General features: G+C 66.0%; 51 protein-coding genes, 1 tRNA gene and 1 pseudogene (1 of these 53 running past the window's edge). 13 read left to right on the forward strand and 40 right to left on the reverse strand.

Annotated elements, in window-relative coordinates; genetic code table 11:
- The 22 genes from NNX38_RS11375 to dinB all read right to left on the reverse strand — a co-directional run.
- Window positions 1–604, reverse strand: the 5' portion of a protein-coding gene (locus NNX38_RS11375; RefSeq protein ID WP_255798087.1) for an RluA family pseudouridine synthase. The gene continues 332 nt to the left of window position 1, outside the view; 604 of the gene's 936 nt are visible here — the first part of the coding sequence; it begins with the start codon at window positions 602–604; its stop codon lies off the left edge, out of view.
- Window positions 601–1,194 (reverse strand): signal peptidase II, encoded by a 594-nt coding sequence (gene lspA, locus NNX38_RS11380; RefSeq protein ID WP_255798088.1) that lies wholly within the window; start codon window positions 1,192–1,194, stop codon window positions 601–603. The genes NNX38_RS11375 and lspA overlap by 4 nt, the downstream gene beginning before the upstream one ends.
- 252 nt (window positions 1,195–1,446) lie before the next feature.
- Window positions 1,447–2,109, reverse strand: coding sequence for a DivIVA domain-containing protein (locus NNX38_RS11385; RefSeq protein WP_255798089.1), 663 nt, complete (start codon window positions 2,107–2,109; stop codon window positions 1,447–1,449).
- 159 nt (window positions 2,110–2,268) lie between these two features.
- Window positions 2,269–2,559 carry a YggT family protein gene (locus NNX38_RS11390; protein WP_255798090.1) on the reverse strand — a complete coding sequence of 97 codons (291 nt, stop codon included), beginning with the start codon at window positions 2,557–2,559 and terminating at the stop codon, window positions 2,269–2,271.
- A 63-nt stretch (window positions 2,560–2,622) separates the two neighbouring features.
- Entirely contained in the window at window positions 2,623–3,153 is a 531-nt protein-coding gene (locus NNX38_RS11395) for a cell division protein SepF (RefSeq protein WP_227922587.1), read from the reverse strand.
- Window positions 3,154–3,259: 106 nt separating this feature from the next.
- Window positions 3,260–4,018 carry a YggS family pyridoxal phosphate-dependent enzyme gene (locus NNX38_RS11400; protein ID WP_255798091.1) on the reverse strand — a complete coding sequence of 253 codons (759 nt, stop codon included), beginning with the start codon at window positions 4,016–4,018 and terminating at the stop codon, window positions 3,260–3,262.
- 49 nt (window positions 4,019–4,067) lie between these two features.
- Complete coding sequence (locus tag NNX38_RS11405) at window positions 4,068–4,790, reverse strand: polyphenol oxidase family protein (RefSeq protein ID WP_255798092.1); 723 nt, start codon at window positions 4,788–4,790, stop codon at window positions 4,068–4,070.
- Window positions 4,791–4,831: 41 nt separating this feature from the next.
- Window positions 4,832–6,031, reverse strand: a complete 1,200-nt coding sequence (ftsZ, locus tag NNX38_RS11410; protein ID WP_229952299.1) for a cell division protein FtsZ — start codon at window positions 6,029–6,031, stop codon at window positions 4,832–4,834.
- Between the two features lie 398 nt (window positions 6,032–6,429).
- Complete coding sequence (locus NNX38_RS11415) at window positions 6,430–7,431, reverse strand: cell division protein FtsQ/DivIB (protein WP_255798093.1); 1,002 nt, start codon at window positions 7,429–7,431, stop codon at window positions 6,430–6,432.
- Complete coding sequence (gene murC, locus NNX38_RS11420) at window positions 7,421–8,854, reverse strand: UDP-N-acetylmuramate--L-alanine ligase (protein ID WP_255798094.1); 1,434 nt, start codon at window positions 8,852–8,854, stop codon at window positions 7,421–7,423. Before murC ends, NNX38_RS11415 begins: the two co-directional genes overlap by 11 nt.
- Window positions 8,851–9,960, reverse strand: a complete 1,110-nt coding sequence (gene murG, locus NNX38_RS11425) for an undecaprenyldiphospho-muramoylpentapeptide beta-N-acetylglucosaminyltransferase (RefSeq protein WP_255798095.1) — start codon at window positions 9,958–9,960, stop codon at window positions 8,851–8,853. The genes murC and murG overlap by 4 nt, the downstream gene beginning before the upstream one ends.
- Window positions 9,957–11,285, reverse strand: coding sequence for a putative lipid II flippase FtsW (gene ftsW, locus NNX38_RS11430; protein WP_255798096.1), 1,329 nt, complete (start codon window positions 11,283–11,285; stop codon window positions 9,957–9,959). Before ftsW ends, murG begins: the two co-directional genes overlap by 4 nt.
- Before the next feature lies 1 nt (window position 11,286).
- Window positions 11,287–12,855 (reverse strand): UDP-N-acetylmuramoyl-L-alanine--D-glutamate ligase, encoded by a 1,569-nt coding sequence (murD, locus tag NNX38_RS11435; protein ID WP_255798097.1) that lies wholly within the window; start codon window positions 12,853–12,855, stop codon window positions 11,287–11,289.
- Window positions 12,837–13,940 carry a phospho-N-acetylmuramoyl-pentapeptide-transferase gene (gene mraY / locus NNX38_RS11440; RefSeq protein WP_255798098.1) on the reverse strand — a complete coding sequence of 368 codons (1,104 nt, stop codon included), beginning with the start codon at window positions 13,938–13,940 and terminating at the stop codon, window positions 12,837–12,839. Before mraY ends, murD begins: the two co-directional genes overlap by 19 nt.
- Window positions 13,937–15,442, reverse strand: coding sequence for a UDP-N-acetylmuramoyl-tripeptide--D-alanyl-D-alanine ligase (murF, locus tag NNX38_RS11445; protein ID WP_255798099.1), 1,506 nt, complete (start codon window positions 15,440–15,442; stop codon window positions 13,937–13,939). Before murF ends, mraY begins: the two co-directional genes overlap by 4 nt.
- A 6-nt stretch (window positions 15,443–15,448) precedes the next feature.
- Window positions 15,449–17,107 (reverse strand): UDP-N-acetylmuramoyl-L-alanyl-D-glutamate--2,6-diaminopimelate ligase, encoded by a 1,659-nt coding sequence (locus tag NNX38_RS11450; RefSeq protein WP_370646428.1) that lies wholly within the window; start codon window positions 17,105–17,107, stop codon window positions 15,449–15,451.
- A complete protein-coding gene (locus NNX38_RS11455; protein WP_255798100.1) occupies window positions 17,097–18,878 on the reverse strand; it encodes a penicillin-binding protein 2 in 1,782 nt (593 codons plus the stop codon). The genes NNX38_RS11450 and NNX38_RS11455 overlap by 11 nt, the downstream gene beginning before the upstream one ends.
- Window positions 18,879–18,925: 47 nt before the next feature.
- Entirely contained in the window at window positions 18,926–19,654 is a 729-nt protein-coding gene (locus NNX38_RS11460) for a hypothetical protein (RefSeq protein WP_255798101.1), read from the reverse strand.
- Window positions 19,654–20,652, reverse strand: a complete 999-nt coding sequence (rsmH, locus tag NNX38_RS11465) for a 16S rRNA (cytosine(1402)-N(4))-methyltransferase RsmH (protein WP_255798102.1) — start codon at window positions 20,650–20,652, stop codon at window positions 19,654–19,656. The genes NNX38_RS11460 and rsmH overlap by 1 nt, the downstream gene beginning before the upstream one ends.
- A gap of 181 nt (window positions 20,653–20,833) precedes the next feature.
- Window positions 20,834–21,265 carry a division/cell wall cluster transcriptional repressor MraZ gene (mraZ, locus tag NNX38_RS11470; RefSeq protein WP_227922615.1) on the reverse strand — a complete coding sequence of 144 codons (432 nt, stop codon included), beginning with the start codon at window positions 21,263–21,265 and terminating at the stop codon, window positions 20,834–20,836.
- 342 nt (window positions 21,266–21,607) lie between these two features.
- Window positions 21,608–21,982, reverse strand: a complete 375-nt coding sequence (locus tag NNX38_RS11475; protein WP_255798103.1) for a DUF3040 domain-containing protein — start codon at window positions 21,980–21,982, stop codon at window positions 21,608–21,610.
- A 215-nt stretch (window positions 21,983–22,197) separates the two neighbouring features.
- The gene (gene dinB, locus NNX38_RS11480) at window positions 22,198–23,385 is read right to left on the reverse strand and encodes a DNA polymerase IV (RefSeq protein WP_370646433.1); all 1,188 of its coding nucleotides are present in this window, start codon (window positions 23,383–23,385) and stop codon (window positions 22,198–22,200) included.
- Window positions 23,386–23,579: 194 nt separating this feature from the next.
- Between dinB and NNX38_RS11485 the strand changes: the two genes are divergently transcribed.
- Both NNX38_RS11485 and NNX38_RS11490 read left to right on the forward strand, forming a co-directional pair.
- The gene (locus NNX38_RS11485) at window positions 23,580–24,068 is read left to right on the forward strand and encodes a hypothetical protein (protein WP_255798105.1); all 489 of its coding nucleotides are present in this window, start codon (window positions 23,580–23,582) and stop codon (window positions 24,066–24,068) included.
- A gap of 2 nt (window positions 24,069–24,070) precedes the next feature.
- Window positions 24,071–25,171, forward strand: a complete 1,101-nt coding sequence (locus NNX38_RS11490) for a polyprenyl synthetase family protein (RefSeq protein ID WP_370646430.1) — start codon at window positions 24,071–24,073, stop codon at window positions 25,169–25,171.
- An 81-nt stretch (window positions 25,172–25,252) separates the two neighbouring features.
- On the opposite strand, the gene NNX38_RS11495 is transcribed toward NNX38_RS11490, so the two are convergent.
- Window positions 25,253–25,606 carry an Rv2175c family DNA-binding protein gene (locus NNX38_RS11495; RefSeq protein WP_229952314.1) on the reverse strand — a complete coding sequence of 118 codons (354 nt, stop codon included), beginning with the start codon at window positions 25,604–25,606 and terminating at the stop codon, window positions 25,253–25,255.
- A 258-nt stretch (window positions 25,607–25,864) separates the two neighbouring features.
- On the opposite strand from NNX38_RS11495, the gene NNX38_RS11500 reads away from it, so the two are divergent.
- On the forward strand, window positions 25,865–27,211 hold the full coding sequence (locus tag NNX38_RS11500; RefSeq protein WP_255798106.1) for a lytic transglycosylase domain-containing protein: 1,347 nt from the start codon (window positions 25,865–25,867) through the stop codon (window positions 27,209–27,211).
- Between the two features lie 80 nt (window positions 27,212–27,291).
- Window positions 27,292–29,454, forward strand: a complete 2,163-nt coding sequence (locus NNX38_RS11505; RefSeq protein ID WP_255798107.1) for a Stk1 family PASTA domain-containing Ser/Thr kinase — start codon at window positions 27,292–27,294, stop codon at window positions 29,452–29,454.
- Between the two features lie 24 nt (window positions 29,455–29,478).
- Here the strand turns inward: NNX38_RS11505 and NNX38_RS11510 are convergent, their stop codons facing one another.
- A complete protein-coding gene (locus tag NNX38_RS11510) occupies window positions 29,479–30,840 on the reverse strand; it encodes a class II 3-deoxy-7-phosphoheptulonate synthase (protein WP_255798176.1) in 1,362 nt (453 codons plus the stop codon).
- 535 nt (window positions 30,841–31,375) lie between these two features.
- Window positions 31,376–32,056 (reverse strand): annotated as a pseudogene (locus tag NNX38_RS11515) (lysophospholipid acyltransferase family protein); the annotation flags it as partial.
- A 170-nt stretch (window positions 32,057–32,226) separates the two neighbouring features.
- Between NNX38_RS11515 and NNX38_RS11520 the strand changes: the two are divergent.
- Window positions 32,227–32,991, forward strand: a complete 765-nt coding sequence (locus NNX38_RS11520) for a carboxylesterase (protein ID WP_255798108.1) — start codon at window positions 32,227–32,229, stop codon at window positions 32,989–32,991.
- Complete coding sequence (locus NNX38_RS11525; protein ID WP_255798109.1) at window positions 32,988–33,521, forward strand: hypothetical protein; 534 nt, start codon at window positions 32,988–32,990, stop codon at window positions 33,519–33,521. Before NNX38_RS11520 ends, NNX38_RS11525 begins: the two co-directional genes overlap by 4 nt.
- A gap of 31 nt (window positions 33,522–33,552) precedes the next feature.
- Here NNX38_RS11525 and NNX38_RS11530 read toward each other — a convergent pair whose 3' ends face one another.
- A complete protein-coding gene (locus NNX38_RS11530; RefSeq protein ID WP_255798177.1) occupies window positions 33,553–34,533 on the reverse strand; it encodes an ROK family glucokinase in 981 nt (326 codons plus the stop codon).
- Between the two features lie 236 nt (window positions 34,534–34,769).
- Here NNX38_RS11530 and NNX38_RS11535 point away from each other — a divergent pair, with 236 nt between their 5' ends.
- The gene (locus NNX38_RS11535; protein ID WP_255798110.1) at window positions 34,770–36,578 is read left to right on the forward strand and encodes an AMP-dependent synthetase/ligase; all 1,809 of its coding nucleotides are present in this window, start codon (window positions 34,770–34,772) and stop codon (window positions 36,576–36,578) included.
- Between the two features lie 30 nt (window positions 36,579–36,608).
- Here the strand turns inward: NNX38_RS11535 and NNX38_RS11540 are convergent, their stop codons facing one another.
- Both NNX38_RS11540 and NNX38_RS11545 read right to left on the reverse strand, forming a co-directional pair.
- Window positions 36,609–38,036, reverse strand: a complete 1,428-nt coding sequence (locus tag NNX38_RS11540) for a mycothione reductase (protein ID WP_255798111.1) — start codon at window positions 38,034–38,036, stop codon at window positions 36,609–36,611.
- Window positions 38,037–38,094: 58 nt separating this feature from the next.
- Window positions 38,095–41,493 (reverse strand): pyruvate carboxylase, encoded by a 3,399-nt coding sequence (locus NNX38_RS11545; RefSeq protein WP_255798112.1) that lies wholly within the window; start codon window positions 41,491–41,493, stop codon window positions 38,095–38,097.
- A gap of 258 nt (window positions 41,494–41,751) precedes the next feature.
- Between NNX38_RS11545 and NNX38_RS11550 the strand changes: the two genes are divergently transcribed.
- Complete coding sequence (locus NNX38_RS11550; RefSeq protein ID WP_255798113.1) at window positions 41,752–42,594, forward strand: ParA family protein; 843 nt, start codon at window positions 41,752–41,754, stop codon at window positions 42,592–42,594.
- A 144-nt stretch (window positions 42,595–42,738) separates the two neighbouring features.
- On the opposite strand, the gene NNX38_RS11555 is transcribed toward NNX38_RS11550, so the two are convergent.
- The 6 genes from NNX38_RS11555 to NNX38_RS11580 form a co-directional block, all read right to left on the reverse strand.
- Complete coding sequence (locus NNX38_RS11555) at window positions 42,739–43,326, reverse strand: MerR family transcriptional regulator (protein ID WP_308219820.1); 588 nt, start codon at window positions 43,324–43,326, stop codon at window positions 42,739–42,741.
- Between the two features lie 190 nt (window positions 43,327–43,516).
- Window positions 43,517–44,011 (reverse strand): bifunctional nuclease family protein, encoded by a 495-nt coding sequence (locus NNX38_RS11560; RefSeq protein WP_255798114.1) that lies wholly within the window; start codon window positions 44,009–44,011, stop codon window positions 43,517–43,519.
- 1 nt (window position 44,012) lies between these two features.
- Window positions 44,013–44,762, reverse strand: a complete 750-nt coding sequence (locus tag NNX38_RS11565) for a MerR family transcriptional regulator (RefSeq protein ID WP_255798115.1) — start codon at window positions 44,760–44,762, stop codon at window positions 44,013–44,015.
- 37 nt (window positions 44,763–44,799) lie between these two features.
- Window positions 44,800–45,270 (reverse strand): FHA domain-containing protein, encoded by a 471-nt coding sequence (locus NNX38_RS11570; RefSeq protein ID WP_255798116.1) that lies wholly within the window; start codon window positions 45,268–45,270, stop codon window positions 44,800–44,802.
- A 241-nt stretch (window positions 45,271–45,511) separates the two neighbouring features.
- The gene (gene erm / locus NNX38_RS11575) at window positions 45,512–46,336 is read right to left on the reverse strand and encodes a 23S ribosomal RNA methyltransferase Erm (protein WP_255798117.1); all 825 of its coding nucleotides are present in this window, start codon (window positions 46,334–46,336) and stop codon (window positions 45,512–45,514) included.
- Between the two features lie 313 nt (window positions 46,337–46,649).
- Complete coding sequence (locus NNX38_RS11580; protein WP_255798118.1) at window positions 46,650–46,778, reverse strand: LPXTG cell wall anchor domain-containing protein; 129 nt, start codon at window positions 46,776–46,778, stop codon at window positions 46,650–46,652.
- A gap of 40 nt (window positions 46,779–46,818) precedes the next feature.
- Here NNX38_RS11580 and NNX38_RS11585 point away from each other — a divergent pair, with 40 nt between their 5' ends.
- A complete protein-coding gene (locus NNX38_RS11585; protein WP_255798119.1) occupies window positions 46,819–47,484 on the forward strand; it encodes a hypothetical protein in 666 nt (221 codons plus the stop codon).
- On the opposite strand, the gene NNX38_RS11590 is transcribed toward NNX38_RS11585, so the two are convergent.
- Complete coding sequence (locus tag NNX38_RS11590) at window positions 47,471–47,863, reverse strand: VOC family protein (protein WP_255798120.1); 393 nt, start codon at window positions 47,861–47,863, stop codon at window positions 47,471–47,473. The genes NNX38_RS11585 and NNX38_RS11590 overlap by 14 nt on opposite strands.
- A gap of 22 nt (window positions 47,864–47,885) precedes the next feature.
- The gene (gene rox / locus NNX38_RS11595; RefSeq protein WP_255798121.1) at window positions 47,886–49,325 is read right to left on the reverse strand and encodes a rifampin monooxygenase; all 1,440 of its coding nucleotides are present in this window, start codon (window positions 49,323–49,325) and stop codon (window positions 47,886–47,888) included.
- A 156-nt stretch (window positions 49,326–49,481) separates the two neighbouring features.
- On the opposite strand from rox, the gene NNX38_RS11600 reads away from it, so the two are divergent.
- Entirely contained in the window at window positions 49,482–50,054 is a 573-nt protein-coding gene (locus NNX38_RS11600; RefSeq protein WP_255798122.1) for a GNAT family N-acetyltransferase, read from the forward strand.
- Here NNX38_RS11600 and NNX38_RS11605 read toward each other — a convergent pair.
- Both NNX38_RS11605 and NNX38_RS11610 read right to left on the reverse strand, forming a co-directional pair.
- Window positions 50,051–51,181, reverse strand: a complete 1,131-nt coding sequence (locus NNX38_RS11605) for a PQQ-dependent sugar dehydrogenase (RefSeq protein WP_255798123.1) — start codon at window positions 51,179–51,181, stop codon at window positions 50,051–50,053. The two genes, NNX38_RS11600 and NNX38_RS11605, sit on opposite strands and share 4 nt — an antisense overlap.
- A 29-nt stretch (window positions 51,182–51,210) precedes the next feature.
- On the reverse strand, window positions 51,211–51,984 hold the full coding sequence (locus NNX38_RS11610; RefSeq protein ID WP_255798124.1) for an SDR family NAD(P)-dependent oxidoreductase: 774 nt from the start codon (window positions 51,982–51,984) through the stop codon (window positions 51,211–51,213).
- Between the two features lie 198 nt (window positions 51,985–52,182).
- On the opposite strand from NNX38_RS11610, the gene NNX38_RS11615 reads away from it, so the two are divergent.
- Window positions 52,183–52,698, forward strand: a complete 516-nt coding sequence (locus NNX38_RS11615) for an alpha/beta hydrolase (protein WP_255798125.1) — start codon at window positions 52,183–52,185, stop codon at window positions 52,696–52,698.
- Window positions 52,699–52,728: 30 nt separating this feature from the next.
- On the opposite strand, the gene NNX38_RS11620 is transcribed toward NNX38_RS11615, so the two are convergent.
- Entirely contained in the window at window positions 52,729–55,476 is a 2,748-nt protein-coding gene (locus NNX38_RS11620; RefSeq protein WP_255798126.1) for a LuxR family transcriptional regulator, read from the reverse strand.
- A gap of 257 nt (window positions 55,477–55,733) precedes the next feature.
- Here NNX38_RS11620 and NNX38_RS11625 point away from each other — a divergent pair, with 257 nt between their 5' ends.
- On the forward strand, window positions 55,734–56,318 hold the full coding sequence (locus NNX38_RS11625) for a small multidrug efflux protein (RefSeq protein WP_255798127.1): 585 nt from the start codon (window positions 55,734–55,736) through the stop codon (window positions 56,316–56,318).
- Between the two features lie 89 nt (window positions 56,319–56,407).
- Window positions 56,408–57,049: a hypothetical protein gene (locus NNX38_RS11630; RefSeq protein WP_255798128.1), complete on the forward strand. Its 642-nt coding sequence runs from the start codon at window positions 56,408–56,410 to the stop codon at window positions 57,047–57,049.
- A 96-nt stretch (window positions 57,050–57,145) separates the two neighbouring features.
- Here NNX38_RS11630 and NNX38_RS11635 read toward each other — a convergent pair.
- A tRNA-Pro gene (locus tag NNX38_RS11635) sits at window positions 57,146–57,219 on the reverse strand.
- Between the last annotated feature and the right edge of the window lie 175 nt (window positions 57,220–57,394).

Below are 57,394 nucleotides of genomic sequence, written 5' to 3' on the forward strand. Positions count from 1 at the left end.
AACGCCAGTCGTAGCCGGGGTGACGGCCGATCGGTGCGTCGATGGTGCCCTTCAGCGGGTCGGGCAGCCCCTGGACCACTGCGTGGTACATCTTGTCCACGGTGCGCTCCTTGAACGCCTGCTTCAGGAGCGTGTAGGCGTGCTCGGTCTTGGCGACGACCATGACCCCGGAGGTGCCGACGTCGAGCCGGTGGACAATACCCTGCCGTTCGGGGGCGCCGGACGTGGAGATGCGGTAGCCGGCAGCGGCCAGCGCCCCGACCACCGTTGGTCCCACCCAGCCCGGCGAGGGATGCGCTGCCACGCCTACCGGCTTGTCGATGACGACAAAGTGTTCGTCGTCGGCCAGGATCAGCAGGTCGTCAACCGGTTCGACGACGACGGCCAGCGGGTCCCGCTGTTCCGGGACGTCTGCGGTGATTTCCTGTCCGGCGTGCAGCTTGTCCGATTTCGCCAGCACCCGGCCGGCAGAGCTGAAATAGCCGTCGGTGCACCAGGTGGCCGCAACGGAGCGGGATACATCAAGCAGGCCGGCCAGCACGGCGTCGGCACGCTTGCCGTCGGCTTCCTCGGGGACTGCGAATACTGTGTGGAGCTCGTTCATCGTGTTGCCTCGTCGTCATTGCGCTGGTCGGTCGTAACTGTCTTGCCGGACGGCGTGCGCACCCCGTCCAAGCCGATTCCCCGCAGCGTGAGCAGGCAGACCAGGATCACGCCGGAGACCACGCAGGAATCGGCGATATTGAAGATCGCGAAGTTCGGGAAGGCGATGAAGTCCACAACATGACCCTGGCCGAAGGACGGTTCCCGGAAGAGCCGGTCGGTGAGGTTGCCCAGCGCACCGCCGAGCACCAGACCCAGGGCCGTGGCCCAGGCCAGGGAACGGACCCGGAACATCAGGTAGACCAGGAAACCGGATACGAGAACCATGATGATCGTGAAGACCCATGTGTACTCGGTGCCGATCGAAAACGCTGCACCGGGATTGCGGATGAAGTGCCAGCGCAGGACCGGGGGGAGGACATCGGTTATCTGGCCCTCGGTCATGGTGCGGACCACCCACAGTTTCGTGAGTTGGTCGGAAATAACGGCGATGACCGCCATGCCAAGCATGATCAAAGCAGGCGTGCCCCTGCGGGCACGGCTGCGTCCGGCACCCGTGCTGTCCGGGGTCTGCGCTGAGGAAGGAGTCATGGTGCTTTCGTGATCGGAATGCCGGCGGGAATCAGGTGCCGGCTGAACTGCGCGGTGAAACGGATGTTCGGGCATAAAACCTAAGGGCCGTCAGCCGGGGTGACCCGGCCTCCGGCCCTTAGGTTTTATTCAGCTAATACACTGCTTATCTTCTGCATTGTTCAGCTTCTTCTATTACTGGACTTCCAGAATGCCGGTTGCTGCCTGTACATCAGTTTAACCGATGTTCCAGGAGCGCCGTGCCCGAGGCAATTACGCGTCGGCGGTTTCCGAAGCTACGGAACCGCGTGCATCCAGATCGCGCAGCTGGCCTTCGATGTAAGCCTTCAGGCGTGAACGGTAGTCCCGCTCGAAGCCGCGCAGCTGCTCGACCTTGCGCTCCAGGACAGCCTTCTGCTGTTCCAGGGTGCTGAGGATCTTCCGGCTCTTCTCCTGGGCGTCGGTGACGAGGCCGCTGGCCTCGATCTGCGCTTCGGCGATGATCTTGTCGCGCTGCTCGATACCGGCACCGACGTAGTCGTCGTGCATCTTCTGGGCCATGGCCAGGATGCCTGCAGCGGTCTCCGTGTTGTTGGCCGCGGGAACCGGGGCGGGCTCCGGCTTGGCCTCGACGGGTTCCGGACGCTCTTCTACGACCGGAGCTTCAACCTTCGGCTCGGGCTTGGGCTCTTCCGGAACCTTTTCGACCTTCGGCGCAGCGGCTACCGGAGCAGGGACCGAGTTCGCCGAAGCGGCGGATCCTCCGGCCACGGCCGCGGCCAGCTGGCTGCGGAGATCTTCGTTTTCGGAGTTCAGCCGGCGCAGTTCCACCACGATCTCGTCGAGGAAGTCATCGACTTCATCCTGGTCATAGCCTTCCCGGAACTTGGTCGGCTGGAACCGCTTGTTGACAACATCTTCTGGCGTCAGAGCCATCTGGTCACCTCATACTGGATTATAAGATTCGCCTGCGAGTCAAGCAGGCGGTTCTACGTAGAGAATTACGGACATACAAAAAAATGCAGATTTGTATTCGGTTTCACACTATATCGTTTGGTTTCCGAAAACTAACCGGACCCCTGCTGCATCGAAACGCTAGTGCGCGACGCTGACGACAATCTGCGTGAGGATCGATACAAGGATGAACAGGACCAGGAAAGCCAGGTCCAGGGCCACTCCCCCAAGCCGCACCGGCGGGATGATGCGCCTGAACAGCCGGACGGGCGGGTCGGTAACACCGTAGACGCCGGTAGCGAGCACGAGTGCCGGCCCCTTTGGCCGCCACTGCCGGGCAAACATCTGCACGGCGTCGTACACGATCCGCAGGATGAGGGCGAGCTGGAAGAGCACCAGCACCAGGTACACCAGGGGAAGAATGATATTCACGCGCAGGGTTTCATTTCCGGAAGTCGGTGGCAGCACCCGCGGCCCGTCGGTGCGGGCCTTGGGTCAGCTCTGGTTGAAGAAAGTGGACTGTGATTCGCTGATCTTCTTGTCATCGCCCAAAACCTCAACGTAGGACGGCGAAAGCAGGAAGACCTTGTTGGTGACACGCTCAATGCTACCGCGCAGGCCGAAAACGAGGCCCGCTGAGAAGTCGACGAGGCGCTTGGCGTCCGCTTCTCCCATATCGGTGACGTTCATGATGACGGGGATGCCGTCACGGAAGCTCTCACCGATGATCTTGGCGTCGTTGTAGGAGCGGGGGTGGACGGTGGTGATCTGACGAAGGCCAGATACGTCCTCGCGGGACGACGGGGCACGCTTGATGGGTGTCACGGGTGCGCGGTACTCCTCCACTGCATTGCGGACGACGGGGGCAGGAACCGCCTCCGGCGCTTCCTCATCGGGCTCATGGACGGGAGCAAAGTCTTCCTCCCGGGCAGGGGCTTCCCGCAGGTGCCGCTGTTCGGACTCGTAGTGCTCGTCACCGTCGGCGAGCCCAAGGTAGATCATTGTCCTGCGCATTGCGCCAGCCATGGTTGCTCCTCTTAATCCTTCAACGCCTAGCTGCCCATTACTGTACTGTTACTGCACGGTACTGCAGGGTGCTGCGCGGCGGCTGTATGGTGTTCGTACTTTGACGCTACCGTACCGGCGGGCGCGGGCCCAGAACATCGGATCCGATTCTCAGGTGTGTCGCCCCGTGGGCGACGGCGGCCTCGAGGTCGGAACTCATGCCGGCGGAGATGCTCCGCGCCCCCGGGTGCTGCGCCTGCAACTGCGCGGAAAGTTCCCGGAGGCGCGCGAAGGCGTCCCCGGCATCCGCGCCGAGCGGCGCAACGGCCATCACCCCGGACAGGAGCAGTCCGGGAGTACCGGCCACTGCTTCGGCCAGAAGCGGCAGATCCTCCGGCTGCGCTCCCCCTCGGCCTGGATCTGCAGCCCGTGCGGCATCGCCGCGCAGGTCCACCTGCAGGAAGCAGGACAGGTCCCTCCGGGCCGCCAGTCCTTCGGATTCACGGCGCCGCTGCTCTGCTGCCATCGCCTTGCCCAAGGCTGTCACCAGGGAGCTGCGGTCCACCGAGTGGACGGAGGCTGCGTAGCGCACCACGGACTTTGCCTTATTGGACTGCAATTGGCCGATGAAGTGCCAGTCCAGATCCAGGTGCGCCAGGTCTGCGGCCTTCGCGGCGGCTTCCTGGTCCTTGTTTTCGCCCACGTCCCGGACTCCCAGCCCGGCGAGGATGTCGACATCGGAGGCCGGGAAATACTTGGTGACCACAATCAGGTGCGGTTCGTCGGCACCGGCGGGGCGCCCGGCTGCCTCGATGCGGTTCCGGACGCGCTGCAGCCGGTCCCGAAGCTCATCAGTGCGGGAGGGGTATTCGGATATTGAAGTCATGGTCTTTCCATTATCCCGGCCTGGCCGGCGTCGATGCGCTGCGGCGGAATCAGGAACGCTGCCAGATCACGCCGGCGAACCGCCCGGTGGCGGGGTCCCGGCGGTGCGAAAACAGCTGGTCGTTCTCCAGGGTGCAGCCTCCGACCCGTTCCACGGAGACGCCCAGGCCTGCGAGCTGCGCCTGGGCGCCCGCGGGAAGATCCAGGGCGGGGGTGCCGCTGCGGGTCACAGCGGCCGTCGCCGGGAGCAGGGCAACCGATTCGGCCTGCATGGCAGCCGGAACCTCGTAGCACTGCCCGCAGACGCAGGGACCTATCCAGGCCCGGAGCCCGGTTCCCCCGGCGGAGCGCATCCGGTCGACGGCAACGGGCAGGATGTTGTCCAGCAGGCCGCGGCGGCCGGCATGCACGGCGGCAGTAACGGGTCTGCCGTCGGGGCCGGCCCCGGCCAGCAGGACCGGCACGCAGTCGGCGACCATGACCGCCAGCGGGGCTGCGCCGTCGCCACTGATCAGGCCGTCCGCCGTGGGAGCACCGGCGCCGGGGTCTGCTGCTTCCGCCACCTCCGCTGAATGGACCTGGTTCATAAAGCGCAGGGTGCCGGGGCGGACACCCATGACGGCCTCGAGTTCCGCACGCCGCTTCAGGACCGCATCCGGGTCATCCCCCACATGCAAAGCGAGGTTGCCCGCGGACGTGTTGGTGAATCCCGCCCACAGGTTGTCGCCAACCTGGCGGTGCCACCAAAACATCCGGGACAACCCCGCTGTCATGCTCAGCTGTTCTTGCTCTGCTGTTCTGCCTGCCGGTCTTCCTACTTCAGGAAGTCCGGCACGTCCAGGTCGTCCGGACGGCCGGTGGACAGATCCGATTCCACTACTGCCGGAAGATCGATGTCGAATCCGGCGTCGGCCGGGACATCGCTGTGCTGGTGCTGTGACCGCTGGGACCACGCCGACAGGCCTGCGGATGCCGGAGCAGCAGCCCCGAAGCCGCCGGCGGCCGCTGCCGAGGCAGGAGGCGTGGCGGGCTCGGCAGGCTTGTGCTGCGCCGGCTGCGAGGTGACATCCACCTGGTCGAAGCCTGCAGCAATAACGGTAACCCGCGCTTCGTCGCCCAGGGCGTCGTCAATGACGGCGCCGAAGATGATGTTGGCTTCGGGGTGGGCAACTTCCTGGACCAGGCGTGCAGCCTCGTTGATCTCGAACAGGCCGAGGTCGGAACCGCCCTGGATGGAGAGCAGCACGCCGTGTGCGCCGTCGATCGAGGCTTCGAGCAGAGGAGAAGCTATTGCCAGCTCGGCAGCCTTGACTGCACGGTCCTCGCCGCGGGCCGAACCGATACCCATGAGTGCCGAACCTGCACCCTGCATAACCGATTTCACGTCCGCGAAGTCGAGGTTGATCAGGCCCGGGGTGGTGATCAGGTCGGTAATGCCCTGAACGCCGGAGAGCAGGACCTGGTCCGCGGAACGGAAGGCATCCAGCATGGAGACGTTGCGGTCGCTGATCGACAGCAGCCGGTCATTCGGGATGACGATCAGCGTGTCGACTTCGTCGCGCAGCGTATCGATACCGGATTCGGCCTGGTTGGAGCGGCGCCGGCCTTCGAAGGTGAAGGGACGGGTAACCACGCCGATGGTCAGGGCGCCGAGCGAACGGGCGATCCGGGCGACGACGGGGGCGCCGCCGGTACCGGTTCCGCCGCCTTCGCCTGCGGTCACGAAGACCATGTCCGCTCCGCGAAGGACTTCCTCGATCTCCTCTGCGTGGTCCTCGGCAGCCTTGCGGCCGACCTCGGGATCAGCGCCGGCGCCCAGGCCACGCGTGAGTTCGCGGCCGACGTCGAGCTTGACGTCGGCGTCACTCATCAGCAGTGCCTGTGCATCGGTGTTGATGGCGATGAACTCCACGCCGCGGAGGCCTACATCGATCATCCGGTTTACGGCGTTCACGCCACCGCCGCCGATGCCGACGACCTTGATGACGGCCAAGTAATTCTGCGGTGCTGCCACGTCCTGTGTCCCTTGTTCGAATCTCTGCAACTTTTATGTTTTCGCAACTGCCTGCGTTCTGCAGCTGCATGTGTCTTGCTGAACCGGTCTGCGTACAAACCGGTTCCCGGCCGCCGACGCCCCCGTGGTTTCCAGCGGAATCCCGGAGATTCCCACTGGACGCCCGGCCGAAAACCTTGAACCGACACAACCCTAACCCTCAACTTGAGGGTTATAGTTATGTCAAGTAATCCATTACTTGAGACGCTATGGGGCCAGCGCCGCTTCCGCAAATACCGGCCCCGCGTGTCGGAGGAATCTTTCCTCACTCCCGCGCAGCATCACCTGCTTCGGACCCCCGAAAATCCCCTCGGCCGGGTCCGGTGCGGCACACGGTTTCCGGCCGTCCTCCGCGCCGGTCAACGCGTCACCGGGCGGTCGGGCGTACTCACGTCGTAAACCTGCACCGGCGGATCAGACGGCTCCATCTTCAGGAGCGCCTCAAGCACCCGTGCCTTTGCCTCGTTGGCATCGGCACTCCCCCAGAATACTGTCTGCCCGCTCTTAAGCTTCAGTTCGACCGAATCCAGCGTCTGGGCGGAGGCGTTCTCCAGCCGGCCGAGCACCTCCGGCGGCAGTGCCGCCAGTACGGCCGTGATACTGGGGAAAACGCTCGCGTTAATGGCTTCGCTTCCGCCGGCGATAAGCGGAAGGGCGACCGCTGCCCGGTCGGCTGCTACTGCCAGCCGGCGGCCCTCTTCATCGATGAGGACATGCGTGTCACCGTCCTGCAGCACGGCCACGGGAATGCGTTCGGTAACCGTAACCACCAGGGTGGACGGTGGCTGCGCTGCGACCTCGATCTTTTCGATTTCCGGGCGGTCTTTCAGCAGCCCTTCCACGTCGGCGTCGGAAATGGTGGGCAGGGTCTGCCCCTTCAACGGTTCCAGCGCTGCTTCAGCCTGCTCACGGGGCAGCAGCGTGGTGCCCTCGACCACTACGGTCTTCAGCTCGAGCATCGGTGAGAAGAACAACAGGGCAAAGAACAGTGCGGTGACGGACAGCGCGGAGCCGGCCGTGATCCAGGCTGCCCTGCGCCGCCGCCTGCCGGGCGGTTCCGGAAATGCCAGGACCGTTCCGTCCGTGCTCGCGCTGTTGGCGCCCGGCGCCGGGGACTTGCCTGCGGAGCGCCGGGTTCCGGCCAGGCGGCCCGGGACTTTGTCGGCTGAAGGGCCCGCAGCCTTCACCGCGGATTTCCGCTTCCCGGCAGACTGCCCCGCGGACTTCGCCTTGGGGGCGCCGGAAGCGGGCCGGACGGCGGTGGAACCGGCGGCAGGCCGGACCGTCTGGTCTTCCGGCTCCAGGGCCCGCGTGGCGGTGATGGTCTCGTCGTCGCTCCCGGAGCGCTTCCTACCGGCCATTGGCGGCTTTCCCAGCGGTGGCGGCAGGACGGGCCGGAACGGCGGACAGGCGGGCAACCAGTTCGGATCCGAGGACGGTGACGTCACCGGCGCCAACGGTCAGGATGATGTCTCCCTCGCCGGCACCGTCAGCAACCCGGGCCACCGCGAGGTCCGGGCTATCGGCATAGCCGCCGGGGACGTGCAGGCGGGACGTGATCAGCTCACTGGTCACGCCTTCAATCGGATCTTCCCGGGCCGGATAGATGTCCAGCACGGTGGCGGTATCCGCCAGGTCCAGGGCGGCCGCAAACTCCGCCGCAAAATTGCGGGTCCGGCTGAACAGGTGCGGCTGGAACAACACATGCACCCGGTGCCCTCCGGCCACTGTGCGGGCAGCCTTCAGTGCGGCGTGGACTTCGGTGGGATGGTGGGCGTAATCGTCGAACACCTGCACGCCGCGTGCGCTGCCGCGGGATTCGAACCGCCGGGCGGCTCCGGAGAACGTACCCAGCCCCGCTGCGGCCACCCGGGGATCAACGCCCAGTTCCAGGGCCACGGCAAAGGCGGCAGCCGCGTTCAGGATGTTGTGCGCGCCCGGAACCTGCAGGGCAAGCTGCACCTCGGCGTCACGGCCGTCCACGGTGTACTGCAGGGTGCTGACCGAGCCGGCGCCGGCCGGGCGGGTAGCCGTAACCCGCACGTCTGCGCCGTCCGCGTAGCCGTAGGTGGCTACCCGGACTCCCGGACAACGTTCGACCAGGGCTACGGCACCGGCGTCGTCCGCGCAGGCAACAAGGAGTCCCTCCGCCGGCAGCAGCGCGGTGAAGGCGTCGAAGGAGGCGAAGACCGCTTCCTCGGTGCCGTAGTGGTCGAGGTGGTCGGCCTCGACATTGGTGACCACGCTGATCCGCGGGTTGTAGTTCAGGAAGGACCCGTCCGATTCGTCGGCTTCGGCCACGAAGACCGGTCCGGCGCCGTGGGCCGCATTAACGCCAAGGGCGGCAACATCGCCGCCGATGGCGAAGGAAGGATCCAGGCCGGCCTCGCGCAGCATCACGGTCACCATGGCCGTGGTGGTGGTCTTGCCGTGGGTGCCGGCCACCGCAATGAGGTCCTGCTCCCCCATTGCCGCGGAGAGCGCAACCGAGCGGTGGATGATCCGCAGCCCGCGGGACCGCGCCGCTGCAAGTTCCGGGTTCTGCTCGCGGATTGCCGTAGACACGACTACCGTGTCGGCGCCGGCAACGTGTCCGGCGTCGTGCCCCACGAACACCGTCGCCCCCAGTGCTTCAAGGGCACGCAGTCCCGCCGAGTCCTTGGAATCGGAGCCGGAAACCGGAATGCCCTGGGCCAGGAGTACCCGGGCAACGGCCGACATGCCGGCGCCGCCCAGGCCGATGAAGTGTACGTTCCCAAGGTCTGTCGGGTTGAGCCGGTTCATGCCTTTGACCTATCGCTTGCTTCGAGGATGAATGCAGCCATCCGGGAGTCCGCGTCACGGATACCCAACGCCGCCGATGCCTTTGCCATGGCTTCCAATGCCTCGGGATCGGCCAGCAAAGGTATCAGCCTGTCGGAAATCCACTCGGCTGTGAAGAGGGAATCGGCAACCGTCAGCGCCCCGCCGGCAGCCACCAGGGCTTCGGCGTTGAGTGCCTGTTCGCCGTTGCCGTGCGGCAGCGGAACCAGGACGGCAGGCAGCCCCACCGCACTGATTTCGCAGACGGTTCCCGCCCCGGAGCGGGCCAGCAGCAGGTCCGCGGCCGCGTAGGCCTGCTCCATGCCGTCGACGTACTCCACCTGGGTGTAGCCGCGGGCGGCGATCGGTTTTCCGTCGGCGTCCACGAGGGACTTTCCGCGGCCGGTGATGTGCAGCGTCTGGATACCGGCCGCCGCCAATGCCGGAAGGGCGTGCTCCACTGCCCGGTTAATGCTCGCGGCACCGGAAGAGCCTCCGGTCACCACCAGCGTGGGCCGGTCCTGCTCCAGCCCGAGGGCGGACCGTGCCGCGTTCCGGGCGGCACGGCGGTCCAGCCCGGAGATTTCCCGGCGCATCGGCATGCCGACCCACGTCGCCCGGGGCAGGCGGGTGGATTCGAAGGCCACGCCTGTCACGGCCGCGAAGCGGGCACCCACTCGGTTGGCCAGCCCGGGACGCGCGTTGGCTTCGTGCACGATCACGGGAAGCGACCGGCGGCGGGCCGCCAGGTACACCGGCGTGGAAACATAGCCGCCCACGCCCACAACGACGTCGGCCTGCGCAGCGTCCAGGATCTCGCCGGCCTGGCGCACCGCACGGATCAGGCGGCCCGGCAGTTTGGCCAGGTCCGCGGAAGGCCGCCGGGGCATGGGGACCCGGTCGATGGTCGCCAGCTCATAGCCCGCCGCGGGCACCAGGCGTGTTTCCATTCCGGATGCGGTCCCCACCACTGTGATGCGGGCGTCGGAACGGCGTGCCATGACGGCATCTGCAATGGCCAGGAGAGGGCTGATGTGCCCGGCGGTGCCGCCTCCGGCCAGGACTACGGAGAGGGAAGGCTGCGTCATGGAGCTGTTGGTTCACTTTCGGGGATTTTGCGGGCAAAGGAAAGCAGGACGCCGACGGCGGCGAGCGTGAAGGTCAGGGAGGAGCCGCCGTAGGAAATGAACGGCAGCGGAACGCCGATGACGGGAAGCAACCCGGTCACCATGGCAATGTTCACGAAAGCCTGTCCGATGATCCAGACCAGGATGGCACCGCAGACAATGCGGATGAACGGGTCGGTGTGGCGCATGGTGACCCGGACCGTGGCGATGGCGAGGACGGCAAAGAGGCTGACTACGACGAGCGTTCCCAGCAGGCCGAACTCCTCGCCGATAATGGCGAAGATGAAGTCGTTATGGGCTTCCGGGATCCAGTTCCATTTCTGCCGGCTCTGGCCGATGCCCACTCCCAGCCAGCCGCCGGAGGCCAGTGCGTACATGCCCGCGTTGGCCTGGTCGCAGAGGCCGGTGCTGCAGTCCAGCTGGAGCCAGGCGCTGATCCGGCTGGAGCGGTTGCTGCTCACCAGGGACATCAGTACCGCTCCCACGGCTGCTCCGGCCGCGAGGACGCCCAGGAAACGCAGGGGGGCTCCGGCGAAGAACAGGGCAGCAACCATGATCATGCCCATCACGATCACGGTGCCGAGGTCGCTTCCGAGCATGACTAGGACAATCAGGATCCCGCCGCCGGGGACCACCGGAATAAGGGCGTGTTTCCATTCGTTGATCAGCCGCCCCTTCCGGGACAGGACCGCCGCGAACCAGATGGCCATGGCCAGCTTCGCGGCTTCGGAGGGCTGTCCCGTGATGGGCCCGATTTCAATCCAGTTCTTGTTGCCGTTGACTTCCTTGCCGATCACCAGCACCAGGATGAGCAGGATGACGGCAACGCCGTACAGGAACCACGAGAGGAACCGGTAGTGCGGCGGGCCGAGCCGCGAGAGCCCCAGCATGGCCACAACACCGGCCGCAGCGAACATGGACTGCTTCAGGAACAGATCGAAGGTCGTAGCCGCTCCCGCATCGCTGCCGGCCGCGGCGGCAATGGACTCCACCGAGGACGCCGAAAGCACCATCATCAGGCCGATGGCGGTCAAAGCCAGGGTGGCGCCGAGGATCGTGTAGTAGCTGGAGCCGGTGGCGCTGCGTCCGCTGCCCTCCAGGAAGACCAGGAAGCGTTCAATGAGCGACGGCGGCTTGGCCGGCTTCGCGGCTGCCGTCTTCCGAGCGGGCTTTTCCGTTGCAGGGCCGGTTTTCGCTGTCACCGCGCCCGTACCGTTAGTGGCTGTGGCCGCAGGGTTCCGGCGCAGGACCGGTTTGCGTTTGCTGCCGGTGGGCGTGGTGACCAATCTAGGGCTCCTTCGGAGTCTGTGCCTGTCCCGGTGCCTGCTGTTCGCTCATATATCCTGCGACGGCTTCGATGAAAGCCTCGCCGCGGTGGGCATAGGAAGTGAACTGGTCCATGGAAGCTGCTGCCGGCGCCATCAGCACTGTGTCTCCTGCTTCGGCCACGGCGGCCGCTGCGGCGACTGCCCTGCCCATGATCTCTTCGGCACTGGTGACCGGTGCCGCCGTCAGCTGCCGTTCCCCAGTCTGCTCCACAAGGGCGTGGATGACCGGTACATCGGGTGCGTGTTGTGCCAGGGCTGCCTGCAGATCGGCGGTGTCCGCTCCGATCAGCACCACGGCCTTGAGCCGGCCCCGGTGCTCAGCAACCAGCTCGTTGTAGCTGACCCCCTTGGACAGGCCGCCGGCAATCCAGACAACGCTGGAGAAGGCAGCCAGCGATGCCGACGCCGCATGCGGGTTGGTCGCCTTGGAGTCATTGATCCAAAGGATGTCGTTGAGGCGGGCCACGGGCTGGATCCGGTGGTCTCCCGGCGCATAGGCCCGCAGTCCGTCCCGGACCGCCGCCGGTTCGACGCCGAGGGCACGCACCAGCGCAGCAGCGGCCAGGGCGTTGGCCACCATATGCCGGGGCGCGTACTCGCCCAGGTCGGTCATGGCTGCAAGCTCCGCGGCCGAGTCCTTGCGCTGTTCAATGAAGGCCCGGTCCACCAGCAGTCCTTCGACCACTCCGACCATGCTCACGGCCGGCACGCCGGTGGTGAAGCCTACTGCGCGGCAGCCTTCCACCACGTCGGCTTCCTCGACCATGCGCTCGGTCTCGTACTGCTCGGCGTTGTAGATGCAGGCGACCTGCGTGTTTTCGTAGATCTTCGCCTTGTCGGCCAGGTAGGCCTCATAGGAGCCGTGCCAGTCCACGTGGTCTTCGGCGATGTTCAGGCACACGCTGGCCAGCGGGGAAATGGAGTGTGTCCAGTGCAGCTGGAAGCTGGAGAGTTCCACGGCAATGGCGTCATAGCCTTCCGGATCCCGGATCGCATCCAGGATGGGAGTCCCGACGTTGCCGGCTGCGATGGCGCGCAGTCCGGCGGCCCGGAGCATGCTTTCGGTCATCGAAACGGTGGTCGTCTTGCCGTTGGTCCCGGTGATGGCCAGCCACTGTGCGGTCTTGCGGCCTTCGCGGATACGCACCCGCCAGGCCAGCTCGACGTCGCCCCAGACGGGAATGTCCGCGGCCTCGGCTGCCGCCAGCACGGGATGCGTGGGCCGGAAGCCCGGTGAGGTCACCACGAGGTCAGGGGCTTCGCCGTCGACCGCGGGAAGCCCGGCCACTGCGTCGGCGCCGAGCAGGATGTCCGCGGCGCCGACAATCCGAAGGGTGTCCGCCTTGGCGCGGTTCTCCTCGGTGTCCCTGGCGTCCACCACTACTACCCGGGCCCCGAGTTCAATCAGGGTGTCCGCTGCGGAGAAGCCGGAGAGGCCGATGCCGGTGACGACTACGCGCAGTCCGCTCCAGTCGGCGTCCCACGTGGTCAGTTCGGCAAGGGGTGCACTCACAGTCCCACCACCCATTCGGCGTAGAAGATGCCCAGCGCCACGGCCACGCAGAGGCCGGCGATGATCCAGAACCGGACCACCACGGTGACCTCGGCCCAGCCCTTGAGCTCGAAGTGGTGCTGCAGCGGAGCCATCTTGAACACGCGCTTGCCGCCGCTGAGCTTGAAGTAGCCCACCTGGATGATGACGGAGAGGGTGATGATCACGAACAGGCCGGCAAGGATCACCAGCAGCAGTTCGGTCCGCGAGAGGATGGCGAACGCGGCAATGGCGCCGCCGATGGCCAGTGAGCCGGTGTCGCCCATGAAGATCTTCGCTGGCGAGGTGTTCCACCAGAGGAAGCCGATGAGGGCACCCGCCATGGCACCGGCCAGCAGGGCCAGGTCCATCGGGTCGCGGACCTCGTAGCAGACGCCCTCGGCGCCCGGCCGGCCGCAGCTCTGGTTGTACTGCCAGATCCCGATCAGGAAGTACGCCCCGAACACCAGTACCGAGGCACCGGCGGCCAGGCCGTCGAGGCCGTCGGCAAGGTTCACGCCGTTGGTGGTGCCGGTGATGATGACCAGTGACCAGATCACGAACAGGATCGCGCCGATCACCGTTCCGGCGAAGGCGAGGTCGAAGTTCGTGTCCCGGATGAAGGAGACCGCGGTCGACGCCGGCGTCCTGCCCTGCTCATTGGGGAACTGCAGGGCCAGCACGGCAAAGGTGATGCCGACGACTGCCTGCAGGATGATCTTTGCCTTGGCGTTCAGGCCCAGGCTGCGCTGCTTGGAAATCTTGGTGTAGTCGTCAATGAAGCCGACCATGCCCATACCCACGGTGAGCAGCAGGACCAGCAGGCCGGACGCCGTCGGGCTGAAGGACCCGAAGCCGAGCATGCCGCTGATGAGGTGGGTGAGGAAGTACGCGGCCACCACGGAGGCCACGATGACGGCGCCGCCCATGGTGGGGGTGCCGCGCTTGGTGTGGTGGGACGTGGGGCCGTCGTCGCGGACGAACTGGCCGTACCCTTTCCGCACCAGGAAACGGATGAACAGGGGTGTTCCGGCAAAGGCGAAGACCAGAGCCAGCGAAGACCCTACAAGCAGGGAGATCACAGGTTCTCTCCTCCGGTCCCTTCGGTGCGCGCCGGCGCACTCGCCGGATCAGTTGCTGCGGACGGTGGTACAGGGGTCAAGGCTATCCGATCGCCGAGGAAGCGCAGGGCCGCCCCGTTGGAGGATTTGAACAGGACAAGGTCGCCGGGCGCGAGGGATTCGGCAAGGATGCGTTCGGCATCCTCCACCGTCTCCACGAAGGTGGATTCCTCCCCCCAGGAGCCCTCCATGACCGCACCGGTGTGCATGGCGCGGGCACCTGTGCCCACGACGATGAGTTTGGAAATATTGAGCCGGACAGCGTAGCGGCCGATGGCGTCGTGTTCGGTGACGGCATCCTCGCCAAGCTCCAGCATTTCGCCCAGGACTGCCCAGGTGCGCCGTTCCCGGCCGAGTTCGGCCAGGGTGCGCAGGGCTGCCCGCATGGATTCCGGGTTCGCGTTGTAGGCATCGTTGATCACCGTGACACCGTCGGCGCGGTCGGTGCGCTCCATGCGCCAGCGGCTGGCTGCAGCGCGGCCGGAAAGCCCCGCGGCGATCTGCTCGCCCGGAATGCCCGCGGCGTAGGCCGCGGCAGCGGCCGCCAGCAGGTTCGCGGTGTGGTGGGCGCCGATGAGCCCGGAGCGGATTTCGTGGCGGCTGCCGTCGGGCAGCAGCAGCGTAAAGACGGGCCTGCCCTCGGCATCGGTGCGTGCATCCAGGGCACGGACGGCGTTCTTGGCACCGTGCGCTTCCTCGGGCGAGGAGGTGAAGTAGAGGACGGGCGCCTGGGTGCGCTTCGCCATCGCCGCGACGCGGATGTCGTCCGCGTTAAGGATGGCGGTGCCGCCGGCGGGCAGCGCTTCGACGAGCTCTCCCTTGGCGACGGCGATGTTGTCCACGCCGCCGAACTCACCGGCGTGCGCGGAACCTACGAAGAGGACGACGCCGATATCCGGCTTCACCATCTCCGCGAGGTAGCGGATGTTGCCGATGCGGGTGGCACCCATTTCCATCACGAGGTAGCGGGTGCCGTAGCCGGCGGTGAACACGGTCAGCGGGAGGCCGACTTCGCCGTTGTAGGAACCTACCGGAGCGACGGTGGGACCGGCCTCGGCCAGGACGCCGGCCAGCAGGTCCTTAGTAGTGGTCTTGCCGGCTGATCCCGTGATGCCGATGACGGTCAGTTCGCCGTGCTCCCGGAGCCGGCGGACAATCTCCGCGGCAAGGGTACCCATGGCCAGGACGACGTCGGGGACCATCACGCCCGGGTAAAGCGCACCCGCGTCGTCGGCCACCGGCCGCTCGACGAGCGCCAGCATGGCGCCGCGGGCAAAAGCGGCTCCCACGAAGAGGTGGCCGTCCGAGTTCTCGCCGGGCTTGGCAATGAAAAGCGCGCCCTGTACGGCGTCGCGCGAATCCGTGGTGGCGGAAGTCACGACTAGACCCGGAGTCTGTGCGGCCGGGCCGATCAGCTGGCCGCCTGTAATTGCCGCTATTTCGGCTGCATTAAGTTCAATCATGACGATTTAGGACTCTACCCCGTCGCTCGAAAGGGCACTGAATCCGTATCTTGTCAAAGCCCGGCGCAGTTCCACCCGGTCATCCAGGGCAAGGTTCTCCCCCATGACTTCCTGCCACACTTCGTGGCCGCGGCCGGCCACCAGCACGGTGTCCTGCGGACGGGCCAGTTCAACGGCACGGTCGATGGCAACGGCACGGGGCGCGACTTCTTCAATGACGCACGGCAGGTTTTCCTCGGTCCGTGCACCCTCGGCACCGCGCAGGACGTCCGCGCGGATAGCGGCGGCGTCTTCGCCGTGCGGGTCATCGTCGGTGACGACGACGACGTCGGCAAGCCGGGCCGCGATGGCTCCCATCAGCGGACGCTTGGTCTGGTCCCGCTCGCCGGTGGCCCCGAAGACGATGATCACCCGCGAGTCGCCGCCGGGACGCCGCACGGAGGCAAGGGTGCGGGTCAGGGCATCGGGGTTGTGGGCAAAGTCAACGATGGCTGCCGGCTCTTCGGCGATCAGCTGCATCCGTCCGGGCACCTCGACGGTGAACGGATCATGGGCGTCCAGGGCCGCCTGCACGGTTTCTGCGGGAACGCCGGAGGCCAGCACCATCACTGTGGCCAGCGCGGCGTTGGAGATGTTGAAAGTTCCGGGCAGGGCGGTGGAGACCCGCAGCTGCTCCCCAACCGGTCCGCGGATACTGAAGGAGTGTCCGAGCCCGCGGGGCGCAATGTCCGTAACGGACCAATCGGCGTCGCGGTCTGTGCCGTCCGTCGCAAGCGTCAGGACGGGTACCCCCGCCCGGGCTGCCATTTTCACTCCCCATTCGTCATCTACCGTGACGACGGCCCGGCGGGCCCGGTCCGGCTGGAACAGTGCTGCCTTGGCAGCGAAGTATTCCTCCATGGACCCGTGCAGGTCCAGGTGGTCCTGGGTCAGGTTGGTGAACCCGGCGACGTCGAAGCGGACACCGTCAACGCGGCGGTAGGTGATCGCGTGGGAGGAGACCTCCATGGTGGCGGCGTCCAGGCCCCGCTCGCGCATCAAGGCCAGCAGCCCGTGCACCTGCGGTGATTCGGGCGTGGTCAGGACGCTCGGAATGGCTTCCCCGCCGGCGAGGATCTCGATGGTGCCGATCAGCCCGGTGGTGCGTCCGAGCGACTGCAGGAGCGAGTTCACGAAGTAGGAGGTGGTGGTTTTACCGTTGGTGCCCGTGATGCCGAACAGGGTGGGGCGGGGGCCGTCCGCAGGAACGCTGTTGAAGACGGCGGCGGCCAGCGGCCCCACCAGCCGGCGGACATCACCGGCAACGAAGACCGGAATGTGCAGGTCGGCCAGATGGGCCAGCCCCGCCTCGTCGGTCAGGACCGCCGACGCTCCGGCCGCTTCCGCTGCGCCTGCGAAACGGGCGCCGTGGTGGCGGGCACCGGCAATGCCCACATAGAGGTCGCCGGGGAGCACCTCACGGGAATTGATCGTGAGTCCCGAGAGCTCCGTATCCCAGGCTGCATCCGCCGTTCCGGCGGCAGGGGAAACGTCCCGCAGCTGTGCAGGCAGTGCCTGCACGGCGGCGCGGACGGTTACCGGCTCGACGGCACCGGGACGGAGACCGGATCCGGCGGAAGGATTTTCACTTATCGGCACTTCAATGCTCCAGGAATTAGTACTCAATGGGGTAAGTCTCGGGTTCACCGGTGGAAGGCGGGACGTTGTTGCTGACAAGCGTCTGTTCCATGACCTTCTGGAAGGACTGGCCCGGAATGATGTAGTAGAGGTCGCCCTGGGGCCGCTGGAGGGTCACCACAACCACGTACTTCGGATCATCCATGGGTGCAATACCAGCATAAGAGAGGGTTGAGCCTGAATAGCCGCCGTTCGGCCCGGGGGCTTCAGCCGTTCCCGTCTTGGAACCGACCCGGTACTGCTTCAACTCACCGGTCTTGCCGGAGCCGTCTTTGGTGACCGTTTCCATCATGTGCTGGACCTGCACCGCGGTCTCCTCGGAGACAACCCGCGTACCCGGTTCCTTTTCGATGGGCTGCTCCGTGCCGTCTTCCTTGATGACGGAGTCGATGATGCTCGGCTGGACGCGCACGCCGTCGTTGGCAATGGTCTGGAAGACACTTGCCGTGTGCAGCGCTGTCTGCGTCAGGCCTTGCCCGAACAGCACGGTGTACTGCTGCCGTCCGTCCCAGGCATCGGGTTCCGGCAGCAGACCTGCGGTTTCGCCGTTGAGTCCAACGTTCAGCGGTTGGCCGATCCCGAACTTCCGCAGCCAGTCGTACCGCTGCTGCGGCGTGAGCTGCTGACCGACCATTACCGTTCCGGTGTTCATGGACTTGGCCAGCACACCCGCTACGGTCATCTTGACGGTCCCGTGCGGGACGGCGTCCTTGAAGGTCTGGCCGTCGACGGTGTAGGTGGGTTCGATCTCCAGCCGCGTTTCGGGGGTGGTGATGCCTTCTTCGATGGCGGCCGCCATGGTGATGACCTTGGTGGTGGAGCCGGGCTCGAAGAAGTCCGTGACGGACCGTGCCTTCCGCGACTCCGCCGGGGTTGCGCCGGGATTGTTGGGGTCCACCGTGGTGGATTCCGCCAGCGCGATCACTCGGGCGGTATCGGCCTCCATGACCACGATGTTGCCCCACTCGGCGTCGTACTCATCCACCTGTGCGGCAATGGTCTGCTGGGCAAACCACTGCAGGTCCTGGTCGATGCTCAGCTTTATCGATTCCCCGTCGTGGACGGGTTCATCCTCATTGGTGGCGTAGGGGATGCGGATACCGTCGCCGCCGATTTCGTAGGTCTTGCTGCCGGCCTCGCCGGCCAGGATTTCGTCCTGGGTCAGCTCAAGGCCTTCCTGCGCGCCTTCGGTGCCGAGGAAGCCCACAATGGACCCGGCTACCGACCCGGAGGGGTAGGTCCGCAGCGTCGTCCGGTCCGCGTAGATCCCCGGGAACTTTACGGCGAGGACCTTTTCCTTGATTTCCGGGGTGACGGTTTTGGCAACGAAGTTGAAGCCCTTCTCCCCCAGCAGTGCTGAGCGCAGGGTTTCCGGGTCCTGCCCGAGGATGGCGCCAAGTTCCTCAAACGCCTGGTCGAAGGTAACGTCCTGGAGTTTCCCCTCGGCGTCGCGGCGCTTGAATTTCTCGCCGATGTCCTGCGAAAGGCGCTGGTCCACGACAATGTCGAACCGCTCAACGCTTCGGGCCAGGTAATTGCCGTTGGAGTCAAGGATGCTGCCGCGCAGCGCCGGTACGGTTACCGTCACGAGCCGGTTATCCACGGCGCTCTGCGCCATGCCGTCGGGGTCCAGTGCCTGGACATGGAACAGCCGAAGTCCGAGCGCGAGCAGTAGTGCCAGGGCCAGGATCAGTCCGGTGCGCAGGCGTCCGGTTACGATGGCCACCCTGTGGTTGTCCGGGCCGGATTTTTGTGCCACAACGTGTCCTCGTTCATGCCTAAATTTTGCTGACTGCTTAGCTTCGATTAGTTTCCGCTTCGCTGTACGGGTGCGGGGATGGTTCCGCCGTTCAGTTCGCCTTCAGGGACTATGTCCGGAGACTGGGCCGGATCCGCTTCCGGAGTCCGTGCGGCTTCTTCGGCTGCTGCGGCTGCGGCTGCTGCTTCGCGTGCGGCGGCTTCCTCCTGCTCCACGAGCGCCCGTACCGATTCCTGCGGTTCTTCCGGAACCACGGAGGGTGCGGGGGTGATCGGCTGGGTCAGGACACTCGGTGCCCCGATCAGCAGCTCGGCAGGCTCGCCTTCCTTGGCCGCCTCCGGGCTGCCGGTGACAGCGAGGGTCTGGAGGTCGATGGTGCCGAAGCTGGGCGAAGAGACCATGCCGAGATCGGCCGCGGAAGCAGCCAGGACCTGGGGTGCCTGGTGGTTTTCGATCTTCTGGGTCAGCGCTTCGTTGCGCTGGGCCAGTTCCGCCTTCTGGCTCTGCAGCTGCACCAGCTCGTACTGGCCGCTGGAAACCGAGATGTTCAGCAACAGCACCGAGGCCAGTCCGAGGACGAGGGCAGCGAAGCAGAAGACCGCGAACGGGGCACGTTTGCGGCGTGAGGCTGCAGGCACCAGGGACAGCGGGGTGCGCCGCTTTACGGTGGTGGCAGGGGCCGCCGCAGCATCCCAATCAAGCGCGCGCGCCGTGTTACCGACAACGGCGCCTGACGCCATGGTGCTGAATCGGGCCGATGGCCGACGTTCACTCATTATTTCCTGGCCCCATCCATGGGTTTGCGGATTCGTTCTACTGCACGGAGTTTTGCGGAGGCCGCACGGGGATTCTCAGCAATTTCCTCGTCCGTAGGCACCTCGGTGCCCTTGGTCAGCCTCTTGAGCTGGGCCTTGTGCTGTTCAAGTTCAACGGGGAAGCCTTTGGGGGCGGAGGACCGCGCTCCTGCGGCGAAGACGCCCTTGACGATCTTGTCTTCGAGCGAGTGGTAGGACATCACCACCACGCGTCCGCCCACATTCAGCACCGACAACGATGCGGGAATGGCCCGCTCGAGGACATCGAGTTCCTCGTTCACCTCGATGCGCAGGGCCTGGAACGTTCGCTTGGCAGGATGCCCGCCGGTTCGCGCAGCCGCCGCCGGGACAACCCCGCGGATCGCCTCGACAAGCTCACCGGTGGTGGTGAAGGGCTTCGAAGCACGTGCAGCAACAATGGCGGAGGCGATTCGCCCTGCGAACTTCTCCTCCCCCCATTTCCGGATAATGCCTACCAGCTCCGCCTCACCGTAGGTGTTGACGATGTCTGCAGCGGTACGTCCGCGGGTGGTGTCCATCCGCATATCGAGGGGCGCATCGTACGAGTAGGCGAAGCCGCGGTCCCGTTCATCGAGCTGCAGCGAGGAAACGCCCAGATCGAACAGCGCACCGTCGATTCCCTCGAATCCAAGGTCCGTGACGACATCCGCTATCTCGTCGTAGACCGCATGGACCAGGTCAATCCGGTCCGCAAACGGCTCCAGCCTCTCGCCGGCCAGTGCCAGTGCCTGCCGGTCCCGGTCAATCCCGATCACGTGAAGCTGCGGGAACCGCTGCAGCATGGCTTCGGTGTGCCCGCCCATTCCCAGGGTGGCATCTACGACAACCGCACGGCCGTGGTCGGCCACGGCGCTTTCGATGGAAGGAGCCAGGAGGTTGATGCAGCGGTCGCGCAGCACCGGAACATGCCGTTCCTCGGTGGGGCGCTCTTCGCTCATCTGAGGCTTCCTTCCATTCGTAGTGTTATTTGCCCTGCGGCCGGTTCTTAAACCAGACCCCCATCCGCGCCTCACCGCTGCGTGCCTTCTGGCTCCGGGGAAGGGAAGCCAGATGGCCTTGCGGTGGGGCGGCGGGAGATCTCGTCCAAGACCCGGCCCGGGTTGTAGTGGGTGGGTACTGCTAGAAAATCCCTGGAATCGCGTCTTCGTCTGTTTCCGAGAACGCGGTTTCCTGTTCTGCCAGATAGTTCTGCCAAGCGGTTGCATCCCAGATCTCGGCCCGCGTACCGGCGCCGATGACGACCAGTTCGCGCCCAAGCCCTGCGTAGGACCTCAGTGCCGGCGGGATGGTTACCCGGCCCTGCTTGTCCGGAACTTCGTCCGAGGCTCCTGAGAGAAAGACACGAATGTAGTCACGCGCCTGGCGGGAGGAAAGTGGAGCTTCCCGCATCTGGTCGTGGACCCGCTCGAATTCCTTCTGGCTGAAGACGTAGATGCAGCGCTCCTGACCCCTCGTCAGGACAAGGCCGTCGGCCAGTTCCTCACGAAACTTGGCCGGCAGGATCAGCCTCCCCTTCTCGTCCAGACGCGGCGAATGTGTTCCTAGGAACATCCCGCACCGCCCTGTCCGATTGGGGGTAAACCCCTTGAGTACCGCCCCTACCCTCTTATGTCCCCCACTTTACTCCACTTCCCTCCACAGTCAACGCCTTCGCCCGTTGTATTCCGGGCGCGTCGTGTCCAAAATCCGCATGTTGAAGCGGATTCTGGCCGGTGGAGTGTCGTGGAGGGGTTTAGCCAACCGACATTGGTTCCGGAAACGCATCCCGGAGTGGGAAAAGGGCACAAAAAAGGACCCGCCGAAACGGATCCTTTTTGCGCTTCCTAGCTGCCTGCCGCCCTTTGGTCCTGAGCTGTCACGGGGTCCAGGGCCTGCGCCGCCGGGCGGGTGCACCTACGGCTGGTCGCGTTTGCGTTCGTCCCACTTGCTTTCCAGGTTATTCATGAATCCACGCTGTGTACTGGACTCACGCTCCTTGCGCCCGTCCGCCGGTGCCGGCGGACTCTTCCTCCCCCGGGTGGTTGCGTAGTACACGCCGGCACCCATGATCAGGAACCCCAGTACGCCGACCAGAATGCCTGCTTCCGTAATTCCCAGAAGCAGCACGCCCAAGCCCACCACAGCCAGCAAGGCGCCGAGGACTATTCGCCTGGTCGAGATCCCACGGCCCGCGGACGTCGCCATTGAGTTCGCGAATTTTGGATCTTCGGCATGTAATTGCTGCTCCAGTTGATCCAGCAAGCGCTGCTCGTGTTCCGACAGTGCCATTGCTGCCTCCTTGCCGTCCGGTCCTGCCCCTGTAAACCAACCAACGAACGTGTGGCGCCGGATGTTCCCGCGCAGGCTCGCTGCTGCTTTGCACTTAGTCCAAGGATAGGTGGCAACCGGTCCGCACGAAAGCGGCACGTCCACGTATTCCACCGGGTAGGGAACCAGCCTCGACGCACCGCCTATCCGGGGCCGGGCAGAGCGCCGGAAGGAGTTCAGCCCGGGAACTGGTCCGGCTCCGCCGGAGGCTTCCGGGGAGACGGCGCGATGAGCCGGGCCGGAACAACGCCCAGTTCGCCGAACCGCCGGTTGATCCGGTCCAGCGCATCCTCTGCCGAACGCCAGCTGTCCTCCCGTCCGTCCAGGGTCAGCTGCATGGCAGCACCTTCGGCGGATTCAAGTTGTTCGGCCCGCAGTCCTATCAGCCGGACGCTTTGCGGCCGCGGGCCCAGGGCAGTCAGCAGCCCTTTGGCCGTCTCGTAAATCATCTGGGCGCTGCCCACCGGCTCGGGAAGGGTCCGGGTGCGGGTCAGCGTGGTGAAGTCCGCATAACGCAGCTTCAGGGAAACGGACCTGCACTGCAGTCCGGCGGCCCGGAGGCGGACAGCGCTGCGGTGTGCCAGCCGAAGCAGCTCCGTGTGCAGCACGTCGTCGTCGCTGACGTCGGACGCGAATGTTTCCTCCGCGCCGATGCTCTTTTCGCGCCTCACGGGCGTTACGGTCCGGTTATCCCGCCCCCAGGACAATTCATACACGTGGTCCCCCGCGGCCCCGAGCAGCCGGCGGAGCACAGTGGGCGGGGTATTGGCCACATCCGCCACCGTGGCAATGCCGACACGGGCCAGTACCTCGCGGGTCTTGGCCCCTACTCCCCACAACGCAGAAACGTCCAACGTGTGGAGGAAGTCCACTGTCTGCTCCTTGGGCACCAGCAGCAGTCCGTTGGGCTTGCATCGGGTGGAAGCGATCTTGGCCACGAACTTGGTGGCGGCAATGCCGACACTGGCGGTCATGCCCAGTTCGGCGGCAACACGCTCGCGGATATGCTCGCCGATCGCCCGGGGCGGCCCGAGCCTGCGCATGGCTCCCGCAATATCAAGGAAGGCCTCGTCGACGCTGAGCTGTTCCACCAGTGGAGTAATGGATTCGAAGATCTGCATCAGCTGCCCGGAGAAGGTCCGGTAAACCTCCTGGTGCGGTTCCAGGACCACAGCCTGCGGGCACTGCCTGCGGGCAACAGCCATCGGCATGGCAGAACGGACACCGTATCGCCTCGCCTCGTAGGATGCGGACAGGACCACGGACCGTCCCCCGAGCCCGCCTACGATGACGGGCCTGCCCACCAGGTCGGGCCGTTTAAGCAGCTCTACGGAAACATAAAAAGCGTCCATATCCACGTGCATGATGGTGCAGTCGCGGTTGCCGCCGCCGGCGTCGGGACCATTGCTCACTCCATCATCGTAGCCAGCCCTGCCCCCATTCCCGTCTTTCCCGCTTCTCCGCTTCTTTTTCGGCACCCTAACCATCTTCCCTGGAGCGGTTTTCGGTTCGCCTAGACTGGGTGGCAGGACCCTGACCCCCACCGAAGCGGAACCCGATGAAAAAGACGCTCACGATGCTCTCTGCCGCGGCCCTGATCCTGGCGGCAGCCGGATGCTCCACCGACACGGCAGGGAACGCCGATTCCCAGTCCGCATCCCCTACTTCCGGCGCTCCTTCCGGCTCCCCGACACCCACGGCGTCTCCCGTTGCCCTCGCGGAGGGGTTCCCGTCCGACCTCATCCCGATGATGGATGGCGCGGAACTGCTATCAAGCAGCGTGGACCGCTCAAACGGCACGCTCACCGCGGTGCTGGTGGAGTCCTCGGACGCTCCCGCAGCCGAGATCCTCTCCTTTTACGATGCCAAGCTGGTTGCGCAGGGATTCACTGCAGCTGAGGCGGCCGCAGGTTCCCCTTCCTCACGCGACTACGTGCGCACCGGCGCCGGTGAACCCGAAACGGTCAACATCACGGCGATCACCAAAGAGGGCGGCCCGGCAACGGTGACTGTCGGTGCCACGGTCCTCGCAGAAGCGGTGAAATAACAGTGCCCGCCACCCCAGTCGAATCCGCGCAGGAGGAGCAGGCTGCATACCGGGGCCTGCTGGGCACGGAACTCGAGGATTTCCTGGCGCTCCAGCACTCGGTGCTCTCCGAGGTCTCCCGCGAGGCGCTTCCCCTGCTGGATGCAGTGCACAACCTTGCCCGCGGAGGGAAGCGGCTGCGGGCTCTCCTTGCGTACTGGGGATGGCGCGGCGCGGGCGGAACTCCCCTGCAGCCGGAAGCCGTCCGGGCCGGCGTCGCACTGGAACTGTTCCAGAGTGCCGCACTGATCCACGACGACATCATTGACCGGTCCGACACCCGCCGCGGCGGGCCGAGCGTCCACCGCACGTTCTCGATGGCGCATGCGGACTCCAACTGGCATCTGGACGGATTACATTTCGGTTCATCGGCAGGCATCCTTGCCGGTGATCTTTGCCTGTCCCTCAGCGAGGAAATGTTTTCCGCGGTGGGTCCGCGGGCGGCGCACGGCACCGAGGCCCGGCGCATCTTCAACCGCATGCGCACAGAGGTCATGGCCGGGCAGTACCTGGACATCCTGGAAGAGGTTGCAGGTCCGGGCCACGACCCCGAACACGCCGTCGTCCGGGCGCTCAATATCCTGCGCTACAAGGCGGCAAAGTACACCACGGAGCATCCCCTGACCCTTGGCGGTGCCCTGGCCGGTGCCGACGCAGAGCTCCTGGCGGGCTATTCCCGCTTCTCCCTGCCCCTGGGCGAGGCGTTCCAGCTGCGGGACGACGTGCTGGGAGTTTTCGGGGATCCCCGGACCACGGGCAAGCCGGCAGGAGACGATCTGCGTGAGGGTAAACGCACGGTCCTGATCGCCTACGCCCTGTCCAGCGGAAGCGAGAGCGCCCGGAAAGAGATCACGGCCCGGCTTGGGGATCCGGAGCTGGACGACGACGGCGTGGCCCGGCTGCGCGGAATCATCCTGGACACCGGGGCGCTGGCCGCGACGGAGGAACTCATCTCGAGGCATACGGAAACAGCGTTTTCCGCATTAGCCGCACTCCCCCTTGACGGCACCCCCCGGGCCGCACTTGACGCGCTGGCCCACTCAGCCGTTCGGCGCAGTTCCTAGCGATACTAAGATCCCCAAATAATAAGGAGCTGCCAGTCCGGAGACCGGCAGCTCCTTATTCAGGTGCTGCGTTAGGCGTTGTTACCAGCCCAGCGCCTGTGCTCGGCGGCGGATCTCCGTCTTGCGCCCTTCACGGAGCGCATCCACGGGACGGCCGGGCAGAGTGTCGTCGGCCGTGAAGAGCCAGCGGATCATCTCGTCGTCGTGGAAGCCTGCGTCATCGAGCACCGAAATGGTGCCCTTCAGGCTGTCCAGCACGGAGCCGTCAGCGATAAAGGCAGCCGGGATGCTGCGGATCTTCCGCTCGCCGAGGCGCACAGCCACCAGGGCGCGCTCCTCCAACAGGCTATGCACCTTGTTAATAGGGAGATCGAGTTGTTCAGCCACATCGGGCAGGGTCAGCCAGTCGGAAACAAGTTCCTCGAGTTCATTCACCCTTCAAGGGTGCCACGTCCGGGGTTGCCCGGGCCACTTTGCCGTTTGGCAACAGAACTGAAACACAAAAACGACTACCCGGGTATTGTGCCGGTCGCTGGTTAGTGTAAATTCACATTAGTACCTGTAATCACATCAGTAACTAGCACATCATGAGTCACATAAACAACAGCAGTAACACCCGTTCCAATACTTGTTTTTAATCCAAGGGATTTGCGGTAAAGGCCGCGGCCAACACAGATGAGGAAACATCACCATATGAACGCTCAGTCCACCACGGGAACGCCCGAGGCGCGTCCCGTTGCCACAGGAATACCGCGCAAACTGAGTGTTGCCGTGACGACCGCCGCCATTCCTGCAGTGATGATGTCCGCGTTGGCTCTTGCCGAGCCGGCGGCAGCTGCCCCCGCCGCTCCCCAGAACTCGCTGTTTCCCCAGCTCCCCCTGCAGGCCATCAAGAACCTGAACACCGGAGCTGCCACCGGAGTCACCGCTTCGCAGCTGGCCACCCAGGTTCCCGCGACGCTGCCGGCTGAGTCGGCCGTTCCTGCCACGCACCGGATCGTTTCCGGCGACACGGTCAGTTCAATTGCCGCACAGTACGGACTGTCCGTGACGGAACTGCTGCGCGTGAACAACCTGCAGCCGACCTCTTTGATCTTCGCAGGGGACGATCTCCGCCTTGGCGGGGCATCCGCATCCGCTGCTCCCGCCTCCGCTGCCGCCGAAGGCACCTACACGGTGGTCTCCGGGGATACTTTGAGCGCCATTGCCGGAAAGCACGGCGTCAGCCTCTCCAGCATCCTTGCCGCGAACGGCCTGACCCTCACGTCCGTCATCTACCCGGGCCAGTCGATCCGCATTGACGGCCAGGCACCCGCCGCTCCCACGGCACCTACCGGTGTCGAGGCGGCCCCCGGCACCGGCGGCACCTACACTGTCGCTGCCGGGGATACCCTCAGCGCAATCGCCGCGAAGCACGGCGTCAGCCTCTCCGGCATCATGGCCTCCAACGGCCTGTCGCAGACCTCGGTGATCCGCCCCGGCCAGAAAATCACCGTTGACGGCAGCACCGTCAGTGTCACCGCTTCCGCCCCCGTGGCAGCCGCACCCACGGATCTGGTTCCCAACACCTTCCTGCACTACACCTACCCCGAGCACACCGTCGCCGACGCCAACCTCAACAAGCAGACGCTCAACTCAATGCCCGTTCCCAGCCGTGCGCAAATGCAGCAGATCGTGGCTGACACGGCAGCGCAGATGGGCGTCGACCCGGCCCTGGCACAGGCATTTGCCCTCCAGGAATCCGGCTTCGACCAGCGGGCCGTCTCCCCGGCCAACGCCATCGGCACCATGCAGGTCATTCCCTCCTCCGGGGAATGGGCCTCGCAGCTGGTCGGACGGCAGCTGAACCTGCTGGATCCGTACGACAATGCCACGGCCGGCGTAGCGATCATCAGCGCTTTGATCCGCAGCAGCGACAGCCTGGAAAACGCGATTGCTTCCTACTACCAGGGCCAGTACTCGGTGACCACCCACGGCATGTTCGCGGATACGCGCAACTACGTCAGTTCCGTGCTTGCCCACCGGGCGTCCTTCCAGTAAGGCAATCACGGAGTGCAGCGGAAGGGTCCGGATCGGGTGTCGATCCGGACCCTTCCGCGTACCGCCATTAGGATCGAAGAGTGCATGAGCCCGTGAAAGACTCCCTCGTTGAGACGCTGGTCGACGACCGTTACTTCGTCAGGTCCCTGATTGCGCGCGGCGGAATGTCCAGTGTTTACCTGGCCACCGACCGCCGCCTGGACCGTGATGTGGCGCTCAAGGTGCTGTTCCCGCACCTTGCCTCGGACCGCGGTTTCCTTCGGCGTTTCGAAAGCGAAGCCAAATCGGCTGCGCGGCTTTCCCACCCCCACGTGGTGGGCGTCCTGGACCAGGGGATCACCGACAGCCTGGCTTACCTCGTGATGGAGTATGTGCCCGGACGGACCCTGCGCGGGCTGCTGGACGAGCGCGGCCCCCTGTCGCCGCGCCTTGCGCTCGCCCTGATGGATGCGGTGGTCGAAGGGCTGGCCGCTGCGCACGACGCCGGCCTGGTCCACCGTGACGTCAAGCCGGAGAATGTGCTCCTTGCGGACAACGGCAGGATCAAGATCGCCGACTTCGGACTGGCGCGCGCCGTGTCCACCAGCACCAACACCGGAACACTGGTGGGTACCGTCGCCTACCTCGCACCCGAACTGGTTACTGCGGGCGGTGCCGACGAACGCAGCGATGTCTATTCAGCCGGCATCATGCTTTATGAAATGCTCACGGGCCGGCAGCCTTTCACCGGGGATTCACCCATCCAGGTGGCCTTTGCGCACGTCCATTCCTCCGTTCCCGCGCCCTCGGACCTGTGCCCGGGACTGGCGGAAGACCTGGACGAACTTGTCCGCTGGTGCACGGCAAAGGACCCCGAGGAACGCCCGGTAAACGGCCGGGCCCTGCTCGGCGAGCTGCGGCACATCCGCACATCGCTTAGCGATGCAGAGCTTGACTTCCGGTGCACTCCGGACCCGGCCAGCGGACCGTCAGGCGCCGGCACACCCACCGAGGCGTTGGCCGGAGCCACGGAAGTCCTCACGGCCGGCGGTGCTGCCGGTGCCGGTGCCGCCACAAGCGTCATCGACACCTCCTCACTGGGCGCCGGCGGTACCCGCGCGAACCACACCGAGGTCATCCACCGGAACGACAACGCCACCACGGTATTTCCTGCCGGCAGCCGCGGTGCAGGGGATGACGGTGCGGACCAGGACGGGTACGACGCCGAGGGCCCGGACGACGACTATGACACAGACGGCGAAGCCGACCTCAGCCCCAACGCGCGCCGGCGCAGAGCTCAGCGGGATGAACGCGACCGGCAGCGGCTGAACGACCGTGAGGCCCATCGCCCGCAGTTATCCCTTCGCAGCGGAAAGCCGCGCCGCCGGGGCATCCTGCTGGCCGTGCTGCTGACGGTACTGCTTGCGGCGGTTGCCTTTGCCGGTTGGTTCTTCGGTGCCGGACCCGGAGCCCTTGTCTCCGTACCGGATGTGAGCAACGCTTCCGTCGAGGAAGCCGGCACACAGCTGGGCGAGGCCGGCCTGAACTACACCACCGACGAAGTGTTCGATGAGGTGGTGGCAGCGGGGCTGGCCGTGGGCACCGATCCCGGCGCGGCCCGGGAAATCCGCCGTTTCCAGCCCGTGAAACTGCTCGTGTCCAAGGGCCCGCAGCTGTTTTCCGTCCCCAACGTCGTCCAGCGCACGCTCGAAGCCGCCCGGGCTGACCTTCAGGAGGGCGAGCTCGCGCTCGGCGCAGTCACGGAGGAGTACAGCGAAAGCATTGAAGCCGGCAGTATCATCAGCCAGCAGCCGCTGCCCGATACGCTGCTGCGGCTCGGAGCGCCGGTCGACGTCACTGTTTCAAAGGGACCGGCACCCGTCGAGGTCCCCGTGGTCACCGGCCTGGGTGAGGACGCTGCGCTGAAAGCCGTTGAAGACGCCGGACTCACGGCTGCCGTGGCTCCGGACAAGGTGAACAGCGCTACCGTGCCGGCGGGCGCGGTAGTCGCCCAGACGCCGGCATCCGGGCTGCTGGAGCGCGGATCCACCGTTACGCTGACCATCTCCCTCGGCCCGCGGATGGTTGAGGTCCCGAATTACGTGGGACAGCGCGTCGAGACCGCGCGGGCTGACCTGGAAAGCCGCGGGTTCACCGTCGAGGTGGAGAATCTGCTGGGCGGATTGCTTGGCCTGGTCCGGGACCAGGAACCGGGTGCGGGAACCGCCCCCGAGGGCTCCACCGTCGTCCTCAAGGTGGTGTAGCCCCCGGGCGGTCCTGCGCCCCGGTCAGCTCCTGCGGGAAAGGGCTCCGGCAACCAGGAAGGCCATCTCCAGCGACTGCATATGGTTCAGCCGGGGATCGCAGACGGATTCGTAGCCTTCCACGAACGCTTCCTGGTCAATGGGGTCCGCACCGCCCAGGCACTCCGCGACGTCGTCGCCCGTCATCTCCACGTGCAGGCCGCCGGGGAAGGTTCCCAGGGAATCGTGCACTTCGAAGAAGCCGCGCACCTCGTCCATCACATCGTCGAAGTTGCGGGTCTTGTAGCCGTTCGGCGAGGTGACGGTGTTGCCGTGCATGGGGTCCGTCACCCAGAGCACCTGGGCACCCGAGGCCGTCACCTTCTCCACCAGGGCGGGAAGCTTCTCGCGGATGTTCCGGGCACCCATCCGGGTTATGAACGTGAGTCGCCCCGGTTCCCGGTTCGGATCCAGCTTGTCGATCAGGGCTAAGGCGTCTTCGGCGCTCGTTTTCGGGCCGAGCTTCACGCCAATGGGGTTGCGCACCCGGGACAGGAAGTCCACATGCGCGGAATCGAGCTCACGGGTCCGCTCTCCGATCCACAGGAAGTGCCCGGAGGTGTCGTACGGCTGGCCGGTCCGGGAGTCCACCCGGGTCAGGGCCCGTTCGTAGTCCAGGAGGAGCGCCTCGTGGCTGGCGAAGAACTCGACTCGCTTCAGCGCTTCGAAATCTGCACCGCAGGCGTCCATGAAGCGTACGGCGCGGTCGATTTCCCGGGCCAGGGATTCATAGCGGGAGTGCGCCGGGTTTGACGTGAAGCCCTTGTTCCAGTGGTGCACCAGCCGGAGGTCGGCGAAACCGCCCTGCGTGAAGGCGCGGATCAGGTTCAGCGTGGACGCGGACGCATGGTAGGCGCGCACCATCCGCGCCGGGTTGTGCCGGCGTGATTCGGGTGTGAAGTCGTAGCCGTTGACCATGTCTCCGCGGTAGGCGGGCAGCGTCACGCCGTCACGCGTTTCCTCATTGGACGAGCGCGGTTTGGCAAACTGCCCTGCCATCCGGCCCATCTTGATCACCGGAACGGACGCACCGTAGGTGAGGACCACTGCCATCTGCAGCAGCGTCCGGACGCGGGCGCTGATCTTGTCCGCGGTGGCTGCCTCGAAGGTCTCGGCGCAGTCGCCGCCCTGCAGGAGGAAAGCACGGCCCTGGGCGGCCTCGGCCAGACGGCTCCGGAGGACATCCACTTCGCCGGCGAAAACCAGCGGCGGCACCATCGAGAGTTCGGCAATGGCCGCGTCATACCCCGGGTCGTCGCGCCACGTCGGCTGCTGGGAAATCGGCAGGGAACGCCAGTTGTCCAGCTCGGGGTGGCTCGCAGAAGTGGCCGCCGCGCCCGAGAGCATGGTCGGAATGGACTCGCGGTGTACGGGGGTGTCAGTCACGGCTTAAATCCTACTAGTTGCCCGCCTGGAGCGAACAAAACCGTCATAAACACTGCCGGGGCACGCAATACACGCAGGCTTCCGCCGTTCCCCCTCGGGAAATCTAGGCAGTGTGGGAGCGCGGATCTACGTCGCGGTCATCGCTGGCGGAAGGGCGAACACTGCTGGATTCGGCACCGTTGCTTCCGACACCGCTGGTTTCGGCGGCATCGGTCCGGACAGCGCGGGCACCGTTGGCGCCGGGCCTGCGGCCCCGGAACTTCAGGCGCCGCTTGTTTCCGGCGTCCTGCGCGGTATCGCCCGCTTCGGCTGCAGCCCGGGGCTTTCCGGTGCCCTTCGCCGCGCTCGAACCGATGACGGTAACGGCGCCGGGCAGTTTGTCGCCCGCTTCGGCAGGCAGTTCCGAACCGCCGGCCGGAGGCACTGTCCCGGATTCGGAGCCGGTGGTGGAAAGGCGGACAGCCGCGCTGCGTGCTTGTGCGGCCTTAGCGCCCTTGCGGGCGGCCATTTTCTCCTTGACGGTGCTGGCGTATACATCCACGTATTCCTGGCCGGAAAGACGCATGAGCTCATACATGATCTCGTCGGTCACGGACCGCTGGATGAAGCGGTCATTCTCCAGCCCGGCGTACCGCGAGAAATCCAGCGGTTCGCCTACGATGATGCCGATCCGACGGATATTCGGAATCCGCCGGCCGATGGGCTGGACCTTGTCCGTTCCGATCATCGCAACGGGGATGACGGGAACACCGGTGGAGAGCACCAGCTTGGCCACACCGGTCTTGCCGCGGTACAGGCGTCCGTCCGGGCTGCGGGTCCCCTCCGGGTAAATGCCCAGCAGGCCGCCGTTTTCCAGGACATCGACGCCTGCCTTGAGCGAGGACGCAGAGGCTGCTCCGCCGGAGCGGTCCATCGGCAGCTGGTTCGCGAGCCGGAAGAACGTTGCAGTGAGCTTGCCCTTGATGCCCTTGCCGTTGAAGTAATCGCTCTTCGCGAGGAAGCTCACCGGCCGGGGCACGGCGAGGGGAAGAAAGATCGAATCGGAGAACGAAAGGTGATTGCTCACCAGGACGGCAGGCCCGGATTCGGGGATGTTATCCATTCCCTTGACCCAAGGCCTGAAGAGAAGATTTACCACCGGCCCGATGAATATAGTCTTCATCACCCAATAGAACACGCGGCTTGATCTCCTGTCCGGACAAGACAATAACGGGGGACCCGTTTGGTTCCCCAGACTCTACTGTATGCGCGCTTATCCCCCGCTGGTGAATTCGGCGCGTACAGGGGTTCCCGGGAGTTTCCCCCGTGCGGGGTCCAAAAACGCCCCTCTAATGCAACCATAGACATATGACTTTCCTCCCCGGCGCTGATGCCTTCCATTCAGAGGGGCACGGACCCAACGCGGGTGTGGGCGTGCTTCTCAGCCACGGATTCACCGGATCCCCGGTGAGCCTTGCGGCTTGGGCGCGCCACCTGGCGGACCGTGGCTACGCCGTGAGCCTGCCGCTGCTGCCTGGCCACGGCACCAGCTGGCAGGAATTGGCACAGACGCCCTGGCTGCGCTGGTACGAGGAATACGAGAGCGCCTACCTAAACCTGCGGAAGCGGACGGACTGTGTTGTGTCGGCAGGGCTTTCCATGGGCGGCACCTTGGCGCTGCGGCTGGCGGCGACGCAGCCGGTGGCCGGCGTCGTCGTGGTTAATCCCGGGCTGACGTTCGCCGACCCCCGGGCACGCTATTCGGGCGTGCTGAAGTATTTCCTGAAATCGGTGCCTGCCATCGGCAACGACATCCGGCTCGAGGGGCAGGATGAGGGTGCGTACCCCCGCACGCCGGTGGGCGCGGTGCAGCAGCTGGGCAGGCTCTTCCGGAATACTGCCGCGGCTCTGCCGAACGTTACGGCTCCCGTGCTGGCGTTCCGGTCACGGGTGGACGCCGTGGTGCCGGAATCCAGCATGGTAATGCTCCGCCGGCGGCTCGTTAATGCAGAGCTTGAGGTGGTGCCGCTCGAAGACAGCTACCACGTTGCCACCATGGACCACGACGCGCCGCTGATCTTTGACCGCTCCTCTGAATTCATCCGACGTGTGAGCTCCGGGGTGCGCGCATGAGCGAACGCGAGCCGGAACATAACGAGTCCACCGACGAGGAAGTCTGGCTGGACCTGGTCGCCCGCCTGGAGCACATGGACGCCAGCGATCCGGTGCATCCGGAACCCGGCCAATCCGCCGGCGCCACGGATGCCGCTGCCCCGCACGGCAGCGGGGAAACGGGACAAACAACACCGTCCCGCGATCCGGCGGCACCGACACCGGCCGAACGGACCCGCGCCATTTTCGAGAACCAGCCGTTGGCATCAGCTGGGCCCCGGGACTATATCTCCAAGGACGAAGATGAGGACGACGGCGGGTTTGTGCCGCCCGAGCCGCCGCCGCTTGGCACCGGGGAACCACTGGTAGTGCTCAGCTGGCTCGGCACACTGGCCGGACCGCTCCTGCTCCTGGTGTTCGCCATGTTCTGGCGCAGCGCCCCGCTGCCGGTCATCCTCGGAACCATCGCCGTCTTCGCGGGATCCGCAGCCTATCTGCTTTTCCGCCTGCCCCAGCACCGCGACGAGGATGACGACGGCGCGGCCGTCTAGGCCCGGTTTCCTCTCCCGGGGACTCCCCGGCTCAGCGCCGTGCGGCGATCCGCGACAGGTCCGCAGCTCCGATCATCCCCGCGGACGGGCCCAGTGCCGCCCGCTCCATTTTGGCCGCGGGGCGGAAGCCCCGCCCGGTAAGGTTTCGGGCAAAGGACCGCCGCGCCGGCTCAAGCAGCAGATCACCGGCATCGCTCAGCCCGCCGCCGATGACGAACATCCCCGGATCCAGGGCAGCGGCGAGGTTCGCCAACCCCAACCCGAGCCACTGTCCCACTTCATCAAGGAGTTCGATGGACGCCGGGTCGCCCTCGAGGGCGAGTCTGGTGACGACGGCGCCGGTCACCTGCTCCGCATTGCCGTTCACGGCCCGGAGCAGTTCCTGGGCTACCGGGGAGTTGGCTGCGGCCAGTTCCCGGGCCTCCCGGCCCAGGGCATTACCCGAGGCGTACTGTTCCCAGCAGCCCCGGTTGCCGCATTCGCAGCGGTGCCCGCCGGGCATGATGATCTGGTGCCCGAACTCCCCCGCCACGCCGTACCGGCCGCGCTCAAGGCGCCCGTCGAGCACCATCGCCCCGCCGATTCCGGTTCCAAGGGTTACGCAGACCATCCTGCTCTCCCCCGCGCCGGCTCCGAACCGGTACTCCGCCCAGGCGGCGCCGTCGGCGTCGTTCACCAGGAAGACACGCCTGCGCAGCAGCCGCTCCAGGTTCTCGCGGAGGGGCTCGTTCCGCCAGGCCAGGTGCGGGCTGAACAACACGGTGCTGCCGGCGAGGTCCATCCACCCGGCCGCGCCGATGCCGACGGACCACACGTGGTGCTCGGCCGAAAGTTCCCGGACCAGGTCCACGATTACCGCTTCGACTTCCCGGGGATCCTGCCCCGGCGTCGACCGGCGTGCCTGCTTCAGCACGCGACCGTCTCCGTCCACAAGCCCCGCCGCCACTTTCGTCCCGCCGATATCAATTCCGATAGCCAGCCCGCGGCGCCGCATTCGGTTCGGCAGCCGCATGGGCCTGCGGGGCCGGAACGGCTCCGAAGCAGCAAGCCTGCGCTGGAGCGGGGTGGAAAGCGGACGGGGAACGGGTGCTGGGGTAACTGGACGCATCAGAAACCCATTCTAGGGAAACGGCAAGAGCGGCGACGCGTTTGTTATGAATCTGCAAGGTTACCGACGGGTAAGAAAATGTGATCTACGTTATAGGCTGAACAGTGCCTACGGGCGTACCGGATATCAAAGGAGCTATCGTGCGAGAATTCAGCGTTCCCGTCCTAGCGGAGTCCCCGCCGCAGACGAACATCACCAACATGCTGCTCGACCAGGCAGCCAAGCCAAGCAACCCCGCTCTCTTTGCCGTCCGGAACGGCCAGGGAGAATGGCAGCGAATCAGTGCCACCGAGTTCACCAGGGACGTCCGGGCGCTGGCAAAGGGCTTCATGGCCAGTGGTATCAAGGCAGGCGACCGCGTGGCCATCATGTCCCGGACCCGCTACGAATGGACCCTGGTGGACTTTGCGCTCTGGTTCGCAGGGGCGGTATCGGTTCCCGTCTATGAGACCTCCTCCCCTTCGCAGGTCGCCTGGATCCTGAGCGATTCCGGCGCCGTCGGCATTGTGGTTGAGGCTGCCAGGCACGAGAACATTGTCCGCACGGCCGCCGCCGACGAGGACCTTTCCATGGTCGCCAACGTGTGGCAGATCGACGGCGGAGGACTCGACACACTGCGCGCCGACGGCGCTTCGGTGAGTGATGAGGATCTCGAGAAACGTCGCTCCACCGCCCAGATGGCTGACCTTGCGACCATCATTTATACGTCCGGCACCACGGGCAAGCCGAAGGGCTGCGAACTCACGCACGCCAACTTCGTCGATGTGTCCCGGAACTCCGAGCTGGCAGAGCCCGAAGTTGCCACCGAAGGCTCGCAGACGATCATGTTCCTGCCCCTGGCACACGTCCTCGCCCGCTTCATTTCCGTGCTGTGCGTGGCCACCGGCGCAACCGTGGCACACACGCCCGACGTCAAGAACCTGCTGCCTGACCTGCAGAGCTTCAAGCCCAGCTTCATCCTGGTGGTTCCCCGCGTCCTCGAGAAGGTCTTCAATGCCTCCATGCTGAAGGCCGAAGACGGCGGCAAGGGCAAGATCTTCCACGCCGGCGTCGCGACCGCCGTCGCCTGGTCGAAGGCGAAGCAGGAAGGCAAGGTGCCACTGAGCCTCACCCTGAAGCACGCTCTCTTCGACCGCCTGCTGTACGGCAAGATCCGCGAGGCCATGGGCGGCAACGTGAAGTACGCCGTCTCCGGCGGTGCACCCCTGGGCGAACGGCTGGGGCATTTCTTCCACGGCATCGGACTGCTGGTACTGGAGGGCTACGGTTTGACCGAAACCACGGCTCCGCTCACCACCAACACCCCGCAGCTCGTCAAGCTGGGAACGGTAGGCGCACCCCTTCCCGGGAACAGCGTGAAGATCGCCGACGACGGCGAGATCCTGGCCAAGGGCATCAGCGTGATGAAGGGCTACTACAACCGCCCGGAACTGATGGGTGAAACGTTTACTGACGGCTGGTTCCATACCGGTGACATCGGCGAACTGGACTCGGACGGCTTCCTGAAGATCACCGGCCGAAAGAAGGAAATCATCATCACCGCCGGCGGCAAGAACGTGGTTCCCTCCCAGCTGGAGGATTCCATCCGCGCCGATTCCATCGTTTCCCAGTGCGTGGTGGTCGGGGATGCGAAGCCGTTCATTTCGGCCCTCATCACCATCGACGAAGAAGCCCTTCCCGGCTGGCTCGGGCGGCACAAACTGCCGGACACCATGACGGTGACCGAAGTGGCCAAGACCGACGAGCTGCAGAAGGAACTCCAGGCCCTGGTGGACCGTGCCAACAAGAAGGTTTCCTCTGCCGAGGCGATCAAGGAGTTCCGTGTGGTCCCGACCGACTTCACCGAGACCAGCGGACACCTGACCCCGTCGTTGAAGATCAAGCGCGCCCAGGTGATGCGGGACTTCTCCGACGTCATTGACGATATCTACAGCGGGCAGCGGGTCTGATTTATCCCAGCCGGGCAGGAACCGACTCCCCTAGAGGCGGTTCCTGCCCGGCTTTTCCTTTGTATTCAGCGAAAGCAGTGCGTTTTCGACCACCTCTGTCAGTGCCGGGTGGATCCAGTACTGCCCACGGGCCATGGTGGCGGCATCCAAGCCGAACTCCATCGCCTGCACCAGGGGCTGGATCAGCATGGACGCCTCATGTCCCATGATGTGGGCGCCGAGCAGCCGGCCGCTTTCCCGCTCCGCCAGCAGTTTCACGAACCCGGTGGAATCCTCCATCGCCCAGCCGTACGCCGTCGACCCGTATTCCTGCACGGCCAGGGCCAGTTCGACGCCGCGGGCCTCCGTATCGGCGATGGCCTGGTCCTCGGTCATCCCGACGCTGGCAATCTGCGGACTGCTGAAAACCGCTGCCGGCACGAAGCGGTGGTCCATGGCACGCAGGTCCCCGGGGTGCACCAGGTTGTGCGCCACCACGCGCGCTTCGTGGTTGGCCACGTGCTTGAGCTGGTAGGGGCTGCTGATGTCACCCAGCGCCCAGATCCCCTTCGCCGGAGCGCCGGAGGCCAGCACCCGGCCGTAGCTGTCCACGGCCAGCCGGCCATCCGAGGTGAGGTCAAAACCGGCAGCACCGATGTCCAGCCGGTCTGTGTTGGGGGTCCGGCCGGTTGCTGCGAGCACCAGGTCCACATCCAGGGCCGACTCTCCGGCGGGACCGGAGAGCACCGCATGCACGGAACCGTCGGCGTTTTCGACGAGTGAGTCCACCGTCGTTTCGAACTGCACGTTCCACTGCTTGGAGGCTTCTGCGGTGAAGCGCTCGGACACGGTTTCATCCAGGGACCGAAGCAGCGCCCCCGACCGCACAGCCATGGTGACGTCGGACCCGAAGGCGGAGAAAACGAAGCCGAACTCCGCGGCGATATACCCGCCGCCGATGATCAGGACCCGGGCCGGCAGCTCATCGATACGCATCACGGTGTCGGAGGTATGCACCTGGGGAAGGTCCATCCCCGGTACATCGGGCAGGACCGGACGGGATCCTGCCGCCACTACGATTTCATCAGCGGTGATCTCCTGCCCCGACGCCGTGACGAGTGCGTGCGGCGAAACGAAGCGGACGTATTCGCTGAAAAGCGTGACGTTGTCCAGCTCCTCGTCCCGGTAACGGCGGCCGCCGTCGGAAATCGCATCGATGCGGGTGAAGATCCGGTCCCGGATATCCCGCCACCGGACGCCTGCGGACACCGTGTCCACGCCCAGCCGCGCACCGTCCACTGCGGCGGCCGCCAGCTGGGCGGGATACACGAACATCTTGGTTGGGATGCACCCGACGTTGAGGCACGTTCCTCCGAACGTGCCTCCGTCGATGATCGCTACCTTCTTACCGTCCCAGTCCGGGGTGATGATCGAGTTGCCGGAGCCGGAACCAATGATGGCCAGATCGAAGTGAGTCACGCTCTTCAGTCTATGCAGTCACAGTCCACCGATCATTTCGCACCGGTGAAGCCGGTACTCATTTCGGAGCGATGACCAGCAGCAGGTCCCCGCCCTGGACCTGCTCCACCCGGGAGATGGCGACCCGTTCAACCGTTCCGGCAACCGGGGCCGTAATGGAGGCCTCCATCTTCATTGCCTCGATGGTGGCGACGGTTTCCCCTGCGGCGACCTCTGCACCTTCCTTGGCGGTGACGGTGACTGCACCTGCAAACGGAGCCGCAACGTGCCCGGCCTCGGTCGGATCAGCCCGTTCCGCCGATTTCGTGGTGCTTTCGATGCTGCGGTCCCGGACCGAGACCGGACGCATCTGCCCGTTCAGGGTGGTCATGACCGTACGCATGCCCTTTTCGTCCGGCTCGGACACCGCGTCCAGCGCTGCGATCAGCCGCACGCCCTTTTCCAGTTCGATGACGTGTTCTTCCCCGCGCCGCAGCCCGTACAGGTAGTCCCGGGTTTCCAGTACGGAAACGTCTCCGTAGGTTTCACGGACAGTTGCGAACTCCTTTGCCGGGCCGGCAAAGAGCAGCCGGTTCAGGGTTTCCTGCCGGGTAGCGGAATCGGCGTGCAGTCCCGCCTTGTCCACTTCGCTCAGTTCGACGTCGCGCGCCTTGACCTTGCGGCCCTGCAGCGCCTTGGTCCGGAAGGGCTCCGGCCATCCTCCGGGCGGATCGCCGAGTTCACCGCTGAGGAAGCCGATCACGGAATCCGGAATGTCGTAGTTCTGCGGGTTCTCCTCGAAGTCCTCCGGGGAAACGTTGGAGCCGACCAGCTGGAGGGCCAGATCGCCCACCACCTTCGACGACGGCGTGACCTTCACCAGACGGCCCAGGATCCGGTCCGCGGCGGTGTACATGTCCTCAATGGCTTCGAACCGCTCCCCCAGTCCCAGGGCGATCGCCTGCTGACGCAGGTTGGAAAGCTGGCCGCCCGGAATCTCGTGGCGGTACACGCGTCCGGTGGGACCCGCCAACCCGGATTCGAACGGCGCGTAGACCCGCCGCACGGCCTCCCAATACGGTTCCAGCGCACCCACAGCGTCCAGGCTGATCCCGGTGTCCCGTTCGGTGTTGGTCAGCGCGGCGACCAGCGAGGACATGGACGGCTGGCTGGTGGTGCCCGCCAGCGGCGCGCTGGCAACGTCCACGGCGTCCACTCCCACTTCGGCAGCGGCCAGCAGGGTCGCCAGCTGGCCGCCTGCAGTGTCATGCGTGTGCAGGTGGACGGGCAGGTCGAAACGCTCCCGCAGTGCGGCGACCAGCTTGGCGGCCGCAGCCGGCCGCAGCAGGCCTGCCATGTCCTTGATGGCCAGGATATGGGCGCCTGCGTCCACCATCTTCTGCGCCAGGTCCAGGTAGTAGTCCAGCGTGTAGAGGTCCTCGTTGGGGCTCAGCATGTCGCCGGTGTAGCAGAGGGCCACTTCCGCGACCGCGGTGCCGGTCTTGCGGACGGCCCGGATGGCAGGCTCCATCTGCGAGACATCGTTCAACGCGTCGAAGATGCGGAAAATGTCGACGCCGGTAGCCGCAGCCTCCTCCACGAAGGCTTCGGTGACTTCAGTGGGATACGGGGTGTAGCCCACCGTGTTCCGTCCGCGCAGCAGCATCTGGATGCAGATGTTGGGCAGCTGGTGCCGGAGGGCCGCCAGCCGCTCCCACGGATCCTCGCCCAGGAACCGCAGGGCGACGTCGTACGTGGCACCGCCCCAGGCCTCCACGGACAGCAGCTCGGGAGTCAGGGCCGCTACCGCGGGTGCAGCCGCGGTCAGGTCTCTGGTCCGCACCCGGGTGGCCAGCAGCGACTGGTGGGCGTCGCGGAAAGTGGTGTCGGTGACGGCCAGTTCGGTCCGCTGCCGCAGGTCCGCCGCGAAACCCTCGGGGCCGAGTTCGAGCAACCGCTGCCGGGACCCCGGCACGGCATCCGGCAGATCGGCGGGCAGCTTCTCCGCCGGGTCGATGTGCGCAACGGGATCGCCGTAGGGCTTATTAACGGTGACATCGGCGAGCCAGTTGAGCAGCTTCGTACCTCGATCAGCCGAGCCGCGGGCGTTGAGCAGTTCGGGGCGTTCCTCGATAAACGAAGTGGCTACGTCGCCGGCAACGAAGTCCGGATCATCCAGGACCGCCTGCAGGAAGGAGATGTTGGTGGCGACGCCGCGGATCCGGAACTCGGCCAGCGCCCGGCGGGCCCGGTTGACCGCTATGGGGTAGGTCCGTCCCCGGCAGGTCAGCTTGACCAGCAGCGAATCGAAGTGCGGGCTGATTTCAGCGCCCGCGTAGACGGTGCCGCCGTCGAGCCGGACCCCGGCGCCGCCGGCGGAACGGTAGGCGGTGATCCGGCCGACGTCGGGCCGGAACCCGTTGGCCGGGTCCTCGGTGGTGATGCGGCACTGGAGGGCGGCGCCGCGGATCTGCAGTTCGTCCTGCTGCAGGCCCAGATCGGCCAGCGTCTCACCGGCCGCGATCCGCAGCTGGGACTGGACAATGTCGACGTCGGTGATTTCCTCGGTGACCGTGTGTTCCACCTGGACGCGGGGGTTCATTTCGATGAACACGTGCTGGCCGGCGCGTTCGCCGACGGTGTCCACGAGGAACTCCACGGTTCCCGCGTTGACGTAGTTCAGGGCCTTGGCGAACTTCACCGCGTCCCGGTACAGGGCCTGGCGGATGTTCTCATCCAGATTGGGCGCCGGCGCTATCTCCACCACCTTTTGGTGGCGGCGCTGCAGGGAGCAGTCACGTTCGAACAGGTGCACGATGTTGCCGTCCGCATCGGCAAGGATCTGTACTTCAATGTGCCGGGGACGCAGGACTGCCTGCTCCAGGAACACGGTGGCATCGCCGAAGGCTGTTTCAGCCTCCCGCATGGCCGCCTGCAGCGCCTCGGGCAGCTTGTCCGCGGTGTCCACCCGGCGCATGCCGCGGCCGCCGCCGCCCGCAACGGCCTTGACGAAGATGGGGAACCCGATGTCCTCCGCCTCGCTGAGCAGCTTCTCGACGTCGTCGCTCGGCTCGGTGGAGCGCAGTACCGGGATGCCTGCCTTCCGCGCCGCGTTCAGGGCATGGACCTTGTGGCCGGCCAGTTCGAGGATGTCCGCCGCGGGACCCACAAAGGTGATGCCGGCGTCGGCCGCAGCCCGCGCGAGGTTCGCGTTTTCGGAAAGGAATCCGTAACCGGGGTAGATGGCGTCACAGCCGGATTCCTTGGCTACCCGGATAATTTCGTCCACGTCCAGATACGCCCGGACCGGATGTCCCTCTTCCCCGATCAGGTAGGCCTCGTCGGCCTTTTGACGGTGGATGGAATTCCGGTCCTCATGGGGAAACACTGCCACGGTCTTGGCACCTAGTTCATACGCGGCGCGGAAGGCGCGAATGGCGATCTCGCCCCGGTTCGCTACCAAAATCTTCGAGAACATGGGTCTCCTGGATCAATTGCGGATGGGGCACCCGGACAGATACCGCCATTACTTACCCACGGCACAAGAGGCAAACCCCAAGGCGTACCGGAACCCCGCCGGGGGCGGACTCCGGAGCTGCCGTGTTGGACATCACACTTGCACCAGTCTAATCGCCACCCCTGCAAAAGCCCGCTGCCAAGGTAACGGGTGTGCGTCACATAGAATGAGTCAGCAGCGTCCAGTGATCCCTAGACACGTTAGGTTTTGGTTCATCAAGTGCAAGTAGTGAGCATCAGCAGCCTGAAGGGCGGCGTCGGCAAGACCTCCGTCACCCTCGGTCTGGCATCCGCAGCGCTGGCCGCCGGCATTCCGACGCTCGTCGTGGACCTGGACCCGCACGCCGATGCCACTACCGGCCTGGGTGTCAGCGCCGGCAACCAGCTCGGAATCGGCGAGATGCTCCGGACGGCCCGTCGGGCACAGCTTTCGGACCACGTAGTCCCCAGCGGTTGGGTGGCGAACGCCCGCCGCCTTGCGAAGGATTCCGACGGCAAGAAGGCCGTCCTGGATGTTGCCATGGGCTCGGCCTACTCCGGTATTTACGACCGTCCGGACCTTGGCAAGCGCGATCTTCGACGCCTGACCAACCTGCTGTCCCGGGTGTCCGGATACGGCTTGGTCCTCATCGACTGCCCGCCGTCGCTGAACGGCCTCACCCGGATGGCCTGGACCGCCAGCAACCGGGTGCTGCTGGTAGCGGAGCCGGGACTGTTCTCGGTGGCCGGCACCGAGCGGACCATGCGCGCGCTCGAACTTTTCCGGGAGGAATTCGCTCCGAACCTGGCCCCCGCCGGAATCATCGCCAACCGGGTGCGGCCCAGCTCCAACGAGCACGTTTTCCGGCTTGCTGAAATGAAGCAGATGTTCGGTGACCTGCTCCTCACACCCACCATTGCAGAACAGGCGAACTGGCAGCAGATCCAGGGTGCCGCCCATTCGGTGCACCACTGGCCCGGCGAATCGGCCAAGCAGGCAGCCGGAACCTTCGACGCCTTGATGAAGAACCTGATGGATTCCGGCAGCGTGCGCAACCGCGTGATGCGCCGCCCGGTGGCCTAGCGCCGGTCAGGCCACAGAGCAGCTGAACAAACGCTGAAGGGCATCCCCGCGGGGATGCCCTTCAGCGTTAATGGTCTGTGTTGTGCGTGCCCTACTCGAGCGGTGCGCCTAACTGATCTGCGTGGCCTAACTGATCCGCGTGGCCTAACTGATCTTCCGGGCGATGCGGCGCTGGCTCAGTTCGTCTCCGGGAAAGTCCTGCTCGTTGACGTGCTCACTGGGCAACTGCGCGAGGCTGCCCTCAACCTCTCGCCAGACGCGGCCCACGGCTATGCCGAAGACTCCCTGGCCGCCCTGGACCAAGTCGATGACCTCGTCGGCGGAAGTGCACTCGTAAACGCTGGCGCCGTCGCTCATCAAGGTGATCTGCGCCAGGTCCTCGACCCCGCGCTCACGCAGGTGCTCAACGGCTGTTCGGATCTGCTGGAGTGATACGCCGGTGTCCAGCAGTCGCTTAACGACCTTCAGGACCAGGATGTCGCGGAAACCGTAGAGGCGCTGCGTGCCGGAACCGGCGGCACCTCGTACCGCAGGTTCCACAAGCCCGGTGCGTGCCCAGTAATCCAACTGGCGGTAAGTTATCCCTGCAGCCTTGCAGGCGGTAGGGCCGCGGTAGCCAGCGTCTTCGTCGAGAAGAGGCAGGTCCTCGGTGAACAGCAAGCCCTGGGCGCTCTGGGAAGGGATGCTCCCCGGTGCTGCGGCGTGTTCGCCGGCATCGCCTTTCGGACTCACGTGTGCCTCCTAGTAACGGTTCCCCTGGGGGTCGGCACAGGCCGGAGCTGTCGGGGTTTCTTCAGTGTGCCCCGAGAACTCCCCCGGTGCAATGGGAACTCTATTCTTCGACGTTAGAACCGACGGGCACCAAGGTCAAAGATGCCGGGAACTTTTCCGAAGCGTGTCGGAGGCATACGTGGACAACTGCTCAGCGTTCGAAGTCTTCGGGCTCGACGTCGGCCAGGAACTCGCGGAACTGGCGCATCTCCTGCTCCGCGTTGTCCTGCTCTTCTTCGTCTTCGGGATCGGCATCGGCAATGCGGACGCCGGCCTCATTGAGGACTTCGTCGGCGCAGTAAATAGGGCACGGAATCCGCAGGGCAACCGCAATCGCGTCCGATGCCCGCGAATTCACGGCGGTTCCGTCCTCGAAGACAATCTCCGCGTGGAAGACGGTGTCCTCCACGGAGATCAGCCGGACGAGTGTCACTTCGCGCTTGAGGGCGTGGATCAGGTTCACCAGCAGGTCATGCGTCATGGGGCGCGGGGGAACGATTCCCTGCTGCACAAAGGCAATGGCACTGGCTTCCGGGGCACCGATCCAGATGGGCAGGTGCCGTTCGCCGTTGATTTCCTTGAGCAGGACCAGCGGCTGGTTGGACGGGAGTTCAATCCGCACGCCGACAACTTCTACTTCCTGCATCTCAGCCCTCCATCCGCGCAATTTGGCCATGCACCAGAGCACTGTGCAGGCTCAGGCACAGGTCGCTGATCTCACGGGCGGTCTCAGCGGCGCGGGCCTTCGAGGCGACGTCCCGGCGGGAGGCGACGGGCGCAACCACGCGTTCAACCAGTCCGAGCTCACGGTCCGCGGCCGCTCGGAAAGGACGCAGGTGGCGCGGTTCGATGCCGTGGGCCTCCAGCTGGACACAGGCCTTCGCCACCTTTAGCGCATGCTCGTCATAGTTCTCTTCGGCACTGGTGATCAGCCCGTAGCTGACCAGGCTGTGCACCAATTCCGTGGTGGCGCCGGATTCCTTGACCAGTTCGTTGAAGGTCAGGGTCCGCGCATGGGAACGGGCCGCGAGCTCTCCGGCCAGCTGGTCCGAAACAACGCGCGGGGCAAGGGACATACCGCCGGGAAGCGACTCGGGCCGCTCTCCCCGGTCAATCGCATCCAGATAATCCTTGATGACCTTCAGCGGCAGGTACTGGTCCCGCTGCAGTGCCAGCACAAACCGAAGGCGCTCGACGTCGGCCGGACTGTACTTGCGGTAACCGGCGGCCGTTCGCTGCGGCGTCACCAGACCCTTTTCCTCGAGGAAACGGATCTTGGACGCGCTGATGGCAGGGAAGTCCGTGCTTAGCTCGCTCAGGACCTCGCCGATATTCAGCACCCTGCCGCGCAGCCGTTCCGGTCCGGTGGTGCGCCTGACGGACTGTGATGCTGACATGTCTACTACCTTATCTGCCCTACGCCGGGGCCTGAGCCTAGTTTCCGGCAGTTGCGGGGCGGGCAGCGTAAAAAGTGAGTCGGAACTTACCGATCTGCACTTCGCTCCCGGTACGCAGCAGCACGCTGTCCACCCGGTCATGGTTGACGTACGTGCCGTTCAGGCTCATGGAGTCCACCACGCGGAACCCCTCGGGGGTGCGGCGGAACTCAACATGCTTGCGTGAAACAGTGACGTCATCGAGGAAAACGTCTGCGTTGGGGTGCCGTCCGGCAGTGGTGACGTCCTGGTCCAGCAGGAAGCGCGCACCGGCGTTCGGACCGCTGTGGGCAATCAGCAGGGCTGAGCGCGCAGGGAGGGCCGCGACGGCGGCTCGCTCGTCCGGAGTCAACTTGGGCTCGACGGATGCGGCATCGGACATCGGGGGAAGACTGATGGATGTAGTGTCTTCCGCGCTGGGCGCCCGTCGGTTGCCCGCTCGTTCGGCGCTGTACTGCTCGCCCGCCATGTGCAATTTCCTCCCCAAAAAGAAAACTGATCAGCCAAAAATATCTGGCTGACCCGGTTCCGATGACTGTTTCTGCCTTACCTGCTGTATCAGCCTACCCGTAACCGGCCCGGTGTGGCACTGATTTACAAGTACTGCTTCCGGCTTGTGCGGGCAGGAGGTAATAATCGGGGCGTGCGCGGGCGTCGGAGGTGGCCCTGCCGATCCTGCGGATCCTGTCCGTCCCGATTCCGAAGCCTCGCTACCTGCTCGGCCGCGACACATTCGCCCTGGCCAGCCCTGCCTCAGCTGCCGGCCCGTTGGCGGAGGCGGTTGCCTGCCACAACCGCGGCCACTGCGCGGCGGCTACATCCCTGGGCAGCGCCTGCACCGGAACTCCCGCAGCGGACAACGCGGTCCGTGCGGCCCGTGCCGACCCAAGATACCTGCCGAGGATCTCCCCCAGCCCTGCTCCGGGACCGCTGAAGATGCCGCGCACGAACCGCTCGTAGGCTGCCCGGTCCTGCGGTTCCAGCAGCGGAACCTTGCGACGCCGGAGGCAGAGGACTCCGCCGTCCACTGTGGGGCGAGGGCGGAACCCGGCTGCTGGCACCCGGCCCCGAAGGTCGAATTCGAACCAGGGAGAGGTTTGGGCCGTCAGCAGGGTTCCGCCGCCGACCCCGGCCCGCTTGCGGGCGACCTCCCACTGGGTCAGCAGCACCGCTTGGGTCCAGGTACCCGTTGTCAGCAGACGACGCAGGATCGGGGTAGTCAGGTGAAAGGGAATATTGCCCACAATCACAGGTCGGTCAAATGGAACGGCCAGGGCATCGGCCTGCCGCACCCGTGCTGCGGGCACACGCCGTTGCAGTCGTTGTACGCAGCCTGGATCCAAGTCAATGGCCAGCAGGTCACGGCCGAGGGCTGCGAGCGGACGGGTCAGGGCGCCGTCGCCGGCACCGAGTTCGAGGATGCTCCCGCCGCCCGAGGAACGGACCAGGCCAGTGACCAAACGGATAGTGGGTTGGTGGATCAGGAAATTCTGGCCGAGCTCCTCCCGGCCGCCATACTGGGTTCTCGCTCCCACGAGCGCTCCAATCGCCGCGAAATGGAGCACCCTTCAGGCATACGACGCCTTCCGGGTGCCTGGCATCCGGAACGACGGCGCGCGGTACCGCGAGTGGAGGTGCCGCCCGCCGTCAGCGGCGGCGGTCGCGCACGAAGAACCCGCAGCCGAAAGCGCGGGCAAAAGCTCTACAGGAAGTCATGGGAAGGAGGATACGGCGACCGGCTCGCCGATTCCAGAGGGAGCAAGATGTACGGCGGATGGGTGAACGGCAGCCGGCCCTGGGATAGGGCCGGCTGCCGCACGTCTTCGGGGTCCTTGAGGGCGGCTACGCCTACGATTCCTCGGCTCCGCGGCGACGCGTGAAGTACACCCCGGCAGCACCAGCGACAAGAAGGCCTCCGGCTCCCAACAGTGCGAGCGAGGTGCCGCTTGCACCGGTGCCTGCCAGGTCAGGGCTCACACCATTGGACGGTCCTCCGGTCCTCATGCACGGCGGAGTGATGGACACTACCTGGACCATGGTCACCCCTGTATCAGTCTGCGTCGGCGTCGAGGTACCGGTCGGCGTCGGAGTGACTGTGGGGGTACCCGTCGGCGTCGAGGTGGGCGTACTAGTCGGAGTGACCGTCGGCGTCGACGTGGGCGTTGTTGACGGGGTGCCCGTCGGCGTCGACGTGGGTGTAGTTGTCGGGGTGCTCGTCGGCGTCGAGGTCGGCGTACTAGTCGGGGTACCCGTCGGGGTACCCGTCGGCGTCGACGTGGGTGTAGTTGTCGGGGTGCCCGTCGGCGTCGAGGTCGGCGTACTAGTCGGGGTACCCGTCGGCGTCGACGTGGGCGTAGGCGTGGGGGTCATGAGACAGGTGGGCGTAGGGTCCGAAACGGCTACGAGAACACCGGATTCCATTGGCGCGGCGGGAGCCTGTGCGGCAGCCGTCGGAGCGGTGGCCAGCGAGCCCACGAGGGCAAAAGCTGCCGCCAGGCTGCAGATTGAAGTAGTGGCAAGGGCATGTGGAAGGCGTTTGGTTTGCATGCGGACGAGGTTGACACCCTGCCTTGTTCTCCGCAAGCGTAAAAGCCACTTTCTTCACCCCAGCCTCAGTGTTCCCAGTAGTAACGCGAGCCGCAGTCATACCGGTTCGTGGATCCCGCCGGTCATTCGCCGGTGATCCACTGGACTATTTGTACGATCAAGCCGTTCGGATCCCGGTACTGCGCGAACCGTTCACCCCAGGGCTCCGTTTCCGGAGGGGTCACGACGTCCACACCGTCAGCAAGGAACTGTTGGTGGACTTCGTCGAGATTCTCGACAACGTGCACCAGCAACAATCCCTCCCGTGCCCGTCCAGCGACCTCCGGCGGCTGAAACGTCGAGAGGCCGGTACGCAGGAAAATGAGGTTCGATCCCCCGCCCGGATGTCTGAGCGAAACAAAGCCGTCGTTTTCCATCTCCACGATGTAGCCAAGATGGCGGACGAGGAAGGCTGCGGAGGCTTCCGGCGCGGGAACGTTCAGGGAGACGGCGAAGGAGGTGACTTTCACGGGCATGGCTGGTCCTTTCTCGGGCCGGTTATTCCGCCGCAGGGGCCGGGTTTCCGAACCAGCGTCCTACCGCTGGCGTGAGATCCTGCTGGTCGTCGCCCATCCAGGCCACATGACCGTCTGGGCGCAGCAGTATGGACGGATTCATCCGGTCCAGGTCGGTCACCGTATCGATCCGGTCTTCCCAGCCTTCCACCGAGAGTTTCCCCGTCCGTTCAAGTAGGAGGCCGCGGCCGGCATGCATCCGCTCGTAGAGCCGGCCTTCCTTCAGTGGCAGGTCGGGCAGTCGGCGGCCAAGCAGGTCGGGGCCGGTACCGAAGTCGTACCGAATGCCAGTCGCTGTGATTTTCTCGATCAGATACCGGTTGACCTCGTTGAAATCCATCAACTCAGCCAGCAGCCGACGGACCGCCTGCGGGCCCGGTTCCGTGGACGTCAGCTCGGACTGGGCGCGGGTATTGTCGAGCACTGCAGCCGCCACGGGCCGCCGTTCGGCGTCGTACGTGTCCAGCAGCCCTGTCGGTGCCCAGCCTTTCACCGCGCCGGCAAGTTTCCAGCCGAGGTTGAACGCGTCCTGGAGACCCAGGTTGAGCCCTTGGCCGCCGAAGGGCGGATGGATGTGCGCGGCGTCGCCGGCCAGCAGGACCCGGCCGGACCGGTAGCGTTCGGCCAGCCTGGTGGCGTCGCCGAAGCGGGAGATCCAACGCGGGGAATGCACCCCGAAGTGAGTGCCTGCGTACCGTGTCAGCTGCACACGGAGTTCCTCGAGGGTGGGTGCGCTGCGGTCTTCGGCAACGCCGTTGGCCGGAACCACCACGCTATAAAGGCCGTCCCCCAGCGGGACGACGCCGAAATCCTTATGGTTCTCGCGTACCTCCGCCACCACGGACATGACCGTCTCCTCCGGCTCGGTGAGTTCCATCTCCCCCAGCAGCCGGTCCTGCCGGCTGGGTTCACCGGGGAAGCCGATACCGAGCAGTTTCCGTACCGTGCTGCGGCCTCCGTCGCAGCCCACGAGGTACCCCGCCCGGAGCAGCCCGCCGCCCTTGAGGCTCACCGTGACGCTGTCGTCGTTGTGGTTCACACCCGTTACTTCCCGGCCGCGCTGAAGCTCGACGCCGGCAGCCAGGGCGCATTCCGTCAGCAGCCGCTCCGTGACGGGCTGCGGAATGCCCAGGACGTATGGGTAGGTGGTGTCCAGCCCCTCCGGCGGGTCCTTGACAATGCCGGCGAAGAATCCGCCGAGCGGATACCTGCGGCCGTGTTCCAGGAACGGCTCGACCACGCCCCGCTGATCCAGGATCTCCAAGCTGCGCGCGTGCAGGCCTCCCGCACGGCTCACTGCCGTGGGCTGGGCATCCCGCTCCAGCACCAGCACATCCACGCCGTGCAGCCGCAGTTCGCGGGCGAGCATAATGCCGGTCGGCCCGCCGCCGGCGATGATCACGTCCCTCACGGCTTCGCGCATGGTTTTGCCTTTCCCTGAGGCCGCCAGCGGTGCGGCACGGCCGGGCACTGCTGCAGGTCGCGGCGGTCCCGCTTCCGCTGCCTGAACCGGCAGGTTACGGTACGGGGGATTCGAGCCGTAAGCGTCTCGAGCATCCTCAGCCTTCGGAGCCGCGAAATGATCGAGGTCCACCCTGCCGCCGCGGACCGGTTCGACGACGTCGCCGCAGTCCTGGCGCCGAAGAACCCCGACACCCAGGCCTGCTGGTGCCTCAGCTACCGCCTCCCGACGTTCCGTGCTCTCACCGGCGCTGACCAGCAGGGCAGGCTGCGCCGGTATGCGGAGGAAGGCACCCCGCCCGGCGTCGTCGCCTATGTCGACGGCGAGGCCGCGGGCTGGTGTTCGGTGAGTCCTCGCGCCAGCCACCACCGTCTGCGGTCCTCACGGACCATCCCCGCCGTCGACGACGTGCCGGTGTGGAGCGTGGTCTGCCTGGTTATCCGCCCGCAGTTCCGCCGGCAGGGACTGGCCCGGCACCTGCTCGACGGCGCCGTCGACTATGCCCGTGCTGCCGGCGCTCCGGCGTTGGAGGCCTACCCGATCGACGCCGCCGGTGGCAGGATCAGTTCCTCGCTCGCTTACGTCGGCACTACGGCGCTGTTCGAGGCAGCAGGCTTCGAACGCGTGGTGCCGACGGCGTCGAAATCCGGCGGAAAGACCCGGTGGCTGATGCGGACAAGCCTCGCCTAATCCGTTTCCAGGCGCAGGATCCGGTCATCATCCTGCCCCGGACGGCCGCGGCCGTCCGTGTTGTTCGTCAGGATCCACACACTGCCGTCCGGAGCGTTGACGACGTCGCGCAGCCGGCCGTACTCGCCGGCCAGCTGCTCGGTGGAGGCGCCCAGATTGTCGAGCGGGACCTCCCGCAGCCGTTCACCGCGCAGGTTGGCAATGTACAGGGAGCCCTCCGCCACGGCGATGCCGCTCGGACTGGCTTCCCCGGGCGTCCATTGCTGCACCGGGTCGATGAAGCCTTCCTCCCCGGCGATGCCCTCGACCTCGGGCCAGCCGTAGTTCCCGCCGGCCTCGACCACATTCAGCTCATCCCAGGTGTTCTGCCCGAATTCACTCGCGTAGAGGACGCCGTCGCCGTCCCAGGCGATGCCCTGCGGGTTGCGGTGCCCGTAGCTGTACACGAGTGTTCCCGGGAACGGGTTGTCCTCCGGGGCGGTGCCGTCCGGGGTCATCCGCAGGATCTTGCCCGAGAGCGAGTCCCGGTCCTGGGCGCTGTCCCGGTTGCCGGCGTCGCCCGTGGTGGCGTACAGCATGCCGTCCGGGCCGAAGGCGATGCGACCGCCGTTGTGGACCGGGCCGGCGGGGATTGAGTCGAGGATGGTTTCCGCTTCGCCCAGCGCCAATGACCCGGGTTCGCCGGTGACCTCGCGCCGCTCGATCCGGTTTCCTCCGTCCCCGGTGAAATAGGTATACAGGTACCCGTCCTGGACGGCGATCCCGAGAAGGCCGCCTTCTCCCCTGCCGCCGGCGCCCTCGATGGTGCCGATTTCCCGGATGTTGCCGCCGGCGTTGAGCTCCAGGATGTGTGCGGAGTCCCGCTCACTGACCAACGGAATGCCCTCATGGAACGCAATCGACCAGGGCGCGTCGAGACCGGTGGCGAGGACTTCCGGATCGGGTCTTGTCACTTCCGGTCCGGGCGAAACGGAAGAGGGTGGCTCCGGTCCCGGTCCGCCGCCGGTGCATCCGGCCGCCGCGGCCGCCGTGACTGCAACGGCCGCGAGGGCGGCCAACCGGCGTCGTACCTGGCTGCGCCGGGAACCCGTGCCGGTGCCATTGGTCCCCGCAGCCGCGATCCTCACGGTTCCCTTTTGCACCGATGTCCCGGGTATCAATCGACGCTCATCCCGCTCGTGAGGTTCAGGACGGCGCCGTTCATACTCCCGGCGCCGCCCTCGGCCAGGAAGACTGCTGCTTTGGCCACCTCCCCGAGAGTGGGAAGGGTCCCCGTGGTGGTGAGTGACTCGAGAAACCGGGTGAACTCCTCCAGTGCCATCGGCAGGTCCGGTGTGCTTCCAATGGTTTCCAGAATGCGCTGCGGGCGAAGGCAGACGACCCTCACTCCCGAGGGACCGAGCTCTGCGGCAAGGGTCCGCGTGAGTGCTTCGACGGCGGCACAAGCCGCTGCGAAGCCGCCCACTCCGGCGATGGAGACCCTTGCCGGCGAGGCGGACAGCAGCAGGACCGTTCCGCTTCCGCGCCGAACCATGTGCGCTGCAGCGGCCCGCGAAGTGATGAACTGTGTGCGCAGCCAGCCCGCTGCCGGCGCGACGACGTCGTCCACGGGCATGTCGAGCAGCGGGACGCCCTGCACCGCCGGGAGGCCTGCCGCGTTGAGCACTGCGTCGATCCGTCCTGCGGCGTCGACGACGGCGTCGGCGTGCGCGTCTACGGCCGCGGGATCGGACGCGTCGACTTCGGCCGCATGCACCGGCCCGCCGCCCAGGCCGCGGATGCGGTCCACCGTTGTATTAACGGAGTCCAGGCGGTGCCCGGCGAGGAACAGCTCCGCCCCGCGGCGGGCAAATTCCTCCGCTACGGCACCGCCGATCGCACCGCCGGCGCCATGGATAATGACCTTCCGGGATGGGATTTCCGCAGCCATGGACCCGCTCCTTCTCCGACGCAACCTGGATGGCGGACGCCGTGACGCCGGACGGATGAGGCTAGCAGGGCAGGGCGCCGGAGTCATCCGGGCCCGCTTCCCTTGACCGGCTAGCGGGCGGAAGACCAAGCTGGCCTGCAGGAACAGGTAACGCTCTCAACCCAAACCCGGCACGGCAATGAAATCCCGGGAGAACGCATGGAGATCCTCTTCGTCCATGGAGCCGGCGGCTACCCGGACGACCTGCCCCTCGCAGAAGAACTGCACACCCGCCTCGGCCTGCCCGTTACGGCGCCCCGCTTCCCCGATCAGGACATGTCAGCCGCGGGCTGGCGCAGCGAAATCGAACGGCACCGGAATACCCTCGCCCCTGACCTGGTCATCGTCGGGCATTCCTTCGGGGCGTCGATGGTCCTGCTTCACCTCGCCGATGGATTTCAGGGCACCCCGCCGCTGGGACTTGTCCTCCTGGCAGTGCCTTTCTGGGAGTCGGAGGGTTGGCAGGCGGAATACGCCCTGCCGGCTGACGCCGAACTGCCAACCGGCTTCCCGGTCTGGCTCCACCATTGCGTCGACGACGAGGTGGTGCCCATCGACCATCTGGACCGGCACGCAGCGCGGCTGCCTCACGCCGTCGTCCGCCGGCATACATCCGGCGGGCACCAGTTCGAGGGGCGGATGGCTGCGGTGGCCGACGACGTCGGCACGCCCTAGTGGCGGGCCTCGACCGCCACGCTGCGGGGCTCAGCGAAGGGACAGCTCGCGGAGCTGGCGGCGCGAGGTGACGCCCGTCTTGCGGAAAATGTTCCGGAGGTGGGCGTCAATCGTGCGAGGGCTGAGGAAGAGCTCGGTGGCAACTTCGCGGGAGGTTGCGCCGGTAGCCACCAGCCGGGCGATGTGCATTTCGTGGGCGGTGAGGCTGTCGGTCGGCTGGGCGCTTCTCTTGCGGGGGTGCTCACCGGTGGCACGCAGTTCGCGGGCGGCGCGGGCTGCGAACGCTTCGGCTCCCATGTCCATTAACAGCTCGTGCGCGGTGCGGAGCTGTTCGCGGGCGTCCTGCCGTCGGCCCTCGCGACGAAGCCACTCGCCGTAGACAAGGTGGGTACGGGCGAGGTGGGTGGTTATCCGGCACCGACTGAGCTGGTCGATTGCCTCACGAAAGTGCTCCTCAGCAGTCCTCCCCGTACTGGTCAACGCCCGTGCACGCGCCGCCAGACCGAGCCCCCACGGCGTACCGCTGGCGAGGGCGCGTGAAGTGAGTTGCTCCAGCGCATCGGCCGCACTCTCCGGCCGGCCGGAACGGCACGCCGCTTCGACGAGTTCAGAGTGGGCCAGGTTGTTGAACCTCACCGCTTCGGTGTCGACGGCCCGTGCCGCCGCGGCATGAGCTGCGGAGTAGTCGCCCCGACCGTTATGCAGCACCGCCATGGCGTACTGTGTCAGGGCATCCTCGGTGCTGTGCGCCTGTCCGGCAGCCTTGCGGACAATGCTCGCGCGCATCCCGGCGGTCTCGTCTGGACGGCCGCGCCAGGCAGAGAGGAGGAGCTGCGCGTGCAGCAAGGGCACAGCCTCGGTCGCGGCTGCGATCGCTGCGTGCTCGGCGGCGCGGTCGAACTCACCCGAGAGCACTTGCATGACGGATTGGCCCAGAAGTGCGTCCGGGAGTGCGGCAAGCGCGCCGGTCTCACGGGTCAGACGGACATGACGGATGGACACCGCGTGGAGCATCTCGTCGTCGAACACCGACATTGCGGTTCGGCTGGCGAGCCACCCCCAGCGGCAGGTGTCGGCGACGCTCAGCGCATCAACATCCTGCTCCTGGCCTCCGAAGGCCGCCAGCGCCCGCCGCAGCCCCGGCACACCGGCCGAATACCCCTGAGTGAAGGTCGTCACAAGCCCGTCGAGCAGCAGATCCGCAGGCCGCAGAGACCCCGTCGCGACGGGCGCCGTCAGGGCAGCCTCGGTCACTTCCGGTATGCCGCGGCCGCGGCGGAAGTCACCGGTGACGATCGCCGCTTCGAGCGCGCGCAGATACGTCTCACGGGACAGCACCGGGTCCAGCGGGGCCAGGCTCTTAGCGGCTTCCAGCAGCATCCTCTGCCCTTCGGCGTCGCGCTTGAGGTGGAACGCGATCCGCGCGCGCAGCAGTTCGAGGCGAGCCTGCTGTAGGGTATCGAGCGGCCCGGCCGAAGCGATGGTCAGCAGCTCCGAGGCGTCCGCACCAGCCTCGTGCTTCTCACGCGCGGCTTCCAATGCCCGGCTCGCCCGTGCGGCGGGATCAGGTGTCAGTCTGGCTGCATGCTCCATGAACGCCGCCGCGGCGGACAGCCCGCCGCGGGCACGCGCCCGGCCTGCTGACCGTACCAGTTCCGCGGCGGCGTCCTCATCGGTGCCCAGCACGGCCCGTGCCCGGTGCCAGGCGCGTCGGTCGGGATCGATGTCCGGATTGGTGGCAGCGGCCAGCGCGGCGTGCACGCGGCGGCGCTCCGGCGGGGCGGCGGACCGAAGCACAGCCGAACGCACCAGCGGATGGCGAAACTTCACCCGCGTATCAATCTCCAGCAGACCGGCGGCTTCCGCGGGCGCGGCAGACTCGCCGGCGATCCCCAGGTGCGCGGCCGCACGCCATAGCAGCGCCACCTCTCCGGTTGGATCGGCAGCGGCAATCAGCAGCAAGAGTTGAGTCGGTGCCGGCAGGCTGTCCGAGCGGCGCCGAAAGGTGTCCTCAAGGCGGTGCGTGATCCCCGGCATCGGCTCGAACCCGCCGGCCAGCCACGCAGCCGGCGCGTTACGGGCCAGTTCCAGCAGGGCGAGAGGGTTCCCTCGTGCCTCGGCAAGGACATGGTTCCGCTTCCCGTCGTCCAGGGGTATGTAGTCGGCCGCAGCCAGCAACTCCCGCGCGTCGGTCTCGTCGAGCCCGCCCAAGCGTAAGACAGGGATACCGTCGAACCCGCGCACATCGCGGTCGGTGGGCTCCCGCAGCGCCAACACCAGCACCATCCGCTCGGCCGCGACCCGTCGTGCCACGAACGCGAGAACCTGGGCAGACGCCTCATCCAGCCACTGCGCGTCGTCGACGATGCACAGAAGGGGCCTTTCCTCAGCGGCCTCGGCTAACAGGTTGAGAGTTGCCAGCCCGATCAGGAACGGATCCGGCACGGCACCGCTTTGCTGCCCGAACGCCACGCCCAGAGCGGCCTGCTGCGGCTCGGGCAGCGAACCCATGCGGTCCAGCAGCGGCGTGCACAACTGATGCAGGCCCGAAAAAGCGAACTGTGTCTCGCACTCCACTCCGACCGAGGACGCCACCCGGAACCCTGAGGCATCAGCCCTGCGGCGGGCGTACTGGAGCAGCGCCGTCTTTCCGATACCCGCCTCCCCGCGCACAATGACTGCCCCGCTCAGCCCGTCTCGTGCCTGCGAGAGGAAGTTGTCGACCGCTGCACGCTCCGCGTGCCGGCCCAGGAAGTCCATCAGTGTCGCTCCCTTCACAGCTTGTCGGCACCCTATTAGGCAATTCCCACCTACGCAAACGAAGTCGCTCCGACCTACCGCGTAGGCGGAAACCGGCGGAATGCAGGGACTTCCACCGACGCGACGGCGCTGACTCCGGTGCGAATCTGAAGACACCGGTGCAGGCGAAGCAGTACGGCCCAGCCAGACCCGGGAACACTGTTTCTGCTGGGGACAGTTTCGAGAATCGCACAAATCCACGACCCGCATAAGACAAAAGAAAGAAGCGCCGAACCATGAACCCCATTCAGGAACTGATCATCAACTTCCAGGATCTGGCGGCCCAGGTGCCCGAGATCATCCGTCCCTTCATCATGATGCTCGCCGGGGCCGTCCCGTTCATCGAGGCCGAAGGGGCCTCCGTGATCGGCATCCTCGGCGGCCTCCACCCTGTCGTTGCCGGTATCGCCGCCGCAGTCGGCAATTTCCTGAGCGTGGTCCTCGTGGTGCTCTTCACGTCCCGGGCCCGCACTGCGGTCACCGACCGCAACACGGCCCGCGTCGCGGCTGCTCGGAGGGCCGAGCGTGTCCCGGCCTCCCTGGGTTACCAGGGGTCCGCTGAGTTCGAGGAGACGGTGCCGGCCAAGCCCGTATCAAAGGGGCGCCAGCGCTTCATGAAGTGGCTCGTCCGCTTCGGCGTCCCCGGCGCGAGCATCCTCGGTCCCCTTGCAATCCCGACCCAGTTCACATCCGCGATCCTCATCGCGAGCGGAACCCCCCGTGGCTGGGTGCTGCTCTGGCAAGGTGTGGCAATCGTCATATGGACGACAGTGGCCACCGTCTCGGTCTGGGCCGCCCTCACCTACGTCGTCGGGGTCTGAGTCACATGAAAGCACGGATCGACGACCCCTCGGCGGAACGTAGCCGCGCTGGCAGGGCTGTTCCGAAGAAGCGATTCCGGGAGGAACAAGTGACACCCAAAGAGACGCTGGAACCCGGGGACGGCCAGACGCTTCCGCGCTATCGATGGTGGCAGCTGTTCTCGCGTTCCCTCTTTCATCTGCGGCTCGCCGGCGAGGACGGAGCACCGGAAATCTGGTCCGTAGACGTCCGGCCCGGCGGGGATGCGGACGGCGAAGTACGCGCGCGGCTCTACCGCAACGGGATCAACCAGGCCCGATCGGAACTTCCCGCGGTGTTCGCAGTGCCGGGTGGCGCCATCGAGGTCGAGGTCAGCATCTACGGGCTCAGGCGCTGCCACTATGTGACCCCCGACGGGTCCGAGCGACAGCTTCTACCTGATCCTGCCTCGGCCGAAGGACTGCGCGCCCGACTGGAACGGACCAATCCGGCGCTGAGCCGTGCCGTTGGCATCGTATCGGCCAGCGTACTCGTGGTCGCGCTCGTGCTCGGCGTTCCGCAGATCGTTGAGCAGATCATGCAGCTCCCGCCCGTCGCGGAGAACATCGGCACGTTCTCCAGCCCTTTCCAGCTTCCGGCATCGGCGAACATAACGCTGCTGCTGGCAACGCTGGCAGCAAGCACCGAACGTGCACTGAGGCTGCGCTACAACTGGGTCCTCGACGGCGGCTTCCTTGAGGGTGGTGACTAGAGCATCGGCCGGGCTCTGCGGCAGGCTCGACCCCCAGCCCGGCACCCGCTTAAACGACAAAAGCCTGACGAAACTCGCGTTTCATCAGGCTTACCGTCGGGTTGACAGGATTTGAACCTGCGACCCCTTGACCCCCAGTCAAGTGCGCTACCAAGCTGCGCCACAACCCGCAGTTCTTCCGGAATGTCTCCCGGCTGAACCACCTCAAATACCTTACACCACAACCGGTGAATCCGTCGCATCGAGGCTCGCGGGCGTTGCGGGCACCGGTGTACGGCCAAAACAGAGCGCGCACCGGCTCCCCCGCTTCCCGGCTGCGGTGCTTGTACAGATAACGGGCTTATC

It is taken from the genome of Arthrobacter sp. zg-Y238 (assembly GCF_024385525.1).
In the GTDB taxonomy this organism is placed as follows: domain Bacteria; phylum Actinomycetota; class Actinomycetes; order Actinomycetales; family Micrococcaceae; genus Arthrobacter_B; species Arthrobacter_B jinronghuae.

Bases quoted from the DNA above. Each gene is read 5' to 3' on its own strand.
- lspA (WP_255798088.1), bottom strand. From the start codon at position 1,194: ATGACTCCTTCCTCAGCGCAGACCCCGGACAGCACGGGTGCCGGACGC.
- NNX38_RS11385 (WP_255798089.1), bottom strand. From the start codon at position 2,109: ATGGCTCTGACGCCAGAAGATGTTGTCAACAAGCGGTTCCAGCCGACC.
- NNX38_RS11395 (WP_227922587.1), bottom strand. From the start codon at position 3,153: ATGGCTGGCGCAATGCGCAGGACAATGATCTACCTTGGGCTCGCCGAC.
- NNX38_RS11400 (WP_255798091.1), bottom strand. From the start codon at position 4,018: ATGACTTCAATATCCGAATACCCCTCCCGCACTGATGAGCTTCGGGAC.
- NNX38_RS11405 (WP_255798092.1), bottom strand. From the start codon at position 4,790: ATGACAGCGGGGTTGTCCCGGATGTTTTGGTGGCACCGCCAGGTTGGC.
- NNX38_RS11415 (WP_255798093.1), bottom strand. From the start codon at position 7,431: ATGGCCGGTAGGAAGCGCTCCGGGAGCGACGACGAGACCATCACCGCC.
- murC (WP_255798094.1), bottom strand. From the start codon at position 8,854: ATGAACCGGCTCAACCCGACAGACCTTGGGAACGTACACTTCATCGGC.
- murG (WP_255798095.1), bottom strand. From the start codon at position 9,960: ATGACGCAGCCTTCCCTCTCCGTAGTCCTGGCCGGAGGCGGCACCGCC.
- murD (WP_255798097.1), bottom strand. From the start codon at position 12,855: ATGGGTGGTGGGACTGTGAGTGCACCCCTTGCCGAACTGACCACGTGG.
- murF (WP_255798099.1), bottom strand. From the start codon at position 15,442: ATGATTGAACTTAATGCAGCCGAAATAGCGGCAATTACAGGCGGCCAG.
- NNX38_RS11460 (WP_255798101.1), bottom strand. From the start codon at position 19,654: ATGAGTGAACGTCGGCCATCGGCCCGATTCAGCACCATGGCGTCAGGC.
- rsmH (WP_255798102.1), bottom strand. From the start codon at position 20,652: ATGAGCGAAGAGCGCCCCACCGAGGAACGGCATGTTCCGGTGCTGCGC.
- mraZ (WP_227922615.1), bottom strand. From the start codon at position 21,265: ATGTTCCTAGGAACACATTCGCCGCGTCTGGACGAGAAGGGGAGGCTG.
- NNX38_RS11475 (WP_255798103.1), bottom strand. From the start codon at position 21,982: ATGGCACTGTCGGAACACGAGCAGCGCTTGCTGGATCAACTGGAGCAG.
- dinB (WP_370646433.1), bottom strand. From the start codon at position 23,385: ATGCACGTGGATATGGACGCTTTTTATGTTTCCGTAGAGCTGCTTAAA.
- NNX38_RS11485 (WP_255798105.1), top strand. From the start codon at position 23,580: ATGAAAAAGACGCTCACGATGCTCTCTGCCGCGGCCCTGATCCTGGCG.
- NNX38_RS11500 (WP_255798106.1), top strand. From the start codon at position 25,865: ATGAACGCTCAGTCCACCACGGGAACGCCCGAGGCGCGTCCCGTTGCC.
- NNX38_RS11510 (WP_255798176.1), bottom strand. From the start codon at position 30,840: ATGCTCTCGGGCGCGGCGGCCACTTCTGCGAGCCACCCCGAGCTGGAC.
- NNX38_RS11520 (WP_255798108.1), top strand. From the start codon at position 32,227: ATGACTTTCCTCCCCGGCGCTGATGCCTTCCATTCAGAGGGGCACGGA.
- NNX38_RS11525 (WP_255798109.1), top strand. From the start codon at position 32,988: ATGAGCGAACGCGAGCCGGAACATAACGAGTCCACCGACGAGGAAGTC.
- NNX38_RS11530 (WP_255798177.1), bottom strand. From the start codon at position 34,533: ATGCGGCTGCCGAACCGAATGCGGCGCCGCGGGCTGGCTATCGGAATT.
- NNX38_RS11545 (WP_255798112.1), bottom strand. From the start codon at position 41,493: ATGTTCTCGAAGATTTTGGTAGCGAACCGGGGCGAGATCGCCATTCGC.
- NNX38_RS11560 (WP_255798114.1), bottom strand. From the start codon at position 44,011: ATGCAGGAAGTAGAAGTTGTCGGCGTGCGGATTGAACTCCCGTCCAAC.
- NNX38_RS11565 (WP_255798115.1), bottom strand. From the start codon at position 44,762: ATGTCAGCATCACAGTCCGTCAGGCGCACCACCGGACCGGAACGGCTG.
- NNX38_RS11570 (WP_255798116.1), bottom strand. From the start codon at position 45,270: ATGGCGGGCGAGCAGTACAGCGCCGAACGAGCGGGCAACCGACGGGCG.
- NNX38_RS11585 (WP_255798119.1), top strand. From the start codon at position 46,819: ATGGACACTACCTGGACCATGGTCACCCCTGTATCAGTCTGCGTCGGC.
- NNX38_RS11590 (WP_255798120.1), bottom strand. From the start codon at position 47,863: ATGCCCGTGAAAGTCACCTCCTTCGCCGTCTCCCTGAACGTTCCCGCG.
- rox (WP_255798121.1), bottom strand. From the start codon at position 49,325: ATGCGCGAAGCCGTGAGGGACGTGATCATCGCCGGCGGCGGGCCGACC.
- NNX38_RS11600 (WP_255798122.1), top strand. From the start codon at position 49,482: ATGATCGAGGTCCACCCTGCCGCCGCGGACCGGTTCGACGACGTCGCC.
- NNX38_RS11610 (WP_255798124.1), bottom strand. From the start codon at position 51,984: ATGGCTGCGGAAATCCCATCCCGGAAGGTCATTATCCATGGCGCCGGC.
- NNX38_RS11615 (WP_255798125.1), top strand. From the start codon at position 52,183: ATGGAGATCCTCTTCGTCCATGGAGCCGGCGGCTACCCGGACGACCTG.
- NNX38_RS11625 (WP_255798127.1), top strand. From the start codon at position 55,734: ATGAACCCCATTCAGGAACTGATCATCAACTTCCAGGATCTGGCGGCC.